General features: G+C 62.5%; 48 protein-coding genes and 1 other RNA gene (1 of these 49 only partly in view). 28 read left to right on the plus strand and 21 right to left on the minus strand.

The window, feature by feature from the left end:
• Nucleotides 1-56 precede the first annotated feature (56 nt).
• Nucleotides 57-3068, minus strand: a complete 3012-nt coding sequence (locus I7X13_RS04840) for a M16 family metallopeptidase (RefSeq protein ID WP_233454686.1) — start codon at nt 3066-3068, stop codon at nt 57-59.
• Between the two features lie 374 nt (nt 3069-3442).
• Between I7X13_RS04840 and I7X13_RS04845 the strand changes: the two genes are divergently transcribed.
• The gene (locus I7X13_RS04845) at nt 3443-5110 is read left to right on the plus strand and encodes a sensor histidine kinase (RefSeq protein WP_198074596.1); all 1668 of its coding nucleotides are present in this window, start codon (nt 3443-3445) and stop codon (nt 5108-5110) included.
• 44 nt (nt 5111-5154) lie between these two features.
• Here the strand turns inward: I7X13_RS04845 and pheT are convergent, their stop codons facing one another.
• From pheT to radC, 3 genes are all read right to left on the minus strand, one after another.
• Nucleotides 5155-7590 carry a phenylalanine--tRNA ligase subunit beta gene (pheT, locus tag I7X13_RS04850; RefSeq protein WP_198074597.1) on the minus strand — a complete coding sequence of 812 codons (2436 nt, stop codon included), beginning with the start codon at nt 7588-7590 and terminating at the stop codon, nt 5155-5157.
• A 105-nt stretch (nt 7591-7695) separates the two neighbouring features.
• On the minus strand, nt 7696-8307 hold the full coding sequence (locus I7X13_RS04855) for a DUF1684 domain-containing protein (protein WP_198074598.1): 612 nt from the start codon (nt 8305-8307) through the stop codon (nt 7696-7698).
• Nucleotides 8308-8429: 122 nt separating this feature from the next.
• Nucleotides 8430-9161: a RadC family protein gene (gene radC / locus I7X13_RS04860; RefSeq protein WP_198074599.1), complete on the minus strand. Its 732-nt coding sequence runs from the start codon at nt 9159-9161 to the stop codon at nt 8430-8432.
• 125 nt (nt 9162-9286) lie between these two features.
• On the opposite strand from radC, the gene I7X13_RS04865 reads away from it, so the two are divergent.
• The 6 genes from I7X13_RS04865 (at nt 9287) to I7X13_RS04890 (ending at nt 15712) form a co-directional block, all read left to right on the plus strand.
• Entirely contained in the window at nt 9287-10525 is a 1239-nt protein-coding gene (locus tag I7X13_RS04865; RefSeq protein WP_198074600.1) for a metallophosphoesterase, read from the plus strand.
• Between the two features lie 150 nt (nt 10526-10675).
• The gene (locus I7X13_RS04870) at nt 10676-11344 is read left to right on the plus strand and encodes a hypothetical protein (RefSeq protein WP_198067151.1); all 669 of its coding nucleotides are present in this window, start codon (nt 10676-10678) and stop codon (nt 11342-11344) included.
• 116 nt (nt 11345-11460) lie between these two features.
• Nucleotides 11461-12159: a carboxypeptidase-like regulatory domain-containing protein gene (locus I7X13_RS04875; RefSeq protein ID WP_198074601.1), complete on the plus strand. Its 699-nt coding sequence runs from the start codon at nt 11461-11463 to the stop codon at nt 12157-12159.
• Nucleotides 12160-12573: 414 nt separating this feature from the next.
• Nucleotides 12574-14172, plus strand: a complete 1599-nt coding sequence (locus I7X13_RS04880) for a hypothetical protein (protein ID WP_198074602.1) — start codon at nt 12574-12576, stop codon at nt 14170-14172.
• A gap of 150 nt (nt 14173-14322) precedes the next feature.
• Nucleotides 14323-15309: a UV DNA damage repair endonuclease UvsE gene (uvsE, locus tag I7X13_RS04885; RefSeq protein ID WP_198074603.1), complete on the plus strand. Its 987-nt coding sequence runs from the start codon at nt 14323-14325 to the stop codon at nt 15307-15309.
• A gap of 49 nt (nt 15310-15358) precedes the next feature.
• The gene (locus I7X13_RS04890) at nt 15359-15712 is read left to right on the plus strand and encodes a hypothetical protein (protein WP_198067147.1); all 354 of its coding nucleotides are present in this window, start codon (nt 15359-15361) and stop codon (nt 15710-15712) included.
• A gap of 89 nt (nt 15713-15801) precedes the next feature.
• Here the strand turns inward: I7X13_RS04890 and I7X13_RS04895 are convergent, their stop codons facing one another.
• Both I7X13_RS04895 and I7X13_RS04900 read right to left on the minus strand, forming a co-directional pair.
• Nucleotides 15802-16182, minus strand: a complete 381-nt coding sequence (locus I7X13_RS04895; RefSeq protein WP_198074604.1) for a hypothetical protein — start codon at nt 16180-16182, stop codon at nt 15802-15804.
• A gap of 92 nt (nt 16183-16274) precedes the next feature.
• Nucleotides 16275-16622 (minus strand): hypothetical protein, encoded by a 348-nt coding sequence (locus I7X13_RS04900; RefSeq protein WP_198067145.1) that lies wholly within the window; start codon nt 16620-16622, stop codon nt 16275-16277.
• A 275-nt stretch (nt 16623-16897) separates the two neighbouring features.
• On the opposite strand from I7X13_RS04900, the gene I7X13_RS04905 reads away from it, so the two are divergent.
• From I7X13_RS04905 to I7X13_RS04920, 4 genes are read left to right on the plus strand one after another with little or no spacing between them, the layout of a single operon-like run.
• Nucleotides 16898-17440: an RNA polymerase sigma factor gene (locus I7X13_RS04905; RefSeq protein WP_317191534.1), complete on the plus strand. Its 543-nt coding sequence runs from the start codon at nt 16898-16900 to the stop codon at nt 17438-17440.
• The gene (locus I7X13_RS04910; protein ID WP_233454687.1) at nt 17437-18372 is read left to right on the plus strand and encodes a HEAT repeat domain-containing protein; all 936 of its coding nucleotides are present in this window, start codon (nt 17437-17439) and stop codon (nt 18370-18372) included. Before I7X13_RS04905 ends, I7X13_RS04910 begins: the two co-directional genes overlap by 4 nt.
• On the plus strand, nt 18320-19201 hold the full coding sequence (locus I7X13_RS04915) for a DUF4097 family beta strand repeat-containing protein (RefSeq protein WP_198074605.1): 882 nt from the start codon (nt 18320-18322) through the stop codon (nt 19199-19201). Before I7X13_RS04910 ends, I7X13_RS04915 begins: the two co-directional genes overlap by 53 nt.
• A 21-nt stretch (nt 19202-19222) precedes the next feature.
• Nucleotides 19223-20089, plus strand: coding sequence for a DUF4097 family beta strand repeat-containing protein (locus I7X13_RS04920; RefSeq protein ID WP_198074606.1), 867 nt, complete (start codon nt 19223-19225; stop codon nt 20087-20089).
• Nucleotides 20090-20167: 78 nt separating this feature from the next.
• Here the strand turns inward: I7X13_RS04920 and I7X13_RS04925 are convergent, their stop codons facing one another.
• Nucleotides 20168-22930 carry a choice-of-anchor I family protein gene (locus tag I7X13_RS04925; RefSeq protein WP_198074607.1) on the minus strand — a complete coding sequence of 921 codons (2763 nt, stop codon included), beginning with the start codon at nt 22928-22930 and terminating at the stop codon, nt 20168-20170.
• Nucleotides 22931-23111: 181 nt separating this feature from the next.
• Here I7X13_RS04925 and I7X13_RS04930 point away from each other — a divergent pair, with 181 nt between their 5' ends.
• From I7X13_RS04930 to I7X13_RS04950, 5 genes are all read left to right on the plus strand, one after another.
• On the plus strand, nt 23112-23666 hold the full coding sequence (locus tag I7X13_RS04930) for an RNA polymerase sigma factor (RefSeq protein WP_198067141.1): 555 nt from the start codon (nt 23112-23114) through the stop codon (nt 23664-23666).
• A 4-nt stretch (nt 23667-23670) separates the two neighbouring features.
• The gene (locus I7X13_RS04935) at nt 23671-24519 is read left to right on the plus strand and encodes a HEAT repeat domain-containing protein (RefSeq protein WP_198074608.1); all 849 of its coding nucleotides are present in this window, start codon (nt 23671-23673) and stop codon (nt 24517-24519) included.
• A gap of 144 nt (nt 24520-24663) precedes the next feature.
• Entirely contained in the window at nt 24664-25431 is a 768-nt protein-coding gene (locus I7X13_RS04940; RefSeq protein WP_198074609.1) for a DUF4097 family beta strand repeat-containing protein, read from the plus strand.
• 125 nt (nt 25432-25556) lie between these two features.
• Complete coding sequence (locus tag I7X13_RS04945) at nt 25557-26255, plus strand: DUF4097 family beta strand repeat-containing protein (RefSeq protein WP_198074610.1); 699 nt, start codon at nt 25557-25559, stop codon at nt 26253-26255.
• 308 nt (nt 26256-26563) lie between these two features.
• Nucleotides 26564-29128 carry a DUF5916 domain-containing protein gene (locus tag I7X13_RS04950; protein WP_198074611.1) on the plus strand — a complete coding sequence of 855 codons (2565 nt, stop codon included), beginning with the start codon at nt 26564-26566 and terminating at the stop codon, nt 29126-29128.
• A 147-nt stretch (nt 29129-29275) separates the two neighbouring features.
• Here the strand turns inward: I7X13_RS04950 and I7X13_RS04955 are convergent, their stop codons facing one another.
• Nucleotides 29276-31978 carry a putative Ig domain-containing protein gene (locus I7X13_RS04955; RefSeq protein WP_198074612.1) on the minus strand — a complete coding sequence of 901 codons (2703 nt, stop codon included), beginning with the start codon at nt 31976-31978 and terminating at the stop codon, nt 29276-29278.
• A 338-nt stretch (nt 31979-32316) separates the two neighbouring features.
• On the opposite strand from I7X13_RS04955, the gene I7X13_RS04960 reads away from it, so the two are divergent.
• The 3 genes from I7X13_RS04960 (at nt 32317) to I7X13_RS04970 (ending at nt 35466) form a co-directional block, all read left to right on the plus strand.
• Complete coding sequence (locus I7X13_RS04960) at nt 32317-33111, plus strand: HipA family kinase (RefSeq protein WP_198074613.1); 795 nt, start codon at nt 32317-32319, stop codon at nt 33109-33111.
• Entirely contained in the window at nt 33089-33472 is a 384-nt protein-coding gene (locus I7X13_RS04965; RefSeq protein WP_198074614.1) for a DUF3037 domain-containing protein, read from the plus strand. The genes I7X13_RS04960 and I7X13_RS04965 overlap by 23 nt, the downstream gene beginning before the upstream one ends.
• A gap of 74 nt (nt 33473-33546) precedes the next feature.
• A complete protein-coding gene (locus I7X13_RS04970; protein WP_213019034.1) occupies nt 33547-35466 on the plus strand; it encodes a right-handed parallel beta-helix repeat-containing protein in 1920 nt (639 codons plus the stop codon).
• A gap of 96 nt (nt 35467-35562) precedes the next feature.
• Here I7X13_RS04970 and I7X13_RS04975 read toward each other — a convergent pair whose 3' ends face one another.
• The gene (locus I7X13_RS04975) at nt 35563-37680 is read right to left on the minus strand and encodes a glycoside hydrolase family 97 protein (protein ID WP_198074616.1); all 2118 of its coding nucleotides are present in this window, start codon (nt 37678-37680) and stop codon (nt 35563-35565) included.
• Nucleotides 37681-38291: 611 nt separating this feature from the next.
• On the opposite strand from I7X13_RS04975, the gene I7X13_RS04980 reads away from it, so the two are divergent.
• The 4 genes from I7X13_RS04980 to I7X13_RS04995 all read left to right on the plus strand — a co-directional run bounded on the left by I7X13_RS04980 (nt 38292) and on the right by I7X13_RS04995 (nt 44096).
• Entirely contained in the window at nt 38292-38432 is a 141-nt protein-coding gene (locus I7X13_RS04980) for a hypothetical protein (protein ID WP_198067131.1), read from the plus strand.
• Nucleotides 38433-38738: 306 nt separating this feature from the next.
• Entirely contained in the window at nt 38739-43034 is a 4296-nt protein-coding gene (locus I7X13_RS04985; protein WP_198074617.1) for a PAS domain-containing protein, read from the plus strand.
• Nucleotides 43031-43672 (plus strand): response regulator, encoded by a 642-nt coding sequence (locus I7X13_RS04990; RefSeq protein ID WP_198074618.1) that lies wholly within the window; start codon nt 43031-43033, stop codon nt 43670-43672. The genes I7X13_RS04985 and I7X13_RS04990 overlap by 4 nt, the downstream gene beginning before the upstream one ends.
• Before the next feature lie 166 nt (nt 43673-43838).
• Nucleotides 43839-44096 (plus strand): hypothetical protein, encoded by a 258-nt coding sequence (locus tag I7X13_RS04995; protein ID WP_198067128.1) that lies wholly within the window; start codon nt 43839-43841, stop codon nt 44094-44096.
• A gap of 72 nt (nt 44097-44168) precedes the next feature.
• Here the strand turns inward: I7X13_RS04995 and I7X13_RS05000 are convergent, their stop codons facing one another.
• The 5 genes from I7X13_RS05000 to I7X13_RS05020 form a co-directional block, all read right to left on the minus strand.
• Entirely contained in the window at nt 44169-45026 is an 858-nt protein-coding gene (locus I7X13_RS05000; RefSeq protein ID WP_198067127.1) for a cyanophycinase, read from the minus strand.
• Between the two features lie 295 nt (nt 45027-45321).
• On the minus strand, nt 45322-46233 hold the full coding sequence (locus I7X13_RS05005) for an isoaspartyl peptidase/L-asparaginase family protein (protein WP_198074619.1): 912 nt from the start codon (nt 46231-46233) through the stop codon (nt 45322-45324).
• A 2-nt stretch (nt 46234-46235) separates the two neighbouring features.
• Nucleotides 46236-46655: a hypothetical protein gene (locus tag I7X13_RS05010; RefSeq protein ID WP_198074620.1), complete on the minus strand. Its 420-nt coding sequence runs from the start codon at nt 46653-46655 to the stop codon at nt 46236-46238.
• Nucleotides 46656-46787: 132 nt separating this feature from the next.
• Nucleotides 46788-47666 (minus strand): RES domain-containing protein, encoded by an 879-nt coding sequence (locus tag I7X13_RS05015; RefSeq protein WP_198074621.1) that lies wholly within the window; start codon nt 47664-47666, stop codon nt 46788-46790.
• A 204-nt stretch (nt 47667-47870) separates the two neighbouring features.
• Entirely contained in the window at nt 47871-48365 is a 495-nt protein-coding gene (locus tag I7X13_RS05020) for a YciE/YciF ferroxidase family protein (protein WP_198074622.1), read from the minus strand.
• Between the two features lie 631 nt (nt 48366-48996).
• Between I7X13_RS05020 and I7X13_RS05025 the strand changes: the two genes are divergently transcribed.
• Nucleotides 48997-49452: a hypothetical protein gene (locus I7X13_RS05025; RefSeq protein WP_198074623.1), complete on the plus strand. Its 456-nt coding sequence runs from the start codon at nt 48997-48999 to the stop codon at nt 49450-49452.
• Between the two features lie 114 nt (nt 49453-49566).
• Here I7X13_RS05025 and I7X13_RS05030 read toward each other — a convergent pair whose 3' ends face one another.
• The 4 genes from I7X13_RS05030 to I7X13_RS05045 form a co-directional block, all read right to left on the minus strand.
• Nucleotides 49567-50175, minus strand: a complete 609-nt coding sequence (locus I7X13_RS05030) for a DsbA family protein (protein ID WP_198074624.1) — start codon at nt 50173-50175, stop codon at nt 49567-49569.
• A gap of 12 nt (nt 50176-50187) precedes the next feature.
• Nucleotides 50188-50691: a YciE/YciF ferroxidase family protein gene (locus I7X13_RS05035; protein WP_198074625.1), complete on the minus strand. Its 504-nt coding sequence runs from the start codon at nt 50689-50691 to the stop codon at nt 50188-50190.
• A gap of 168 nt (nt 50692-50859) precedes the next feature.
• On the minus strand, nt 50860-51165 hold the full coding sequence (locus tag I7X13_RS05040; RefSeq protein WP_198074626.1) for a KGG domain-containing protein: 306 nt from the start codon (nt 51163-51165) through the stop codon (nt 50860-50862).
• Nucleotides 51166-51394: 229 nt separating this feature from the next.
• Nucleotides 51395-51550, minus strand: coding sequence for a hypothetical protein (locus tag I7X13_RS05045; protein ID WP_198074627.1), 156 nt, complete (start codon nt 51548-51550; stop codon nt 51395-51397).
• A gap of 176 nt (nt 51551-51726) precedes the next feature.
• On the opposite strand from I7X13_RS05045, the gene I7X13_RS05050 reads away from it, so the two are divergent.
• The 4 genes from I7X13_RS05050 (at nt 51727) to I7X13_RS05065 (ending at nt 53834) form a co-directional block, all read left to right on the plus strand.
• Entirely contained in the window at nt 51727-51930 is a 204-nt protein-coding gene (locus I7X13_RS05050) for a hypothetical protein (protein WP_198074628.1), read from the plus strand.
• Between the two features lie 37 nt (nt 51931-51967).
• Nucleotides 51968-52192 (plus strand): hypothetical protein, encoded by a 225-nt coding sequence (locus tag I7X13_RS05055; protein WP_198074629.1) that lies wholly within the window; start codon nt 51968-51970, stop codon nt 52190-52192.
• A 92-nt stretch (nt 52193-52284) separates the two neighbouring features.
• Nucleotides 52285-52704 carry a hypothetical protein gene (locus I7X13_RS05060; RefSeq protein ID WP_198074630.1) on the plus strand — a complete coding sequence of 140 codons (420 nt, stop codon included), beginning with the start codon at nt 52285-52287 and terminating at the stop codon, nt 52702-52704.
• Nucleotides 52705-52763: 59 nt separating this feature from the next.
• Nucleotides 52764-53834 carry a tellurite resistance/C4-dicarboxylate transporter family protein gene (locus tag I7X13_RS05065; RefSeq protein WP_198074631.1) on the plus strand — a complete coding sequence of 357 codons (1071 nt, stop codon included), beginning with the start codon at nt 52764-52766 and terminating at the stop codon, nt 53832-53834.
• Here I7X13_RS05065 and I7X13_RS05070 read toward each other — a convergent pair.
• From I7X13_RS05070 to ssrA, 3 genes are all read right to left on the minus strand, one after another.
• Entirely contained in the window at nt 53794-54252 is a 459-nt protein-coding gene (locus I7X13_RS05070) for a molybdopterin oxidoreductase (RefSeq protein ID WP_198074632.1), read from the minus strand. The two genes, I7X13_RS05065 and I7X13_RS05070, sit on opposite strands and share 41 nt — an antisense overlap.
• A gap of 12 nt (nt 54253-54264) precedes the next feature.
• Nucleotides 54265-56568 (minus strand): molybdopterin oxidoreductase family protein, encoded by a 2304-nt coding sequence (locus tag I7X13_RS05075; RefSeq protein WP_198074633.1) that lies wholly within the window; start codon nt 56566-56568, stop codon nt 54265-54267.
• A 483-nt stretch (nt 56569-57051) separates the two neighbouring features.
• Nucleotides 57052-57252, minus strand: a transfer-messenger RNA (tmRNA) gene (ssrA, locus tag I7X13_RS05080) (it continues 172 nt past the right edge of the window).

Below are 57252 nucleotides of genomic sequence, written 5' to 3' on the forward strand. Positions count from 1 at the left end.
GCCGAGCATTGCTCGGCACGACGTTTTCTGTTTCAGCGGGTCGGCAACCGCGTGGCCTAGCTCTTACCCTTCTTAGTCTTGGTTTTGATTTTGCCGCCGTTGTCGGTCTGCATCTTCATCTTTTCATCCGTCGGCACGGCCATTTCCGTGGGGGCGGGCACGGACTTTTTCATCATTTCGGCGGCCACGGGCTTGCCTTCCAAGTCCAGCTCCACCACGGGATAGCCGAGGGCTTGCAGGGCGGGCAGCTGCTTGTTGTCGCCCACCACCACAATGGCCATTTTGTCGGCCGGCAGGTACTGCTTGGCAATGGCCTGCACGTCTTCCTTCTTCAGGTTTTTCAGAATTTCCGTTTGCTGCTGCACATAGGTCGGGTCGAGGTTGTACTCGACGAGGCGTGCCAGGAAGCCGGCTTTCTGCTGGCCGGTTTCGTAGCGCAGGGCATCGCTCTGGCCCACCGACGACTGCACGAAGGCCAGCTCCTCATCGGAAATCCCGTTTGGGTAGTTCTGGATTTCGCTCATAAATTCCTTCACCGACGCGGCCGTGGCATCGGCGCGCACGCCGGCCTGGGCCGTGAACGGGCCCGCGTAGCGCGTGCCCGCGAAGCCCGAGCGGGCGCCGTAGGTGTAGCCCTTGTTCTCGCGCAGGTTCAGGTTGATGCGGGAGTTGAAGGCGCCGCCGAGCAGGTAGTTGGCCAGGTAGGCGCGGTAGTAGGGGCCGGTGGCGTCGTACTTCATATCCGTGAGGTAGCCCACCCGGATTTCCGATTGCGCCGCGCCGGGCTTGTTCACGAAGTAGATGGTGGTTTTATCGGGCTGCGCGCCGGCCACATCGGCCGGGATGGTCACGTCCTTCTTGGCCCAGTTTTTCAGGAAGCCGAGCTGCTTGTCCAGCGTGGCCTGGTCCACGTCGCCCACTGCCACGAGGTAGCTCACGTTGGGCGCGTAGTACTTGTTGTAGTAGTCCTTCACGTCATCGAGCGTGAGGCTGCTCACCGAGGCCGTGGTACCAGCCACGGCCGTCCCGGCAATGTTGTTCTGGCCGTAGAGGAGGCGGTTGTAGGTGAGGTCGGCGATGACGCCGGGCTGGTTGGCGAAGTTGGCAATTTTCTCCAGCTGCTGTTTTTTTACACGGTCAAAGTCCTGAGCGTCAAAGCGTGGGTGCAGCAGGCGCTGGTCGAGCAGCGCCATGGTGGCGGGCAGGTTCTTGGTCAGGCTCTGCACGTACACGGTGGTTTCGTTGTCGTCGGCATTCACAAATACCGACGAGCCCAGCTTGTCGAGCGCCGCCGAGATTTCCTCGCCGGTGTACTTCTCCGAGCCTTCGTTCAGCATGCCGGCCGTGAGTTCGGCAATGCCGGCTTTGCCGGGCATGTTCTGCTCGAGGCGGTGGCCGCCGCGAATGGTCAGGCGCATGGTCACGGCCGGAATCTCGCTGTTGCGGGTGCCTACCACCTTCAGGCCGTTGGGCAGCGTTTCCTGGTACAGGGCGGGCACTTTCACCACCGGGTTGGCCCCGGACTTGGGCTGCTTGTTGCGGTCGAAAGTATCGGTGGCCTTCGTGTATTTCAGGCCGTTGTAGCCATAGTCGGGAGCTTTGTAGCCGGCTTTGTCGATGGTGTAGTTGTCGGGCTTGGCGGCGGCCACGCTGCCGGTTTTGGGCAGCACGCTCAGAATTACGGCGTGCTTGCCTTTGATGTACTTGTCGTACACGCGCTGCACATCGGCCTTGGTGAGGGCCTGCAGGCGCTTGGTTTCCACAGTGATGTAGTTGGGGTTGCCGAAGAAAGTCTGGTTGGCGGCGAGCTGGCTCACCTTGCCCTGCACGCTGGCCAGGCCGCTCACGTTCTGGGCCTCGGTCTGTGCCTTGAAGCGTTGCAGGTCTTCATCGGTAATGCCTTTTTTCTCAAACTCCCGCATCGTGTTGCGGATAATCGCCTCCGTGCTGTCCAGCGTCTTGCCGGGGAAGGGCAGGGCCACGAAATCGAAGAAGCCGCCCAGCTCCGAGTTCTGCTGGTAAGCCTGGGCCTGCACGGCTTTCTGGTTCTTCACCAGGTTTTTATAGATGAGCGAGCTTTTGCCACCGCCGAGAATTTCAGCCAGCGCGTCGAGTGGCATTTCGTCGGGGTGGCCGTGGGGCACCGTCGGGAACACCATCTGCAACATCGGGAAGCGCACGTTGTCGGTGTAGCTCACGTAGCGGTCGGCGGTGAGTACGGGCTCGGGCAGCTTCTGCACCGGCACGGCCGGCCCGCGCTTGATGGGCCCAAAGTATTTCTCCACCAGCTTCACCACCTGGGCGGGCTGCACGTCGCCGCCCACGGTCAGGGTGGCGTTGTTGGGGCCGTACCAACGCAGGAAGAAGTTCTTGAGGTCCTGCAAATCAGCGCGGTCCAAGTCTTCGAGGTAGCCAATCGTGAGCCAGGAGTAGGGGTGGCCGTAGGGATACAGCGTCTTCGAGATGTACTCGCTGGCCAGGCCGTAGGGGCGGTTATCGTAATTCTGGCCCCGCTCGTTTTTCACCGTCGAGCGCTGAATTTCAAATTTCTTCTGGCTCACGGCATCCAGCAGGAAGCCCATGCGGTCGGCTTCCAGCCACAGGCCGGTTTCGAGCTGGTTGCTGGGCAGCGTCTCAAAGTAGTTGGTGCGGTCCTGGTTGGTGCTGCCGTTGAGGGTGCCGCCGGCGGCCGTCACCAACTTAAAGTGTTGCTGGTCGCCCACGTGGTCGGAGCCCTGAAACATCATGTGCTCAAAGAAGTGCGCGAAGCCCGACTTGCCAATCTGCTCGCGGGCCGAGCCCACGTGGTAGGTCACGTCCACGTGCACCAGCGGGTCGGAGTGGTCCTCGCTCACGATGAGCGTGAGGCCGTTGGGCAGCACGTACTTCTCGTAGGGGATGACGAGCTGGCCGGGCTGCTTGGTCACTTTTTCCACGAGGCGGGTGCCGCCGGGCGTGGTGGCCAAGGCCGTTTTGGTAGCGGGCGCTTTGGCCGCCGGTTTTTGCTGGGCAAGGCTGACGGTAGTCATCAGCGCCAGGCCCAGGGTGGACAGAAAACGAAGGTTCATTTCGCGGAAAAAAGTGGAGAAGTAAGAACATCGAATGGAGCTGCAACTTACGGCCGCTGCTGCAATTGTGCCGGGGGGGGTGGCGCGCCCGGCAGGCCAGGAGCCGCCGACAGCATTGCGGCTCCCAGCCTGGCGGCGCGAGCCCCCATATGGGCCAGCACCTTTCATTGGTAAGAAGGCAGGAGGAGCGTATTTTTGATTTTTGCTCCCAGCCAGTATAGTCCAGCGCGAATGATGTCATCAATGAAAAAGCTGCTGGCTACAGGCAGTGCCCCGGTCAGTTTTCATGGGCTCAGGAAAGCTGATTCATCTGTTTATTCAGTTGTCTTACAAGGGGTATGACGCCACAGGAATTATTCAGAGGGGGAGGGGAAATGGGCGCGCGCATCCGGGCGCTCGACTGGTCGCAGACGCAACTGGGGCCCGTTGATGCCTGGCCCCAGAGCTTGATAACGGCCGTGAACATCATGCTGGGCTCGCGCTTTCCGATGATGGTGCACTGGGGCCCCGAGTTGGTGCACTTCTACAACGACGGCTACGCCACCATTCTGCAGGGCAAGCACCCCGGCGCGCTGGGCCAGCCGGCCGAGCCTTGGTGGCGCGAAATGTGGCCTTTCCTGCTCGGCATCTTCCGGCCCGTGCTGGCCGGTGAAACCACCTATTTCGAAAACGGCCTGGTGCTGCCCAACCGCCAGGGCTTCGTGGAAGAAGCCTATTTCACGTTCTCACACAGCCCCATTTACGACGAAAGTGGGCAGGTGGGCGGCATCTTCGTCACGGCCCTCGAAACCACCGCCACCGTGCTGCAACAGCGTCGGCTGGCGCTGCTTAGCCACCTCATGGCGCAAACGGCCGGGTCGGTGCTACCCGTCGAGGCGGCTCAGCACATCATCGCGTCCTTGGGCACCGATGCCGAGGACATTCCCTTCGCCTTGCTTTACGCACACGAGCCCGGCGCTACGCACGCGCAGTTGCGGGCCTGGTTTGGCCTGCCCGCCGGTGAGCCTGCCGCCCCCGCCGCCATCGCAATAAGCTTAGCCGAGCCCAATCCATCCGACTGGCCCCTGGCCGAAGCACTACGCCTCGGCGAGCCGCTGCTGGTGGAGCGCCTGCCCGAGCGTTTCCAGCCCTGGCCGCCGGGCACGTGGCCCACACCGCCCACGCGCGCCCTGCTGTTGCCGCTGCTGGTGGCGCCGGGCAGCCGCACGGCAGCGGTGCTGGTAGTGGGACTGAGCGCGCGGCGCCCACTGGACGAGGCCTACCGGGCCTTTTTTGCGCTGGTGGCCGACTACGCCGGCCGGGCCTTGGCGCGGGCCACCACCATCCACGAGGCGCAACGCCTGAACCAGGCCCTGCGTCAGGTCAATAGCTCGCTCGACTCCTTCGTGCACATCGTGGCCCACGACCTGAAAGGCCCGGCCAACAACCTGACCAGCTTGCTTGAGGCTTACCACGAGGAAGCCCCCGGCGCTGCTCGCGACCACCTTATGGCCCTGGTCGAATCCGAAGTGCAGCGTCTTACGGGCACCATTCAAGGCCTGCTGCACCTGCTGTACACCCAGCACGGAGCCGCCGCTACGCTTCCCGAAACGGTGGCCCTGGCCGACGTGTACGCCACGGTGCGGGGCGAAGTGACCGACCTGCTCTCCCAGCAGCAGGGCCAGCTCACGGCCGATTTCTCGGCCGCGCCCACCGTGCACTACCCCCGCATCTACCTGGAAAGCATTCTAAAAAACTTGGTCAGCAACGCCCTCAAATACCGCACGCCGAAGCGCGCCCCTGTGGTGGAGGTGCGCAGCCGGCGGCAGGGCACGGATGTGGTGCTGACCGTGACCGACAATGGCCGGGGCATTGACCTGCCCCGGGACCGCGAACGCCTGTTTCAGCCCTTCACCCGTCTCACGGCCGAAGGCGAGGGGGCCGGGCTGGGCTTGCACATGATTCAGTCCATCGTGCAGCAGCGCGGCGGCTCGCTCGAAGTGAGCAGCACTCCCGGCGCAGGGACGGTGTTTGCTGTGAGGCTGCCCGAAATAGCGGCATAGCCGGTAGCGCAGACTTAAATAAGCCTGCGCTACACGTCGTCAGGCTACTTCCGAATCAGTGCGCCCGCCTGCTTCTCGAACTGCTGAATCAATTTCTGCATCACCTGGTCGATGGCCTGCTCGCTGAGCGTCTGGCTAAAATCCTGCAGAGTGAAGCTCACCGAGTACGACTTTTTGCCCGCACCTAGGTTCTCGCCGGCGTACACGTCGAACACGTTGATGCTGTGCAACAGCTTCTTCTCCGTCTTCCGAGCAATCTGCTGCAGCTGGTCGAAGGTCACCGATTGGTCCACCACGATGCTCAAATCGCGGCGCACTTCCGGGAATTTCGACAGCTCGCGGGCCACCAGCGTGGGCTTGTATTTTTTGCTCAGCGCATCCCAGTCCAGCTCGGCGTACCACACCGGCTGCGACACGTCCATCTTTTTCAGCACCGAGGCCGATACCGCGCCCAGCTGCGCCAGCGGCTGGTTATGCACCAGCAGCGTGAGGCCGCCCGCCAGGTACTCGTGCTGCACCGGCTGCGAAGCCGCCCCGCCGAAGCCCAGCGCTGCCAGCACCTGTTGCACCGCCCCCGCCAGGTCGTGGAAAGCGGCCTTCTCGGATTTGTTCTGCCAGGTTTCGCCGGCGGCGTTGCCGGTCAGGTAAATCACCAGCTTGTTCTTTTCCTGGTACTTGCCGTTCTCGTTTTGCGCGTAGGTTTTGCCGAATTCGTACAGCTTCAAGTCGCGCTGGCGGCGGTTGATGTTGTGCCGGATAATCTCCAAGCCCGAGTGCAGCAGCGTGGGCCGCATCACGTTCAAATCAACGCTGTTATAGTTGAGAATCCGCACCAGCGAATTGTTCGCCTCGCCCTCTTTCTCGAAATACAGCGAGTTGGTGAGCGAGTTGGTGAGAATCTCCGAATAGCCCTGGCCGCTGAGCAGCGCGGCAATTTTCACGCGCGTCACCTCCGGGTCGGGGTTTGGGAATTTGGCCAGAAACGAGGCCGAGTTGTTGGGGCGCAAAGCCACGTTGTTGTAGCCGTAGATGCGCAGAATTTCCTCAATCACGTCGGCCTCGCGGGTCACGTCCACCTTGTGGGGCGGCACGGTCAGCGTCCAGGTGTCCTGGTCGCCGGCATTGGGATTTTCTTCGCTGATTTCGATGTCGAGGTCGGTCAAAATCTGGCGGATGCGCTCAGGCGCAATGTACTGGCCCACCAGCCGCTCCACGCGGGGCAGGCGCAGGCGCACCGTGGCGGGCTGCACGGGCGCGGGGTACTCGTCCACCACCGGCGCGGCGATGGTGGCACCCGCCACTTCCTGGAGCAGCAGCGCCGCCCGCTGCAAGGCCACCAGCACCATATTCGGGTCGGTGCCGCGCTCGAAGCGGAACGAGGCATCCGTTTTCAGCTGGTGCGTCTGGGAGGTGCGGCGCACGGCGGCCGGGCTGAAGTAGGCGCTTTCCAGGAACACGCGGGTGGTGCTTTCGCTCACGCCCGAGGTCTTGCCGCCAAACACGCCAGCCAGCGCCATTGGGGCACCGTTAGCATCGGCAATCACCAAATCCTCGGCTTTCAGCGTGCGCTCGATGCCATCGAGCGTCACGAATTTCTCGCCGGCCTCGGCGCGCTTCACGCGAATCTGGCCTTCGGTAATCTGGTCAGCATCGAAGGCATGGAGTGGCTGGCCCAACTCGTGCAGCACGAAGTTGGTCACGTCCACCACGTTGTTGATAGGCGAGAGGCCGATGCTGCGCAGACGGCGCTGCAGCCACTCCGGCGACGGGCCCACCTGCACATTCTCCAGCAGCAAGCCGGCGTAGCGCGGGCTGGCTTCCACGTCCTCAATGGTAACCTTGATATTATTTGCTGCCGAAGCGAGAGCCGCGAAGCCGCTCACATCGGGCAAATGGCAGGGCTGGCGCAACAAAGCGCGCAGCTCGCGGGCCACGCCGTAGTGCGAGGCGGCATCGGCCCGGTTAGGCGTGAGGCCGATTTCGTACACCGTATCGGAGCCCAGGCCGAAGTAGTCGGCAGCGGGTGTGCCGTTGGGTAGCTCGGTATCGAGCACCATAATGCCGGCGTGCGACTGGCCCAGGCCGATTTCGTCCTCGGCGCAAATCATGCCTTCGGAAGCAGCGCCGCGTATTTTGCTTTTCTTGATTTTGAACGGCTCGCCCTGCGCGGGGTGCAGCTCAGCGCCTTCCAGGGCCACTACTACACGCTGGCCGGCGGCCACGTTGGGGGCGCCGCACACAATCTGGCGCGGGGCGCCGTCGCCCACGTCCACGGTGGTCAGGCTGAGCTTGTCGGCATCGGGGTGGCGCTCGCAGGTGAGCACGGTACCCAGCACCACGCCGCGCAGGCCGCCGGGAATGCTTTCCAGCTCCTCGGCGCTTTCCACTTCCAGCCCCGAGCCGGTGAGAAGCGCGCCAATCTCGGCGGCAGGTTTATCGGTAGGAATGAGGGTTTTAAGCCAATCGAGGGAAATACGCATGGGGAGGATTCAATTATTCGGAGCCGATGGCCCGGCTAGCGGGCACTGCCACAAAGGTACAACCCCCGGCAAGCCGTCAGAAAATGCTGCCGCCCAAGCCGGTTTTTACTCGTGGAAGGACTTTTCGCCGGCCGGAATGGCGACTTGCAGCCGGTTTTCGGCCGGTGGCACCGGGCAGCTGTACTCGTTATTGTAAGCGCAATATGGATTGTAGGCGCGGTTAAAATCAAGCTCGATTTCCGTTTCATTCAGCCGTGGAAGGGGTGCGTCGAGGTAGCGGCCGCCGCCGTAGGTTTCGTGGCCGTTGGTGAGGTCGGTGAAGGGAATAAATAGCGTGGAATCGCGGCCGTTGGCTTTCAAATAAACCCGTAATTGCTGCGGCGAATTATTAATATTGAATTTCACTACGCCCCAATTCAGGTATTTCTCAGCTTTATTATCGCTCATCTGAATAAGCGTGGTGTCGGGGTTTTCGGTGCGCGAAATATCGGCGTGCGGCACGAAGGCTAAATCGCCGGGATAATACTTCAGGCTATCAAATTGGGGCTTTTGTGCAGCGGCAATCGGAGAATTTTCCGATTGCCGAAAGTTGCGATTTTTCTCGCTGCGAAATTTATTTAGCTGCGCTAAATAGTCGCTATTATTTGGTTTTGCGTCATTCAGCGAATAGAGAATAATGCCGATGATGGCGACGGCTAAAGCAATTTTTTTAATCATTAAAATTTGTTTTGAAATCAACTCTTATGTTGAGCGCAGTGAATCATCGGATGATGTAATAATAAAATCAGAATTGTTCAGCCAATGCTCTCAGATGCTTCACTGCGTTCAGCATGACAGATTTACAACATGCCTTCGTCAGCAAAGCTGTAATAGCCCTGGTCGGAGTAAATAAGGTGGTCGAGAATCGGCAAATCCAGAAAATTGCCGGCCTCTTTCAGTTTCTTAGTGAGCTGGATGTCGGCGGCGCTGGGGTTACGGTTACCGCTGGGGTGGTTGTGCACCAGAATAATACTGCTGGCCAATTGTTCGAGGGCTTCTTTGAAAATCATTTTGGGGTCGGCCACGGTGCCGGCCACGCCGCCCCGGCTAATGGCGGTTTTGCGCATCACCACGTTGGCGCGGTTCAGCAGAATTACCCAGAATTCCTCGTGCGGCAAATCCATCAAATTGGGTCGAATCAAATTGTAGATGTCGCGCGAGCAGGTGATGGTGGTGCGCGGGGCGGCGTCGGCTTCCTTGCGGCGGCGGCCTAGCTCCAGCGCGGCCACCACTGTAATGGCCTTGGCCGGGCCGATGCCGGGGTGGCGGCAAAGTTGCTTCACGCTTTCGCGGGCCAGGGCATTGAGGTCGTTGCCCACGCCTTGCAGCATGATTTTGCCCACGTCTACAGCTGTCAGCTTGGTGGTGCCCGAGCCGATGAGGATGGCTAGCAGCTCGGCATCGGAGAGGGTGGCGCGGCCTTTGGCCATCAGCTTTTCGCGGGGCCGGTCGTCCTCGGCCCAGCTCTTGATGCCGGTGGCAGGGGCGGGGTAGAGTGACTGGGATTCTGGTAGATTGTCAGCGGGTTCCATGCGGCGATTGGCGGTAGAATGTAAAAAGTCCATTAAATGTAAAGCAAAAGCCGGCCGGGCGCGTTTAAGCTCCGAGGCCGTGGCTGCATTGTGGCGCGACGGCGTAATTCGAAGCGAAGGTTTTTATGCGGAATCCGTTGGTTTTATGGTTGGTGCTGGCCGTGGTGGTGCTGGCCGAATGGTATGGGTATCAGGCAGTGCGCACGGTGACGCAGCACTTGTCGCCGGGGGCGCGGCGGGCGGCGGCCATCGGGTACTGGCTGGTCACGGTGGGCAGCTGGATGATTGCCGGCTGGGCGGGCTCGACCCGGCAATCGGGCAACATTCAACTCAAAAGCTACCTCATGAGCCTGCCCGTACTGCTGCTGGGCGCCAAGCTGATAATGTTTATCCCGCTGCTGCTGGAAGATGTGACGCGCCTGGGGCGCTGGGCAGTGAGCGCGGCCACGCGCCCGGCGGGCACGGAGGCGGTGGCCATTCCGCGCAGCGAGTTTCTGGCCAAGCTGGCGCTGGGCATCGGGGCCATTCCGTTTGCGGCGCTGCTGTGGGGCATGGTGAAGGGCGGCACCGACTACACCGTGCGCCGCGTGACACTGCGCTACCCCAATCTGCCACCAGCATTCGACGGCTTCAAGCTGCTGCAAATCTCGGACCTGCACACCGGCAGCTTCAACTCGACGGAGCCGCTGGAGCGGGCCGTGGCTATGATAAACCGCCAGGGCGCCGACCTGATTCTGATGACTGGTGACCTGGTGAACAACCGCGCCACCGAGGTAGAACCGCACATTCCGGCCCTGGCGGGCATCAAGTCCGAGCTACCCATTTTCTCCAGCCTCGGCAACCACGACTACGGCGACTACGTGGCCTGGGAAAGCCCCGCCGAGAAACGCGCCAACCTGGAACGCCTGATGCAGAACCACGCCAAAATGGGCTGGACGCTGCTCAACGACACCAGCCACACCATTGAGCGCGGAGGCGACAAAATCTGCATCCTGGGCATTCAGAACAGCAGCTCGCACGCCAACTTCCACACCTACGGCAACCTGCCCAAAGCCCACGCCACCAGTGGCGATGCGCCGTTTAAAATTCTGCTCTCGCACGACCCCTCGTACTGGGAAACCCACATTCTGAAGTACCCCGATATTGACCTGACCCTCAGCGGCCACACCCACGGCATGCAGTTTGGGGTGAACCTGCCTTTCATGAAATGGAGCCCCGTGCAATACGTGTACAAGCAGTGGGCCGGCCTGTACGAGCAGGGCCGCCAGAAGCTGTACGTGAACGTGGGCCTGGGCTTTCTGGGCTACCCGGGGCGGGTGGGTTTCCTGCCGGAAATCACAGTATTTGAATTGCGGCGTGCTTAACCAACGCTATATAAAAACACTGAACGTCCTGCTGCGCCGCGCCGAAGCAGGACGTTTCTTTTTTAGCGACGGTAACATCCACGCCACCATCGCCGTAAAGCGCCCCCAAACCATTTTCGGTTTGCTTTTCAACCCCCTCTTTCTGAATTTATGAAAAATTCCCTGTTGATTCTCGCCGGCGCTGCTGCCCTTTCCCTGGCTTCCTGCTCGCAGGAAAAAACCACTGAGGTGACCACCGCGCCCGCCGACGGTACCACGACTACGACGACTACCACGACCACCGGCCCGATGACGGATGCCCAGATTGAGGCCCGTGCCCAGCAAATTGCCGATAAGATGGCGGCCAACATGAAAATCACGGACGAGGCCACGAAAACCAAAATCCGCACCGTGTACGTGAACCGCTACAAGCGCATGAATGAAATGCGTACCAAATACACCACCGACACCACCGGCATGGCCGCCGCTATGCGCGATGCCCGCGCCAGCGAAGACCAGGAATTCAAGGTGATTTTCGTGGACCCCACCCAGTACCAGGCCTACGAGTCGAGCCGCTCGACCTACGACGACAGCAACTACTCGGACGATAACTCGGCCTCGTCGATGAGCGACACGGCTTCCAGCTCGATGGCTCCTTCGTCGTCGATGACCACCACGGAAAACACCACGACCACCACGACCGACAACGGCACGGGCAGTGGCATGGCCACCGACGTGTCGAAGATGAAGGCCAAAGCCGATGACGGCAGCAAAATCAAGGTGAAGGAAAACGGCAAGGTGAAAACCAAGGACGCCGACGGCACCAAAGTGAAAAACTAAGGGTTTGGTCGACGCAATCGGCCAAATCATCGCTGAAAAGCCCGCACCTGCAACGGTGCGGGCTTTTTTTGGCTCGTTGGGTTGCTACTTTGTAGTAGCGTTGCGTTTAAGGATTAATGGGTTTCGAAGTAAAGCATTGTTTGCTGGCCGTTTGGCCAAAGCTGGGCCGGGCGCTGGGCTTGCTGCTGGCGCTGTGGCTGCTGGCTAGCCGGGCGCAGGCCCAGCAGGCCCCCACGGTGCGCGTGAGCGGCAGCGTCTCGGAGGCCCACACCCGGCTGCCCATCCCCGGGGCTACGGTGCAGGTGGTGCGCACCAAGCGCGGCACGGTGACAACTACTACCGGCGATTTCAGCATCGACGCGCTGCCCACGGATACCGTTCTGTTTCGGGCGCTGGGCTATAAGGCGCAGCGCATGGCGCTGGGCGGCACGGGTTTGTCGCAGCTGGTGGTGCGCATTCAGCTGGCCCGCGACAGTGTGCGGCTGGGCGATGTGCAGGTAGTGGGCGACCGGCCCGACCGCGCCATCATCAACCGGGCGCTGCGCAACATCAAGCGGCCCGCGCCGCCGGTGGTGAGTGGCGTGAAGCGCCCACCCAAGCCCAAACCGCTGTTTGCCGTGGATTCCACGGCTCCCAAAGCGCCCATTCCCACCATTGCCAGCCCCGTGAGCCTGCTCTACGACCAATTCTCGCGCGAGGGCAAGCAGCGCCGCAAAATGGAGCAGATAGAAGCCGAGCAGCGCGCTGAAAAAGCCCGCAAGGCCCGCGCCGAGTATAACAAGGCGTTTCTGGACAATCGCGGCTACCAGCCGTAACTGCCGCAGCGTTTATCCGTTTGGGTGGGCCGCTGCCAAAACCTATAAATAGTTGCTAAGAACGGTCATACCGCACAACGGTGATGACCGTTCTTTTTGCGCCGCCTGGCAGGGTGCTGGCGCTACTAACGGCCAGCGTGGCGGCCTATTACCCTGGATGGCTTTGTTAGTTTATGTAAAAAATTTATATTTTAATTATTATAGTGCCTATTTATTGATTAACTAATTGATATGTAACGAGTAATAATACGGTGGTGATGCCGTAAAACTACGTGAGCTTACGAAAAGGTATTTCCACGCTGGAAAATAGGGGGGCTCGGCCGGTTGCTTTGTGTTGTCGAAAGCGCTAGATGACCGGCCCATACCGAAAAGCCGCAAACGAGTAGGTGCCCCATTGTTTTTTCTTGCTTTTTTATGTCTACGTTCCGCGTTTACCTGCGCCGTCCTACTACCAAGGCGCCCATTTGGGATTGGTCCCAAACCGTGGTAGCTCCCAATGCTGATATCGCCATTGGCTACGCCTACAGCAGCTGGGTGAGCAGCCGGCCCTCGGTGCCGGTGCCACCCCTGAGCCAGTGCCAGTCCCAGGCCAACCAGGCCGGTGTCAGAGCCCGCACTATGCTACTGAGCGCCTCGTCGGAAACGCCGGCGCAGCAGGCCTTCATCAGCAACATCCAGAGCCAGGTGAGTAAGATGCTGGCCACCCAGCTCGACGGTGCTTTCAGCGTCGTGAGCTACCCATCGGGCTTCAATTACGGCATCACCTATGGCAGCAATGCTTACTACAACCGGGCCACGCTGCAAGACATTGACACGCTGCTAGGCACGGACAGCAATGGCAACCTCGACCTCACCGGGGCGGGCTTCTCAAACCTCTACGCCCAGATTATGCCGGCCGTTACGTTCTCGTTTTCGCAGCAGGACCAGCAAACGATGAACAAGCAGGACACCGCGGCTAGTGCTCAGATTGCCTCTATTCTCACTGAGTTTGAGAATGCCGGCGGGGTATACAGCAACCCGCTGCCGTTCGGGGGTAAGCTGCAGGATGTATTCAACCAGCTCACCAAGCAGTTCGGCAGCCTCAACAATATTCCCGATACGCTCAACGCGCTGCGCAATGCCATTGCCACCTACAAGTCGCAGGCCGGCGACAGCTACGCTCTGCACAACCGCTATTACGCGGCCACGGCCCGTATTGCCGCTGCCTTGGCCAATGTGCTGAAGCCCAGCGCCAGCAACGGCGGCATGCAGGTGAACAGCACCGACTACTACGCCGGCTTCACGCCCAACAAGCTGCCCACGGCCAACCAGCTCATTGGCGGCCTCAACACCACGGGCAATGCCGTGGAAGTGACGGTGACGCTCAATAACTTTTCCTCCGAGTCGTCGCAACTGAGTATTGATGGTAGCACGGGATTCAGCTTCCCCATTGCCGATGTGCTGGACATCTCCTTCGGTGGTTCCGCTTCCTACAACTTGTCGCGCTACACTTCATCATCGTCGCAGGTCACGATGGACATTACCTACCCCGGCGTGACGCTGTTCGCCTCTATCCCGTCGGTGCTGTCGAGCGACAACAGCACGGGGTGGTACGCCAACGATATTCTGCAGGAAGTGGTAACCAAAACCGGCCAGGATGCCACCGGCTACAAACTGCAGGGCTCGGAGTATAACGTAGCGGAGCTGTTTGGCCCTGGCAAGACCTTTTCGCGCCTCAAAACGTTCGTCATCAGCCAGATGCCGACCATCAAAATGACCTTCTCGGGTAGCGACACGAGCCAAATCGTGAGCGATTTCAAGGAGCAAACCTCCCTTTCGGTGAGTTTCCTGGGGTTGTTCTCGCTGGGCTCGGCCTCGCAAAGCTACTCGGTGCACAAAGTGGATACCACGTCCGTGGCCGGCTCGGTAATCCTCACCTTCGGTCCCCCTCAGGTGAGCGGCACCATTCCGCTGCAGCAGCAGGTAGCTTATGTGTTGGGTGGTGTGGCTTCGTACCCGCCCGATAACATCTAAGTAAGCCCGCATGCCAGATGGCAACCATCCGGCGCGTTTTACCCTAAAACCAAGCATTGCCCGGCGCAGTGCTTGGTTTTTAGCGTTTGGGGGCAGAGGCGCGCCGCGGGTTCCTGAACCCGCTTCGCGCCCTTCGCGTAAGCCCGGGGTATGAGAATTGGGTATCCCTGCGTGAACGAGGCGATGGATTGCAGCTCTGGCAATACCTTCCGGCTGGCCTCCTATTCGGAAGAGCGACTGATTGCGGCGGTGACGGCTAATCTGGCTTGCCTGCGCCGCATGCTGGAGTGGAACGTGGCCCAGGGCCTGCTCTTTTTCCGCATCGGCTCCAGCATCGTGCCGTTTGGCTCGCACCCCATCAATACCTTTTCCTGGCAGGCACATTTTGCGGCCGATTTTCGGGCTATTGGCGACTACATCAAAGCCAACAACCTGCGGGTGAGCTTTCACCCCGACCAGTTTGTGGTGCTGAATTCGCCCAGCCCCGATATTGTGCAGCGCAGCATCCAGGAACTGGTTTATCAGGGCTCGATGCTGGACTTGATGGGGCTCGACGGCACGGCCAAGCTCCAGATTCACGTAGGCGGGCTGTACGGCGAGCGGGAGTCGGCGATGATTCGCTTTGCCCAGGTGCACGCCACGTTGCCCGAAGCCGTGAAAGCCCGCGTAGTAATTGAAAACGATGACCGGCTTTTTCCCCTGCGCGACTGCCTGGAGCTGCACCAACTCACCGGCGTGCCCATCCTGTTCGATAATTTCCACCACGAATGCCTCAACCACGGCGAGTCCATGGCCGAGGCCCTGCGCCTGGCCGCTGCCACCTGGCACCCCACCGCCGACGGCGTGCCGATGATGGATTACAGCTCGCAGGCGCTGGGCGAGCGCAAGGGCAAGCACACCGATGACCTGGTGGATGAGCGGTTTCGCGAGTTCCTCACCCACCTGCATGGCCTCGATTTCGATGTCATGCTGGAAATAAAAAACAAGGAAGCCAGTGCCCTGCGCGCCGTGGCCATCCTGCGAGAGCTGGGCCTGAGCCCTGCCGCGCCCAACCTACCCGTGCCGCCCCTGAACCTGCCGCCCGACCCCAATGCCCCCGCCAAAGCCAAGCGCGCCAATAAAGCCGTGAGTAAATAATTAATTGCCCGCGCCAACCCACTCATTCACTAGTCCACCAACCCACCACATGAATACCGACCACCTCCTTGCCACCATCAGTGCCCTGCGCAACGGCCTCACAAGCCTGCCCCTAGGCTCGGCCATGGACAACACCGAAACCTGGCAGCACCAGTTTCTGCAAAGCGGCGAGCCCGGCCTGCAGGACATTGCCCGCGAAATCGGCAACCTGCAATCGTTGCTCACCAGCGGGGCACTGAGCGCGCATGCCATCGGCAATTCGCTTTCGATGCTGGGCAACCAGACCAGCGAAATCAGTGCTCAGGCCCCGGCCGACCTGAAAAAGCCCCTCACCGAGCTGGCCGACCTGCTGCGCCGCCACGGCGGCGACCTGCTGGCCCACGCCGAAAAGAGCAAGAAATAGCCGCTGGGTCTGATTCAGTACCAGGCCTGAAAAAGCCCCGTCCGAAACATCGGGCGGGGCTTTTTCAGGCCTGGTGAAAGCCGGAAAACCTAATTCTGGATGTTATTGCTGCTGGAGCTGCGGCGCGAGCGGCTGGGCGTCACCTCGGTAGACTGCCGACGGCGGCCGTCCTTGATGATGGGTTGTTCGCGGGTATCGGGCACGGCAGTGGGCGACATCTCCGGCGTGGCGGCCGGCGAGAAGCCGCGGTCGTCGAGCTGGCGGGTGGGCTGAGCGTCGCGGTCGGTAGGCGTGCGCTGCATATCGGGCGGCCCCTGAATGGTGCTTTGGTTGAGGGCCGGGTTTACGGGAGGCACGGTAGTCTGGCCCTGGCTGCCGCCGCGCACGGGGGCCGAGGGGTCGAAGGGCACGGTTTGGGCTTGGGCCGTGGCGGCAAGCAGCAGGCCGGCTAGTAAGAGGGAGTATTTCATGGTGGGAGGGGAAAGAGGCCAAAAAAAGCCGGCTGCTTCGGTTAGAAACAGCCGGCTGACAACTTGTTACGGCGCTGAGCCGCAAAAAGTTATTACATAGTGGACTTGCCTTTCATCTTGCCTTTGCCATTGGGCATAGTGCCTTTGGTTTTCATGCGACGGCCCGATGTGGAGCTCCCCGAAGTGGTGCCGGACGTGGAGCTCATGGTGCCGCTCGTGCTGGTGTTCATCGTGCCGGTGGTGGAGCCGCCGGTTGAGCCCGATGTCATGGCGCCACTGGCCGTGGTGCTGCCGGTAGTGGTACCCGTGGTGGTGCCCATGGTGCCGCTGGTAGTGCCCGAGGTGGAGCCCATGGTGCCACCGGTGGTGGTTTGCGCGAAGGCGGCGTTGCTCAGGCCGAAAGTCAGTAAGGCGGCGAAAAGAATTTTGGTGGTTTTCATGGTGTCGGTTGAAAGTGTGGGAGTGAGAAGGCACTGCTGACTACGCAGCTTTTAAATAATACTGCCTTTACGGGTTGTGGGCCAGCTTTGGTTACAAAATAATTCGGGCAATTATTTTAAGCTCAACTGTTTACAATTGGAATAGGGCTAGAGTTATATGTAAAATTGCTTGTGTGATTGGGGCGGTGGGTAAAAAATTATTGCCAGCCCCTTGTAACCTTCCGCCGCGGGCGCGGTGTCCACATCCAAATACCCTCAAAAAACCTTCTGTCAGGTTGGACTCGCTTACGGATAATGCGCTGATGCTGCGGGTGAAAGCCGGCGACGTGGACCGAATGGGCCTGCTCTTCGAGCGCTACCATCGGCCGCTGTTTGGCTTCCTCTACCACATGCTGGGTCGGGCCGCCAGCTGCGATGACTTGGTGCAAACCGTGTTCTACCGCATGCTGAAATACCGCCACACCTTCACCGGCGATGGCGAGTTCCGCACCTGGATGTACCACCTGGCCCGCAACGTGCTGGCCGATTTCGTGAAGAAAAACCGCCACGCCGCCCACCACACCGACGTGGCCGAGATGGCCGAGCACCTGCCCGGCGGCATCAGCGCCGATGCCGGCCTGGAGCAGGCCCAGGACGTGGCCCAACTGCACCAAGCCCTGGACCGCCTCAGGCCCGAAGACCGCGAAATACTAGTCCTGAGCCGGTTTCAGGAATTGAAATACACCGAAATAGCCCGCGTGCTGGGCACCACCGAAGGCGCGGTGAAAGTGCGCGTGCACCGCGCCATGAATGTTGAAAACGACTTTCCTCCGCATTGAAAACTGACCCATCGCCCATGAACTGCGAAGAAACCAAAGGGCAGCTGGTCGACTACCTGAGCCGCCAGCTGTCGGCCCCCGAACACGAAGCCCTGGCCGCCCATCTGGCCGAATGCGCCGAGTGCCGCGACGAGCTGCAAGCCGTGGAGCGCGTGTGGCACACGCTGGGCCGCGTGCCCGTGCCCCCACCCGGCCCCCAGGTGCGGCCCGAGTTCTACGCCATGCTGGCTTCCTTCAAAGAGGAGCTGGAAACCACGCCCGATTATTCGCCCCGGGGCCTGTGGGCGTGGCTGCGGGCCCTGCCCATTCCGCGCCCGGCGCTGCGGCTGGCCTACAGTCTGTGCCTGCTAGGCGTGGGCCTGCTGGGCGGCTACTGGCTGAATAATGGACCCAAACCCACTCCCGCCGCCGACCAGCAGCAGCTGGCCGTGCTGGCCGCCCAGGTAGGCGAAATGCGCCAGGTCATGCTGCTGTCACTCATCGATAACCCCTCGGCTACCGAGCGACTGCGGGCCGTGGGCTACACCAAGGAGCTGCCCGACCCCAACGCCAAGGTGGTGAATGCCCTGCTGGGTACTCTCAACCACGACGACAACGTGAACGTGCGGCTGGCCACGCTGGAAGCCCTCACGCCGCTGGCCCAGAACGATGCCACCGTGCGCCTGGGCCTAGTGCACGCCCTGGCCCAGCAGGAGTCGCCGCTGGTGCAGGCAGCCCTGGCCGATGCCATGGTGCAGCTGCAGGAGCGCCGCTCGGTGCAGCCGTTGCGCCGGCTGCTGAAACAGGCCAACCTGGACGACATGGTGAAAAGCAAAATCGAGCAAAGCATTCAAACCCTGAGCGACGGCCCGCCCGCCGCCCCCGCAACCCCCCAACGCCATGACCAGACCCAACTTTCTCCCCAGCCTGCCCGCGCTGCTCTTGCTGTGTAGCAGTTCTGCCTGCCAGGCCCAGACCAGCCCGCGCCCGCAGTTCAAAGAGCAAATCAGCAAAGAATTCACGCTCACGGCCGATGCCGGGCGCAGCACGCTGGCCCTGTACAACATCAGCGGCTCGGTGACGGTGCAGGGCTACGCCGGCAATAAGGTGCTGGTAGAAGCCACCAAAACCATCACGGCCGATGACGCCAAAACGCTGGAAATTGGCAGGGCCGAGGCGCAATTGGGCTTCACGCAGCGCGGCGACAGCGTGGTGGTGTTCCTGACCGGCCCCTACGACTCGCGGCCCCACAACAACGACCGCCGCAGCTGGAACCACAAGGACATCGACTACCGCTACGATTTCGATTTCGTGGTGAAAGTGCCTTACCAGCTCAACCTGCACGTTTCGACCATCAACCACGGCGATGTGAAGGTGCAGGACGTGACCGGCCCGCTGCACGTTTTCAACGTGAATGGCCCCATCACCCTCACCAACGTGAAGGGCAGCACGGAGGCCCGCACCGTGAATGGCAACGTGGACGCCAGCTACGCGGCCAATCCGCCCGGCGCGTCGTCGTACCACACCATCAATGGCCAGATTCGGGTGAAGTATCCGGCCAGTTTCGCGGCCGACATGCACTTCAAAAGCATGCACGGCGAATTTTACACCGATTTTCCCAACGCGGAAATACTGCCGGTGCAAGTCACCAAAAACCGGGAAGGCCACGGCGGCGGCACCGTGTACAAGCTGACCAAGGACACGGCTGTGCGCATCGGCAAAGGCGGCCCCGACCTGCATTTTGAAACCCTCAACGGCGATGTGACCGTCACCAAACTCTAATTAGTCAATCAATACCTCCCGATGAATACTTCATTCCAAGTATCCCCCCGACGCTTTTCACGCTTCCTTGCGCTGAGCCTGTTGCTGCTCGGCAGCGCCTTGCCCGGCCGCGCCCAGGATGCCGAAAAGGACACCAAAGAACAGCTCTCCGTGGCCCTGACCTCGCCGGGCAAGCCCGGCTCGCTGGAGCTGGGCCTCGTGAACGGCTTCATTCACGTAACCGGCTACGGCGGCAAGGATGTGGTGATAGATGCAGTGGCCCGTGCCCGGCAGGGCGACCGCCGCCCCACCAGCAAAGCCGAAACCAACGGCATGAAACGCCTCTCGTCCGCCAACAACCTCAACCTGACGGCTGAGGAAAAGAATAACCACGTCGAAATCACCACCGACTCCTACCAGCACCCCGTCGACCTCACCATCAAGGTGCCGCAGAACTTCTCGCTCAAGCTCAGCACCGTCAACAATGGCGACATTACCGTTGATAACGTGGCCGGCGAGCTGGAAATAACCAACGTGAACGGCGCGATTCAGCTCAGCCAGGTGGCCGGTTCGGCCGTGGCCAACACGGTGAATGGCAACCTGATTGTTACCTTCAAAAGCGTGACGGCGGGCGCGCCCATGGCCTTCTCTACGCTCAACGGTAAAGTTGATGTGACGTTTCCCGGCTCCATCAAGGCGGCGCTCAAGATGAAATCAGAGCGCGGCGACGTATACAGCGACTTCGACGTGGCCGTGGACAAAGGCACCGCCAAAGTGACCCGCACTAGCCAAAACGGCCTCTCCCGCCTCAGCACCGATGATTGGACCTACGGCAAAGTGAACGGCGGCGGCCCCGAAGTGATGCTGAAAACCTTCAACGGCGATATTTTCCTGCGGAAAGCGAAGTAGGGCAGGAAGACGAGTTATTTAATAAAAGAAGGGTCCGGTTGAGCATGTGCTCCGCCGGACCCTTCTTTTTATTTATGCCTAGCGCACCACCAGGCGGCTGGTGGCGCCATCAGTAGCGCGGAGCAGGTACAAGCCGGTGGGCAGGCCGCGCACATCGAGTTGGTCGGTGGCGGTGGGCAGCTGGCGCACGGCACGGCCCAGGCCATCGAGCAGGGTGCCGGCCACGGGGCGGCTGAGGCGCACGGCTGCTTCGGGCGTGGCGGGGTTGGGGTAGCAGTAAAGCGCCGCAGGGGCAATGAGACCGTTTTTGGCGGCTGTCACCACGCCGCGCAGGCCGATTTGGTACACGGCCACAGTGCTGCTCACTTCATTGGCCAGCAGCAGGAGCGGAGCGCCGGTGGGGCTGTTGGCGGCCGATACGAACACGAGGCCTTCGGGGCCCTGGTCGCCGGTGCCGGTGGTCAGGCTGCGGTTGTTGATGTACTGCACCAGGCGCGGGTTGGCCGGGTCGTTCACGTTCAGAATCAGCACACCGCCCTGACGCTCCAGGCTCACGAAGGCGTAAACGGTATCGCGAATCATGCCGATGGTGGTGCCTTCGGGCTCGGGGCCTTTGTCGTCGGAACGGTTTTTCCGGACGGGGTTGCCGGTGGTGTTGCTGGCGTTGAAGATGCTGCCAAACGTGGCGTCGGTGCTAGTGAGGCGTTCGAGCAGGTCGCCGCTGTCGTGCACCAGCGCGCCGGTGCCGGCATTGAGAATGCTGAACGAGCGGCCACCGTAGGCATAAATCTGGTCGAAATCGCCGTCGCCGTCCGTGTCGCCCAGCTTATTGGTCACGTTGAGGCGGCCCAGGGCGCTGGCATTTTTGAGCATGGCGGCCTGCGGGAAAGCCGTGGGGTCGAGCACGTAAGCGGCATCGCCCAGGCGGTTTACCTCGCTCATGCCGGTGTATTCGCGGGCGTCGCCCTCGTTGGCCGTGATGAGGTAGCGTCCGCCACCCAGCGCGGCCGGCAACTCAAATGCCGCGATGGCATCGGGCTGGCGCATGCCGCGCACCGGCCAGTTGGCCAGCAGCACATCGGCGGCCTGGTCGGAGGCATCGAAACTGAAGCCGGGCTGGCTATGGTCCTGGTAACCGATGGGCCGCAACGCCGTGAATTGCAGCGTGGTGAGGTCCAGCGTGGCCATGGCGTTGTTTTCCTGCAAGCCAATGTAGGCCGTGCGCGAATCGGCCGAAACGGCTACGTACTCGGGCTCCAAATCCTGGGCCACGCTGCTGGGCGCGCCCGCCGGCCCGCCATAGATGCGGATGCCCGCCGTGCGCAGCGCGGCGGCTGCGCTGTTGTAGGCGCTGAAATCTAAGGTGGTAACACGGGCCTGCGTCACGGCCGTGATGCCGCCGGTCATATCCACCACCGACACCGAGCCGAGTGGGTCCGTGGTGTAGGCCTGGTTGGGCTCGCCTTCGTTGGCGGTGAGGAGCTTCAGGCCGTCGGGCGAGAAGGTTATCATATCGGGCATCGCGCCTACCGTCACCTGCTTCAGGAAAGTCCCGTTCTGGTCGAAAAACACAATGCTACCGTCGAGCTGTGGGTTGGCATTCTCCACGGCGCAGGCCACCAGCCCGTTGCGCACCGCCACCGAGTTGATACCGCCATACGGGGCCATGCTGACGGACGCCACGGCCGTGAGCGCACCGGGCGTGCTGAAATTCAGAATATCGAGCTTGCCACCCACCGAATTGGCCACGTACAGGCGCTGGGTGGTGGGGTCATGCGCGATGATTTCGGCCGAATTGGTGCCGCTGGCGCCGTTTTGGTAGCTGCCCAGCAAGTTCAGGCGCAGGTTGCCGGTGCGGGCCGGGGCCTGCGTGTCATTATCCTTGATGAACACCAGAAACTCGGTAGCCCCCGCCATGAGCGTGGCGTTGGTGGGGTTCTGGAGGCGCACGGTGAAGTATTCGGCCGCTTCGGCCGTGGCATCGTCAGTGATGGGCAGCGTGAGCGTGGCCGTGGCGCTACCCGGCGCGAAGGTGATGGTTTGGGTGCTAGCGAAGGTGAAATCCGTACCCGCGGTGGCCGTGCCCAGCGGGGCCACAATGGCCTGCACCGTGCTGGCCGTGGCATTGGCGTTGCGAATACTGAGCGGCAGCGTCACAGTGCCGGCGCTTTCGCTTACGATGATGGGTGTAGCACTGCCCGTGAAGCCCAAATCCGGCACCACTGCGGCGGCCGTACGGCCCAGGCTGATTTCATCGAAGGCCACCCAGTCGTCGTTGCCGTTCTGGCGCACGGCCAGGCGCAGGCGGGCGTGGGTGCTGCCGGCCGGCACGGGCACCGTGACGGTGGTCCAGGCCAGGGTGTTTTTGTTGAGCTGCGTGTAGGTGCGCGGCACGGGCCAGGTGCTGCCGTTGTCGAACTGCACCACGTAGGCCAGCGAATCGGGCGTATCGAAGCCTGTGCTGTTGTATTTGAAGGTGACCGTATTGGCGGCCGTGGCACCGGTCTGGATGGCGACGGGCGCAAAATCCAGGTAATGCCAGATGCTTAGGTTGCTGGTGAGGGGGCCTTCCAGGTCGCGCCCGCCCCAAAGGTTGGCCCCGGCCGAGGGCGCGGTGGCCGTGACGCCCGTGCCGGCCGTACCGATTGTGGTGAGCACGGCCCACTGGTCGGTGGCGGCGAGGTCGTTGTAGGTAGCGGGCGTGGGCGTGTAGCTCCAGGTATCGGCGGTGCTGCCCTCAAAACTTTGCGCTACGGTCTGGGCCTGCGCGGCGCTGGCAGCCGTGCCTAAGGCCATTGTCAGGGCGGCGGATAAACGGAGAAAGTACGTTTTCAGGGGCATAAGGTGAAGGCTTGATGAATAAAAGCTCAAAACTATTCCCGCCTTATTACCCCAACATTACAAGCCGGTTACCGAATAGGGACGGCCTATTTTTGGGCTATCCGAAATTTTTTTCAGGCCCGCTGTAACGTCTGGGCCAAGTCCGGGTACTCCTTTCAACTCACCTCCAAAACCCCCACCCGTGACCCTCACGAGTACGAGCGACGAAGAACTGATGGCAGCCGTCCGGGCCGACGACCTGGACCAGCTTGTGCCGCTGTTTGAGCGCTACCACGGCCCCTTATTTAATTACCTCACCCGCCTCACCAACGACCGCGAAACCAGCGAAGACCTAACCCAAACCGTGTTCGAGCGCATCCTCAAATACCGCGGCAGCTACCAGCCCACCCAGCCCTTCAAGGCCTGGGTGTACCAGATGGCCCGCAACGTGCACGCCGACTACTGGCAGCGCCAGCAAAAGCTGCGCGCCGCCGATGTGGACGTGGACGAGGTGGAGCGCACCGGCGGCCTGCGCGGCGCGGCCTTCTCCCAGATGCGCGTCAGCAACCACCACGACGACCTGCACGAAGCCCTCGACATGCTGCCCGTGCCGCAGCGCGAAATTCTGGTCCTGAACCGCTTTCAGGGGTTTGGCTACGAGGAAATCGGGAAGCTGCTGGGCTGCACCGCCGAAGCTGCCCGCGTGAAAGCGCACCGCGCCCTGCAAGCGCTGCGCAAAATCTATTTCGCCAATTAAGTCAATGAAAACGCCCGAACTTTCTGCCTGCCACGAACTGGAAGCCCTGCTGCCGGCCTACGTCGAGCGCAGCCTGCCGGCCGCCGAAGCCGAGCGCGTGGCCGCTCACCTGCCCGCCTGCCCCGCCTGCCAGTTGCAGGTAACTCAGCTCCGCGCCCTGTCTGATGACCTGGATGCGGCCCTGCCCGAAGTGCCCCGCACGGCCTTGCGCGCCAACTTTATGGCCATGCTGGAACAGCAAAAGCAGCTGCTTAACTCTGAAACGACCGCCGCGCCAACGGTAGGCCAGCCCGAGGCCAAAGTGGTGTCGATGTGGCCCACGACGCTGGCCAATAATTGGCTGCGCATTGCTGCCAGCATTGTGCTGATTGCCGCCGGCGTGTTCCTCGGCCGCAACCTGCACTGGGGCAACAATGCTAATACCGTGGCAACTACTACCGAGAAAAACGCTCCCACCACCCTGGCCAACGCCCTGACCAACGACAACGGCCGCCCCGTGTCGGCCAGCGACCGGATTCAACTGGTGACCAACGCCACCAAAGCCGCCGCGGCTCCCGATGATGCTACGGTGCAGGTGCTGCTCAACACGCTCAACTTCGACCCCAACCCCAACGTGCGCCTGGCGGCCTGCGAAGCCCTCTACCGCCTCCGCGATGCCCCCGGCGTGCGCGAAGGCCTGGCCAACTCCCTGCCCATCCAAACCGACCCCAACGTGCAGATTGCGCTGATTGACATGGTGGTATCGCTGCGGGTGCACCGGGCGGTGCCCCAGCTCCAGCGCCTCGCCAAAAAGGCCGATGCCCTGCCTGTGGTGCGGGAGCAGGCTGAGGCCGGCATCGGCAAACTGATTTAAATAACCCAGTTCGGTGTAGGGCGCGGGGCTTGTCCCCGCCCGTCACCAGAACCACTCAACCGCAATACGTGCCACGACGGGCGGGGACAAGCCCCGCGCCCTACGGCCAGATTGCTTTAACAATAGCTAACTCCCTCAAATACCATGAATAAGCTCTTATTACTCGCCTTTTCGGGCCTGCTACTCACCCAAACCAGCCACGCCCAGGAATTCAAAACCAAGCTCAACGCCAAAGACCCCAAAGTCGTCATCGACATGCAGGGCAGCGAAGTGACGGTGGAAGGCATCGACGGCAGCGAGCTGGTGATAAAAGGCGACGGCTTTGAAGAAGCCCCCGAGCGCGCCAAAGGCCTGCGTCCCATCTACAACTCGGCGGTGGACAATACTAAAATCGGCCTTGCCGTGACGCAGGACGGCAATACGGTACGCATCACCCGGGCCTCGCGTAAGGAAGCCAGCTACGTTATCCGGGTGCCGCGCAATGCCTCGGTGCAATACAAGCAGGCCGGCTGGAACGGCAGCGGCGACCTGGTGATGCGCGACCTGAACGGCGACATCGAAGTGAGCATGACCAGCGGCGACATCAGCCTGAAAAATGTGGCCGGCCCCGTGGTGGCCAACGCCGTGAGCGGCGACATTCAAGTGCGTTTTGCGCCCATGCGCCAGGGCCCCAGCTCCATCTCCACCGTGAGCGGCGACGTGGACGTAAGCATGCCCACCAACACCAAAGCCACCCTGAAGCTGCGCTCCGTATCGGGCGAAATCTACACCGACTTCGACCTGAACCTGAAAAGCCAGGACAACCTAAACCACATTGGCGGGCAGGTGGTGGATGGCAACATCAACGGCGGCGGCAACACCGTGTCGTTCAAGACGGTGAGTGGTGATATCTACGTGCGGAAAGCGAAGTAACGATACCTCGCGCGAGGAACCTCACCCCCGGCCCCCTCTCCTTGGGGAGAGGGGCCGGGGGTGAGGTGACACGCGCATGAACAGATTCCCTGAATACCAACCCCAACCTCTATTCTTCTAACGCCATGCGCCAGTTCCTATTCCTCCTTTTGCTGGTGTGCGCCACGGCCGCCCGCCAGTCGGTTTCGGCCCAGAAAATCATCGAGAAATCCGCTAATCTGACTGCCGGGCAGCGCGTGTTTCTGAATTTGAAGCAGGCCAGCAATATCCGCATCCGGCCCGGGGCGGCGGGCAAAATGACCATGAAGGCCACCGTCAGCATCAACTCGAACCGGCTGAACGATGCTCTGCAAATCGACCTGAACCAGACCGGCGACGAGGTGAAATTAACCGCTGACTTTGACAAGGAAATGCTGCGGAAGGCCCAGCCCGGCGACTGCCCCGGCACCAATGGCGACCGCAACATGTGGTACGGCCAGCAGGTGTGCGACGACATCGCCTACGAAATCACGCTGCCCGCCGACGTGGTCCTGCGCGTGTACACCTACAGCGGCAACGTAGACATTGTGGGCCTCAATAACGCCATCGAAGCCAAGTCGCTGAGCGGTTTCGTGGACGTGGCCTGGCCCGCGTCGAAGGGCGCGGAGTTGGCGCTCAAAACCGTTACGGGTGAGGTGTACACCGACCAGGATATTGCCTTCAATAACGAGATGCGCAAAAATCCCATCGTGGGCTACCAGCTCCACGGCACGCTCAGCGGCAGCGGCCCGCTCGTCAAGCTCGAATCCATCAGCAACGACGTTTATTTCCGCAAGCGGAAGTAACCAATCCCAACATGCGGAGTTTCCACGCGAAATGGCGCCACAACGGCTGCCAGATGGGATTTTTATTGCCTGACTAAAATGACTCGCCGCGGAGAATGCCGGGTTCCTGATGCCCCGGCAACCGCGCCAAATTTCTGACAAATGAAGCTGGGGCACCGCCCGGGCCGGTCTGCAAGCCGGCCCGGACGGGAGAGGTATGGCCCGCCCATCTGGTGAGTGTGCGCCGGTCGCAGCCCGCCCCAGCCCATTGTCGGCAGGTCCCGAGTCCTCCTTGAATTGCTCCTGAACGCACTTAACTACCCTTCACCATGCTACACACCTTCTTTCTGCGCACCTGTTTTCTGTTGGTTGCAGTGCTGGGGCTGGCCCTCGCGCCGGCCCTGGCCCAAACCCCGGCGGCCACTGCTGATACCAAAGCCGCCGCCACGGCCGCCCCCAAACGCCAGCTGGCGGCCCTGCGCATCGCGCAGCCCATCAAGCTCGATGGCGTGTTGGACGAGGGCGCGTGGCGCGAGGCCCTGCCCGCCACCGATTTTATTCAGAATCGGCCCAAGCCCGGCCCGCACGAAAAGTACCCCACCGAAGTGCGCGTGCTGTATGACGATGCCGCGATTTACGTGGGGGCCATCATGCACGACGTAGCTGCCGACTCCATCCCCCGCGAGCTGACGGCGCGCGACAACTTCGGCAATACCGACTTTATCGGGATTTTCCTCGATACTTACCACGACCAGCTCAACGGCTACGCCTTTTTTGTGACGACCGGCGGCGTACAGATGGATGCCCGCTACTCGCCGGCCGGCGGCGAGGATTTCAACTGGAACGCCGTGTGGGAAAGCCGCACCGCCCTGCGCGGCACCGACTGGGTGGCCGAAATGCGGATTCCGTACTCCGCCATCCGCTTCAGCACGGCCGATGTCCAGCGCTGGGGGCTTAACTTCATGCGGCAGCGCAAGCGCGATAACGCCGCCTATTTCTGGAACGAGGTGAAGCCGCAGGTAGACGGCTTTGTGAACCAGTGGGGCGACCTGACGGGCGTGCAGGGCGTGAAGCCGCCGCTGCGCCTCTCGCTCACACCCTACGTGTCGGGCTACGTGAACCACAACCCGCTGAGCGCCGACGGCACCAAACAGCTCACCACCCGCTTCAACGGCGGGGCCGATTTGAAGTGGGGCATCAACGAGAGCTTCACGCTGGATGCCACGCTAGTGCCCGATTTCGGGCAGGTGCAGAGCGACAACCAGGTGCTTAATCTCTCGCCGTTTGAGGTGCAGTTCAACGAGAACCGGGCCTTTTTTACGGAAGGCACCGAGCTGTTCAATAAGGGTAACTTGTTTTATTCGAGAAGGGTAGGGGCCACGCCGGTGGGCTTTTATGGCGTGACGGCGGGCGCGAATGAACTCATCGTGAGCAACCCCTCCGAAACGCCGCTGCTGAATGCTACCAAGGTATCGGGGCGCACCAGCAAGGGGCTGGGCGTGGGCGTTTTCAACGCCCTGAGCAACGACACCTACGCCACCATCCGCAACACCGAAACCGGGCAGGAGCGCCAGGTGCTCACCCAGCCGTTCTCGAACTACAACATCGCCGTGCTCGACCAGAGCCTGAAAAACAACTCCTATGTTTCGCTCATCAACACCAACGTGACGCGGGCCGGCAGCACCTACGACGCTAACGTGACCGGAGGCCTGTTCCGCTTCGCCAACAAGGCCAACCGCTACGCCATCGACGGCCGCGCCATTTACTCGCGCCGCCGGGGCACCGAATTCGGCACCACCAACCAAATCAACGACCAGGATGGCTACAAATACCGGTTAGGCGTGGGCAAAATCTCGGGCAATTTCACCTGGAACCTGAGCCATGGCATCGAGTCCGATACCTACAATCCGAACGATTTGGGCATTCTGTTCGGCAACAACAACATCACCGAGTCGCTGGATGTGAGCTACGGCAAGTACCAGCCGTTCTGGAAGGTGAACAACCTGTATCTATTTGGCAACGTGACGCATTCGCTGCTCTACAAGCCGACGTTGTACCAAGCGCTCAACTTCTACCTCGGGGCCAACACCACCTTCACCAAGAGCTTCAACCAGCTGGGCTTCGACCTGAACGTGGACCCCGTGACGCACGACTTCTACGAGCCGCGCACCGCCACGCTGGGCGAGTACTATGTGCGGGTACCCGAAAACACCCGCTTCACGTTCTTCTTCAATTCCGACTCGCGCAAGCCGGTGGCCATCAACTGGAACGCTGGCTTCCAGAGCTACGGCCACGACGAGCGGCTGGTCCGCGCCCGCCGCACCGGCTACAGCCTGGGTTTCTACCCGCGCTACCGCGTAAACACCCACCTCACCTTCCGCTACAGCGTGGACTGGAGCCTGCGCCAGAACCAAATCGGCTACGTGAACGGCGGCCTCGACGCGGCCCAGGCACTCGACCAGCCCTTCCTGGGCCAGATTCTGCTGGGCCGCCGCAACGTGGCCACGGTGGCCAACGTGGCCTCGGTGGCCTACACGTTCACCAACCGCATGTCGTTCACGCTGCGTGTGCGGCACTACACCAGCAACGTGCGCTACCTCGATTTTACCACGCTCGGCAAAGACGGCGTCGAAACGCCCGCCGCCTACCAGCGCAACCGCGACAACACCTACAACGCCTTCAACGTGGACGCAGTGTATTCGTGGTGGTTCGCGCCCGGCTCGCAAATCAGCGTGGTCTGGAAAAACGCCGGTTCCACCTATTTGCAGGCCAACGAAGCCACGCCGCAGTTCTTCGATAATTTCAACAACACCATCAACACCCCGCACAATAACTCGCTGTCGGTGAAGGTGCTGTACTACCTCGATTACCTCACGCTCAAGCGCCACCGCTAAGCGTAGCGCTGTCATTCCGACGCAGGAGGAATCTGGGATAAATCGTTTGAACGAGTTTACCCAGATTCCTCCTGCGTCGGAATGACAAAAGCAAAAAGCCCTCTGTCGTGCTGACAGAGGGCTTTTCTGTAGATGAAGCAGCGAAAGCTATTTCGTCACCATCAGCTGTTGGGTCTGGCTTTGGCCTTTGCTCACGAAACGGCACAGGTAAATGCCGGTGGGCCAATGGCTGGCATCCACCTCGAGCGGATAGTCGCGGCCGGCCTGGGCTTCGCCTTCGAACAGGGTGGCTACAAGCACGCCCATCTGGTTGTAAACCTGCACCGTAGCAGCCGACGTCACGGGAGCCCGGAAGTTCACCACTGTGCTTTTGGCTACCGGGTTGGGATAGGCTTCGAGCACCAATTGCGCCGCCGTGCTCGCGGTACCGGGCATCGACGTGCCGGTGCAGCTGCCCAGGTAGTCGTCATGCGTCGAGCCGGGGCCGATGTGCGCCGGTACGGCGTTGGGCGAAATGCAGATTTCGTGGCCGTTGTGGCACACCAGCACCTTGGGATTTTTGGGGTTGTTGCCGCAGTTGGCATCAATCACGCTCAGCGTCACGGACGCCGACGTCTGGCAGCCGGCGGCGTTGGTGGCCGTCACGGTGTAGGTGTACTGGCCGGCCGCCGTGGGCGCAAACACCGGGTTGGCGATGCTGGCGTTGCTCAGATTAGTGGCCGGGCTCCAGCGGTAGCTCACGCCGCCGCTGGCGGTCAGGGTAGCCGTCTGGGGGCCGTAGCCGAGGAAAATAGTGGTGGGCTGCTGCACCACCACGGGGTTCGCCAGCGAAACCGTGACGGTGGGCGGCGTGGCCGGGGCAGGGTCTTTCAGCGTGGCCTGGGCGGTGGCGGTGCAGCCGTTGGCGCCAGTTACTACCACGGTGTAGGTGCCCGCACCCAGCTGCGAGAGGTTCTGGGTCGTGGCCTGGAAGCGGTTGGGGCCGGTCCAGGCGTAGGTGGCGGGGGCCAGGGCACCCGTCACGGCCAGGGCAATGCTGCCGGTGCTGCTGCCTGCGCAGCTCGGGTCGGTGGCGGTGGGCACGGCGGCCACGTTGCAGGCCATTACGGTGATGACAAACGTCTGCGAAATGGTGCCGTAGCTGTTGCCGTGGTGGTAGATGTCTTCGGCTTCCAGCGTCACGCGGTGGGTGCCCACCTGCGCCAGCGTGGGCGTGCCGCTGAGCGTGGCCGTGCCGTTGCCGGGGTATATCAGCTGCAGCCAGCTGGGCAGCACCGAGGCCGTGATGGTCAGCCGGTCGCCGTAGGGCAGGTCGGGGTCGGTGGCGGTGATGTTATACGTGAACGGCTGGCCCACCGTGCGGGTCAGGTTGCTGGGCTGCGAGGTGAAGGCCGGGGCCGAGTTGATGATGAAGCTCAGCGCGTGGGTGGCCTGCTCGTTGTTGTTGTCGCGGGCCACGAAGGTGGCGGCGTGCGGGCCCCAGTCGGCCAGCACGGGCGTCCAGTTCAGCTGGGTGCTGGTGGGGTTGGCAGCGGCGGTGGGCAGCGCGGGCGCAAAGCTGGCCGAAGCCGGCAGGCCGGCCGCGCTGGCAATGCTCACCCGGTTGCTCGCCACCGGCGACGACGCCTGAATGGTGTAGCGCAGGGCTGTGCCGGGCGTTACCTGCACCACGCTGGTGTTGGCCGGCGTGGGGGGCACGTCGAAGCGCGGCTTCTGACTCACTTCAATGGTGACGGACGTGGAAGTTTGCACGCCGGCCAGGTCCTGGGCCACGAAGTTGATGATGACCGTGCCCAGGTTGGCCGCCGTGGGCGTCCAGGTGAAGGCGGTTTGCACGGGGTTGCCGTTCAGGGGCAGAGTGGGGGCGGTGGTGGCCGCCGCCGGCAGCCCGAAAGCCTTCAGGTTCACCACGTCGTTAGGGTCGCTGTCGGTGGCGCGCACGCCAAACGTAACCGCCTGGCCCGGCGACACCTGGTACACGTAGCCGTTGGGCGGCGTGATGCTGTAATCAAACACCGGGGCCGTGGAAGCCGCCGTGATGTTAATCAGGAAGTCGACTAGGATGCTGGTGCGCCCGTCGCTCACCTTAATCACGCCATTGAACAGCTGGCCCACCGTGCGGCCTACCGTGCTGAAGGTGGCGGCGCCCGTAGCCGGGTTCACGGCCAGGGTGGGGGCGTTGGTAAAAGGTTCATTGTTGATGTCGGCCGAGGTAGCCAGCGAGTAGGTCAGCGCGTCGCCGTCGGGGTCGCTGGCGGGCAGCTGAAACGTAGCGGCGGCCTGGCCCACGGCCAGGTTCACCACCGGGGCCAGCGTCGACACGGGCGAGTTGTTGCCCGAGCCGGCATTCACCAGGGTGCTCACGTACCAAGTGCTGTTGGCGTTGTTCGACAGGGTGTAGATGCGGCAGCAGTCCGAGAAAAAGGCCCGGTAGTTGCCGGCCGCCGCGTAAGTGTGCGTCACCACTGCTTCGGCATAGAAGCTGTCGCCCGGCACGTCTACCGACGTCACCACCAGGTTCATGTTGCCGGTCGTGCCATCGCCGAAATTCATTACGTCATTGAATACCGCGCCGGGCACCGGGACATTATTGGCGAAGGCGCCGAAGCTGAGCCGCCACGCCTGGCTCACCTTAAACTGCACCGTCAGCTTGCTGGGGTCGGTGGACACGGTGCGCCAGGTTAGGGTGCCGTAGCGGAAGTGGCTGGCCTGCGCCGGCGCACCGGCTCCCAGCAGCAAACCCAGCATTAGCAGCGTCCAAAGCACGAGCCGGCCGGCTGGCCGGGCTGCTGTCCTGGGCGGCGCAAGCGCCGTACCCTGGTTGTTTTTAGCAAAGTCGAGTTGTTTCATGGGTAAGAAAATTGAGGTGAGAATTAAATATGAATTTTTAAAGAATTTTGAAATCAAAAATTGGATGCAAGTAGATGGGTATTATTGTAATTGTTATACGAAAATATTATTGAAGTGCTAATTTGACGCATTATGAATGATATAGTTCAAATGTAGAAGGTTTTATCGGTCATCCAAATAAATGTGAAATATTAATAAGGTGTTTTTTGTGGAATCTAGCTTCACTGCCAGATTCCGGGCTCGGATAGGTGCATGCGCTCATCCTGGCCGCTGCCGCTGCCGGCCCAAAGCCCGAAATTGACCGTCCTTTGCCGGGCTATTTTCTCTCTATCTGCTGTATGCCGGCCCCCAGTATTCTTGAACTCCGCACCGTAGCGCTGACGCGCTACGTGACGCCGCTCCGCGAGGGCGGCTCGCTGCCGGCCCTGATGGAGGCCGACGACAACTTCCTCTACGTGGTGAAATTTCGGGGCGCGGGCCAGGGCGTAAAGGCGCTGATTGCCGAGCTGATTGTGGGCGAAATAGCCCGCGTGCTGGGCCTGCGCGTGCCCGAGCTGGTGTTTTGCGAGCTCGACGAATCCTTCGGCCGCACCGAGCCCGACGAGGAAATCCAGGACCTGCTGCAAGCCAGCACCGGCCAGAACCTGGCCCTGCACTACCTCTCCGGAGCCATCACCTACGATGCGCTGGTGACCACCGTGGAGCCGCGCCTGGCCTCCCAAATCGTGTGGCTGGACATGCTCACGCTGAACGTAGACCGCACCGCTCGCAACACCAACATGCTGATGTGGCACAAGGAGCTGTGGCTTATTGACCACGGCGCGGCCCTCTACGTGCACCACGCGGGCCCCGAGTGGGCCGCGCCGCGCCCCCGCCCGTTTCCCCAGATTAAAACGCACGTGCTGCTGCCCCAAGCCAGCGAGCTGGCCGAAGTCGATGCCGAGTACAAGGCCAAACTCACGCCCGCAATCCTGCGCGCCATTGTGGCGCTGGTGCCCGATGCCTGGCTGACCAACGGCCACGGCACCGCCGAAGACCAGCGCCAGGCCTACGTGGGCTTCCTCGAAGCCCGCCTGGCCGCCTCAGAAACCTTTGTTCAGGAAGCCCAAGATGCCCGCAATGCACTTATTTGAGTACGCCGTGCTGCGCGTGGTGCCCCGCGTGGAGCGCGAAGAGTTTCTGAACGTGGGCGTCATCGTGTACTGCCGCTCGCTGGGCTTTCTCGAAACCCGGTTTGCGCTGCCCGAAGCCCGCCTGCTGGCCGTGGCGCCGGATTTGGATTTGGCCGAAATCACGGCCCGCCTGCAGGCGTTCGAGCGCATTTGCCGGGGCAAAGCCACCGGCGGCACCATTGGCCAGTTGCCCATTGCCGAGCGGTTTCGCTGGCTCACGGCCACGCGCAGCACGGTGGTGCAGTCGTCGGCGGTGCACCCGGGCCGCTGCCTGGATGCTGGCGCGACGCTGGCGCGGCTGTTTGCCGATTTGGTGTTGTGAGGCGTCACCTAAGGTAGCGCGGCTTATATGACCGCTGCGTGTGCTATTCCGGATGTATCACCGTTAATATCAGCATGAGGAATACATTGAAACCTGCCAATACCGCGCCTGCGGCGCCGCAGCTGCGCCTGTTGCTCGCCGGCCTGGTGCTGTTGCTATCCGTTGGCCTCGCCCGTGGGCAGGGGGGCGCTGTGCTGCGCAAAGACCTGAAAACCGACTTTGGCGCCGTAGGCGATGGCAAAACCAATGACCAGCTGGCCTTCGAGCGGGCCGCCGCATTTTTCAACAAGCGCGCCAAAGAGACTCCTGCCCCCACGGCCTCGGCCGTGCTGCGCATTCCCAAAGGCGTGTACCTGGTGGGCCGGCAGGACGAGGCAAACCAGGGCGTGAACGTGCTGCATCTGGTGGGCTGCCGCAACCTGACGGTGACGGGCGACGACAGCGCCAGCACCGAAATCCGCTACGTCGACAACCAGCGCTACGGTTCCTTCGACCCCGCCACCAAGCGCCGATTCGATGCTCCCAACGCATACTTCACGGACGGTAAATACGCGGTTTCGGTGGGGCTTTGCCTGGTGCTGCAGGAGTGCGACAACGTGCGGGTGGCCAAGCTGAATATCAACGGCAATAGTCCGCACACGGTGGTGGGCGGGCATTGGGGCGATACGGGCATTCAGCTGAATTTCGACGGAATTTTTGTGCGCAACTCGCGCCGCGTTATTCTGAGTCAGTTGGCGCTGCACCATTTCGGGCGCGATGGCATTCAGGTCCTCAACCAATTGGCCAAAAGCCTCGACGACCCCCAACGCGAAGGCATTGTGCTCGAAAACTCGACCTGCAACTACAACGGCCGGCAGGGACTGTCGCTCACCGGCGTCAACGGTTTTCGGGCCGTGAACTGCAGCTTTAGCCACACCGGCCAGGTGATAGTGTCATCGATAGGCAAAGCGCTGGTGTCCAGCCCCGCTGCTGGTGTCGACCTGGAGCCGCAGGACGGTTTCGTAACCAATGTAGACCTGGAAAACTGCCGTTTCGTGGACAATGCCGGCCAGGGCATCGTATCGGACCGGCCCGAAGGCAATTACCCGGCTTCCACCAAAAATATTGTGATTTCCAATAGCTTGGCCTGGGGCATCACCAATTGGTCGGCGTGGATTTCGCAGCCCGGCGTACTGTTTCGCGACTGTCGCTTCTACGGAGCCTTTGTGCACGGCTGCAAAGCCGCTACCCCCGCCGACGCCACGCGTTTCATCGGCTGCACCTTCGAGGACCGGCCCTACCACGGCAAGCCCGCATACGGGCCGTTCACGCTGCATTCCGAGTCCTACGCCCGCAGCATGAGCTTCACCAATTGCCAGTTTATCGGCACGCACGGCTACCTGATTCACGCTGTTCCGGCCGCTACCGACACGGCCAGCCTGTTTCACCTGCGCGGGTGCACGTTTTTGTTCGATTATACCCAGCCGCCGCAGGGCTCCTACGACAAGATTCTGGGGGCGGTGTTCAGCGGCAACAATGCGTTTCGGGACGGCCCACACCGCACCAGCGCCCACCGCAGCGCCCTGATGCTGGGCAGCGGCGGCGTGGTGGGCACCACCGTGCTGCGCGCGCCCGGCAGCCTGCAGCTGCTGGCGCCCAACACCTATTGCCTCGTGCAGAGCGGCCTCGACATCGGCCGGCAGCCGGCCCACGCCCGCGACTCGGCCCTGGTGCTGGTGGCCAACAACAATGCACTGGTTATCAATGAAACACCTGGCAAAGTGCCCGAGCTCTACATTGGGCCCACCTCGCGGCTGGTAGTGAAAAAAGGCGGCGCGCTGGAAATTCTGCGCAACACCAAGGTCACCATCGCCGGGCAATTGGTAATTGAAGACGGCGCGTATTTCTTCCGCGACCCGCTGGCTAAGTTCGCCATGGTGGGCAAGGGCCGGCTGCGCGTCAGCCCCAAAGCCCTGCTCACCAAGCATCCCCGGCTATACTCCACTTACTATTGATGCCATCGGATGGGTACCAACGAAAACACTCCGATAAAACCTGGCAAACAGGCTCTACCGGAGTGTTTTCGTTACTGGTTGCCTCAGCGTCGGCCGCTATCGCGCTTCTACCACGCTGATGGCGTAGCCGCCGCCCGGTGCGCAGTACTGCGTCAGCTTGGTTTTGCGCGTCACCGGCATCTTGCGGATAGTATAGGCCTGCGGGTTCTTCTCGTAGTGCGCGTCCTTGGCGTCGGCGTAGATGGTGGCTACGTACTTTTTGCCGGGGTCGAGGAAGCCGAAGTTGATGTTTGACGTGCGGCCGTTTTCATCGCAGGTACTACCGATAAACCAGCTGTTCTTGCCCTTGGCCTTGCGGGCAATGGTGATGTAGTCGCCGGGCTCGGCTTCCAGTACGTGCGTGTCGTCCCAGTCCACGGCCACGTCCTTGATGAACTGAAACGCGTCGAGGTGCTGGTTGTAGTGTTCGGGCAGGTCGGCGGCCATTTGCAGGGGCGAGTACATGGTCACGTACAGGGCCATTTGGCGCACCAGGGTGCTGTGCACAAAGGACTTGTTGTTGGGGTTGAGGGCGCTGATTTTGGTCTGGAAAATGCCGGGCGTGTAGTCCATCGGCCCGCCGATGAGGCGGGTGAAGGGCAGGATGGTGGTGTGGTCGGCGTTGTTGCCGCCGAAGGATTCGTACTCCGTGCCGCGGGCCGCTTCGTTGCCGATGAGGTTGGGGTAGGTGCGGGCCAGGCCGGTGGGGCGCACGGCCTCGTGGCCGTTCACCATGATGTGGTGGTCGGCAGCTTTCTGCAGCACGTAGTTGTAGTGGTTAATTACCCATTGGTCGTAGTGGTGGTGGCCCAGCGGCACGATGTCGCCCACGTAGCCAGTTTTCACGGCGTCGTAGCCGTACTTGTTCATGAAGGCAAAGGCCGTGTCTAGGTGCCGCTCGTAGTTGCGCACCGAGCCCGAGGTTTCGTGGTGCATTATCATCTTCACGTGCTTGCTGGCGGCGTACTGTTGCAGTTCCGGCACGTTGAAATCGGGGTAGGGCGTCACGAAATCGAACACGTAGTCCTTGTGCTTGCCGAACCAGTCTTCCCAGCCGGTGTTCCAGCCCTCCACCAGCACCGCGTCGAAGCCGTGTTTGGAGGCGAAGTCGATGTATTCTTTCACATGGGCCGTGTTGGCGCCGTGCGTGCCGTTGGGCTTCACCTTGTTGTAATCAACGGAGTCCAGCTTGATGTTGTCCATGTTAGTGTACGACCACGTGCTCTTGCCTGTAATCATCTCCCACCACACGCCCACGTACTTCACCGGCTTTATCCAGCTGGTGTCCTTGAACTTGGTCGGCTCGTTGAGATTCAGCACCAGCTTCGATTCCAGAATATCGCCGGCCCGGTCGCTCACAATCACCGTGCGCCAGGGCGAAAGCGCCGGCGTCTGAATCAGGCCCTTGTCGCCCACCGCGTCGGGCGTGAGGTGCGATTCCAGCACGAAGTTCTTATCGTCGAGCTCCAGGCTCATGCACGAATAGTCAATCAGCGCTGCCTCGTGGATGTTGATGTACAGCCCGTCCTGGCTCTTGAGCATGAGCGGCGTTTGCAGGCCGGTGGGCGAGAAGGTGGTCTGCGAAGCGTTGCCGGTCACGGCCGACTTCATCAGCCCGCGCACCTCCGACAGCTTCGACGTCACGGTGCTGTATTCCTGCGTGTCGTAGTCGCCGGGCAGCCAGAAGGCCTTGTGGTCGCCGGCCAGCGCAAACTGCGTGCGCTCTTCCTTAATGGTAAAGTAGTCCAGCTTGGGCTGGCGCGGAAACTCGTAGCGGAAGCCCAGCCCGTCGTCGAACACCCGGAACCGCACCCGAATGCTGCGGCCGGTGGCGGCCTGCGCCAGCGTCACGGCCAGCTCGTTGTAGTGGTTGCGAATGGTTTTTACCTCGCCCCACACCGGCTGCCAGCTCTCATCGAAGCTGCGCTGCTTGCTGTCGGCCACGGCAAAGCCGCTGGTGAGCGCGGGCGCATTCTTCAGGTCCAGCCCCAGCTTGCTGGTTTTGATGACGTCGCGGCCTTTGTAGGTGAGGTGGTAGGTGGGCACGCCGTCAGTTTGCAGCGCAAATTGCAGCGTCAGTTGCCCGTTGGGCGACTTGATGGTTTGGGCCTGGGCCGTGCTCCAAAGCAGCGCCAGGCAGCAAAGCGCCAGCAGCCGGTGGGTATAGTTCAGCATCGCAGAAGGGAAAAAGAATTGGGAATAAGTTGTGCAAACGGTTGATTTTGGCCTGGCCCGGAAACCGAAAAACCCCGTTTGCTGGTGCAAACGGGGTTTAAAATGGATATGCAGGGACTCGCGCTAGCTGGGCCATTCGGGTATTGGTTAACCAAAAAAAGTCCTCTGGTGGCCAGTATGACACTTTTTGAATGAGCCAAAAGTCTAAATTAATCGGGTTGAGTCAGGGGGCATCCGTGTAATTGCCCCGGGGTGCCCCCCGCAAAAGTAAGGTCTGCTGCTTTAGCGCAGCAATTTGCGAGGGGTTTCCTCATGGCAAAAGTGTCCTTTTCATTCACCCAACCCAAGACCAAAAGACCGACGCCATTTCCAGCTTCCGGGCTTTTGACGGACGGCGCGTGAAGGCGTGTGCCTGGGCTTAAGCATCCAGCCGAAACGATTTTAGCATGCCCAGTTGGTAGCGCAGCTGTACTCAGAAGTAGTCGGCTGCGCTGCTATCGGGGCTCGGCGGGCTCTAAACCCGTATTTTTCTCCCGCTTGATTTACGGGAAAACCCGGGCAATAAAGTAGTTACCGGGACGGAGCTTTGTAGGCAGCTTTCCAGCCTATACATGTCCGCCGTTATGATTATCTGCCACGAGCTACTACCCGCCAGCTACCTGCTGGCCCTGGCTCCCGCCGCCGCCACCAACGAAGCCGAGCTGGCCGCGCACCTCGCGCATGCCTGCCGCAGCGGCAAGCCCGCCGTGTAAGTCGACTGCCGCCTGCTCCATCATTTATCCGTCACGGCGGTCTGGCTGCTGTGGTCGTGCCAGCAGCGCCTGCAGCGCCGGCATGCCCGGCTGGTGCTTTGCCAGGTGCCCGCGGCGGTGGCGCACACCCTGTAGCAAGTGCTGGCTGGCACCGGTGCTAAGTTGCTCATGGTGCCTTCGCTGGATGACGCGGAAGCCTTGCAATAAGCCCCTTATCTACGGTTCTGCTTGCTTGAAAAATCTGGGAGCAGGCAATAAAAACTTCGTAAGCTTGGGTTGCGGAGCCTGGTTGCCCGCTCATTTTGTATGGCTCCGATTCCGCCCACTTCACCCGATTCTTCGTCGTCGGAGGCACTGGCCGCCCCCGAGGCGCTGCTCGACGCGCTGCCCTGGGGGGTACTGGTGCTAGATGCGCCGCACGTCATCCGGCGCCTCAACCAGCAGGCGGCGGCCTGGTGCGGGGCCCCGGCCGGGGCGCTGGTAGGCCAGCCGCTGGCCGGAGCGCCGTTGCCGGAGGGCGTGGTGGCCGCGCTGACGCAGCTGCTGACCACAGGCGTGGCGGGGCCCGACGTCTGGCTGCCCCACGCCCAGCAGTGGGTGAGCATGCGTCCGGGGCCCGCGCCGGCCGGCCAGCATTGGGTGTTCTGGGAAGACGCCACGGCCCGGCACCAGGCCGAAACCGCCCAGCAGCGCAGCGTGCAACTGCTGCTGGATATGGAGGCGGTGGCCCACACTGGCTCCTACGAAGCCGACCTGTCCACCGGCAGCTTCTACTTTTCCGACGGCATGTACCACTTGTTCGGGGAGGACCCTCCAACTTTCGAGCTCACGCTCGACGTCATCGATGCCCGCTCGCACCCTGCCGATGCGGCTGCCATTCGGCAGGTGCTCGACGAGGCCGTGCGCACCCGGCAGCCCTACACCTACCGCCGCCGCATCCGCCGCGCCGACGGCCAGTGGCGTACCATGGAGGCCCACGGTGAAGTGCGCTGCGACGCGGCCGGCCATGCCGTGCAGCTGCGCGGGCTGGTGCAGGACGTGACCGAGCGGGTGCAAGCCGAGCAGGCGCTGCACCAAAGCCACGAGCTGCTGCGGCGCACCATTGACAGTTCCCTGGAAATGGTGCAGGTGTTCGAGGCCGTGCGCGACGAGCAGGGCGCGGTGGTCGACTTCACCTGGGTGCTCAACAACACCGCCGCCGAGCGGTGGTACGGCGACGTCATCGGCCAGCGCCTGTGTGAGCTAAACCCCGGTGTGGTGGCAGAGGGCATTTTCGACACGTTCCGGCGGGTGCTCGAAACCGGCGTGCCCGACCAGAGCGAGCGGCACTACCAGCACGAGCAGTTCGACGGCTGGTTTTACCAGTCGGTGGTGAAGCTGGGCGACGGTGTGACGACCACCACCCGCGACATTTCCGTGCGCAAAAAGGCCGAGCAGACGCTACTGGCCAGCCAGCACCTGGTGCAAACGGTGTTCGACGTTTCGCTGAACCCCATTGCCTACCACCGCGCCGTACGCGACGCGGCTGGCCGCATCGTGGACTTTGAGTTTCAGCTGGAAAACCGCGAGGCGCGCCAGTACGCGGTGGCCGACCGGCGCGGCCAGCGGTTTTCGACGGCCTACCCGGGCATCCTGGACACCACCGTGTTTCAGTTCTACTGCGCGGTGGTGGAAACCGGCCAGCCCCTCAACACCGAAGTGCAGCTGCGCCTGAAAGGCCAGGAGCGGTGGTTTCATCTGGTGGCCGGGAAGCTCGACGATGGCCTGGTAGCCAGCGCCATCGACGTGACCGAGCGCAAGCAGTCGGAAGCCGAAATCCTGCGCCTGAAAGAGGAAATGGCCCGGCGCGCTACCGACAAGTACCACGCCCTGCTCGGGGCCACCACCCAAGGCTTTTGCCTGCTGCAGCTCCTGTTTGAGGAAACCGGCCAGCAGGCCGTCGATTTCCGCTACCTGGAGATGAATCCCGCTTTTGTGGAGCACTCGGGCCAGCCGGCCGATGCCCAGGGCAAAACCGTGCGCGAGCTGGTGCCCGACTTGGAACCGCTGTGGCTGGAAACCTACGGGCGCGTGGCCCTAACCGGCCAGCCCGAGCGCCTGGAATACCACGTGGCGCAGCTGGGCCGCTGGTACGACGCGCACGCCTTCCGCATGGGGCCGCCCGAGGCCCGGCAGGTGGGCGTGCTCTTCAGCGACGTCACGGCCCGCAAGCAGGGCGAGCAGCGGCAGCAGTTTCTGTTGCGGCTGGCCGACGCGCTGCGTCCGCTGGTCGACCCGCTGGCCATTGCCACCACGGCGTGCCGGCTGCTGGTGGAGCACCTGGCGGCCAGCCGGGCCCAGTACGTGCAGGTAGAGGGTGAACTGGAAAAGGAAACGGGCGTGGTGCAGGGCGAATACATCCGGCGGGGCCAGCCCATGCCGCGCCGCCACCGCTTTACCGACTACGGCGAGCCGGTGGTGGCCGTGCTGCGGGCCGGGCAAACGCTCGTGCTGACCGACACGGCTCACGACCCCCGGCTGACCGAGGACCAGCGGGCCGCCTATGCTGCGGCCGAGTCGCCCGCCGCCATTGCCACCCCGCTCGTGAAAGGGGGCCGCCTCGCGGCCGTTTTTACGGTGCACCACGCTGAGCCCCGGCCCTGGACCGCCGCCGAGGTGGCCCTGGCCGGGGAGGTAGCCGAGCGCACCTGGGCCGCCGTGGAGCGTGCCAAGGCCGAAACGGCCCTGCACCTGAGCGAGGCGCGGCTGCGGGCCCTGATTACCAACCTGCCCGGCGCGGCCGTGTTCGTCGTCGACCGCGACCTGCGCTACCAGTTGGCCGGCGGCGAAGCCCTCGAAGCAGCCGGTTTCCGCCCGGCCGATTTGCTGGGCCGCACCGTGGCCGAGGCCATGCCGCCCAGCCTGGTGCCTCAGTACGAAGCCCACTACCGGCGGGCGCTGGCTGGGCAGGGCTTCGCGCGCGAGCACACGGCCCACGGTCGCACGTTCATCTCGCGCGGGGTGCCCCTGCTGGACCCCGCCGGTGAGCCCGAGGCCGTGCTGGTGGTGAGCTACGACATCACGGCTCGCAAGCAGGCTGAAGAAGCCCTACGCGCCAGCCAGACCCAGCTGGCCCTCTTCAATGCCAAGTTGGAGGACCGGGTGGTCCGCCGCACCCGCGACCTGCAAGCCAGCCGCGACCTGCTGCAGTCGGTGTTTGATACCAACCTGATTGCCATGTCGGTGCTCGAAGCCGTGCGCGACGAAGCGGGCACCATCCTCGATTTCCGGCTGCGGCTGGTGAGCCGCGAGTTGGAGCGCGAAACCGGCCGCGCCGACCTTATGGGCAAGCTCTACGCCCAGGAGTACCCCGGCATTCGCGACGTGGGCATTTTCGACCTAGCGGTGCGGGCCGTGGAAACCGGCGAGCCCCAGAGCATGGAATACTTCTACCCCCACGAGGGCTTCAACAAGTGGTTTGCCTGCCAGTTTGTGAAGCTCGGCGACGGCGTGGTGGCCACTAATCTCGACATCACGGCCCGCAAGCAGGCCGAGGACGAGCGGTTCAAAAACTTACAACTACTGCAACAGGCCGAGTCCTTGGTAGGCCTGGGTAGCTGGGAGTACGACCTGCGCAGCGAGCAGTTTACCTGGTCGGCCGGCATGTACAACCTCTTCGGTATCCCCCTGGGCCAGCCAGTCCAGTTGGGCATCATCTTTAACATGGTCACGGAGGAGGGACGCCCCCAAGTCGAATACCTCAGGACCTGCATCCGCACGGGCGCGTGCGACATCAAAGAAACGGTGCAGGTGCGCGTCAACGGGCAAGTCCGTACCGTGCGCATCCGGGCCGTGGTGATGCACGACGAGCAGGGCCAGCCCCAGAAGGTATTGGGCATGAACCTGGATATCAGCGAGCTAAAGCGGTTGGAGGCTAATAATTTACACCTGCGCCTGACGCAGCAGCAGGCCCTGTTCGAGGCTGTGCAGGCAGCCCAGGAAGCCGAGCGCAAGCGCATGGCCGAAAGCCTGCACAACGGCATCGGCCAGATTCTCTACGCCACCAAGCTGCGCCTCGACCGCCTGCACGCCCCGCTGCTGGGCATCGCCCCCGCCTTGGTGAAAGCCCGCGCCGAAGCCGACCAGCTGCTGAGCGAAGCCATTCGCCAGACCCGGGCCCTCTCGCACGAGCTGGTGCCGCTGGTGCTGGAAGAGTTTGGGCTGGCCGCTGCCCTGCAGGACATTTCCAGCAAAATGAGCACGCCCCGCCTGCGGCTGCGCAGCCACATCGAGCTCGACGCCGACGCCGTTCCGCTCGCCCTGCCGCTGCAAATGGCCCTCTACCGCATGGCCCAGGAGCTGGCCCAAAACATCGTGAAGCACGCCCACGGGGCCACCACCGCCACGCTGGAGCTGGAAACCATGCCCGGCTGGGTGCTGCTGCGCGCCGAAGACAACGGCCCCGGCTTTCCGGCCACGCCCGCCGAGCAAGCCGGCCTGGGCCTGCGCAGCATCCGAGACCGGGTGGCCTTGCTCGGGGGGGAGTTGGAAACCGGGGCGGCCGCGGGCGGCGGTGCCTACGTACGCATTCGAATACCTCTTCCCGAACCCCCCACGCCATGACCCGTCTCTTCCTCGTCGACGACCACGCCGTGCTTCGCCACGGCCTGCGCGCCCTGTTTCAACAAGAGCCTACCCTGCAAGTGGTGGGCGAAGCCGAAAGCGGCGAGCAGCTGCTGGCCCAGCTGCCCACCACGCCCTGCGACGTGGTGCTGCTCGACCTGCACATGCCCGGCCTCGACGGCCTGGCCACCACCCAGCGCCTACACGCCGAATACCCCGAGGTGCGCGTGCTGGTGCTTTCGATGGTGGACAACGAGCGAGCCATTGGGCAGGTGCTGACCGCCGGGGCCAGCGGCTACATCCTAAAAAACACCGGCCACGACGAAATAATGGTGGGCGTGCGGGCCGTGGCTGCGGGCCGCCGCTTTCTGTGCTCGGAGCTGGGCCTTGTCATGCTGGAAAAGCTACTGTCGGGCGTGCCCGAGCCGCCGACCAAGCCTGTCGGCGGGCTCTCGCCTCGCGAGCAGGAGATTCTGCAGCTGGTGGCCGATGGCCTGACGACCGCCGAGATTGCCGACAAGCTCTTCACCAGCCCCCGCACCGTGGAAACCCACCGCCAGAACATCATGGAAAAAACCGGGGCCAAAAACACCGCCGCCCTGATAAAAATTGCCGCCAGCCAGGGCTGGCTGAAGTAGGGAGTTTGGCGTTGGCATTTTTCGCCAAAAGAACGGCCATACAGAGCGCAGCGAAGCATAACTGTTTCGACTTAACATCTGCCGCCGCTCCACACCACGCATAACTGGCGTCTATACATCAGCCGGGTCTCTGACACAAACCTCTTTCATAAATTCCTTCTGCATCATGCCTCTCCACCCCGAGCTAGACAAAAAGCTTAGCAAAATCTACGAGCCCAAAACGACCATCGACGACGTATTCAAGGGCTACGACATCACCTTCACCACCAACGAGCACGGCGAGCCGGTGCTGCTGTTTTTCGGCAAGCGCCGCCCCGACGGCCTCATTGTCGGCGAGCGGTACACGCGCACCATCAAGCGCCAGCCAGGCAGCCTGGAAGTGAAATCGAGCCACTGGGATAATCAGGGTAAAATCATGCGCTAACGGTCGTCGGCTACTCAGAAAAGCCCGTCCTACGCAACAGGACGGGCTTTGGCCTTTGCGTTTAACGCTACCTTATTCCGGCTTCTGCACCGGCGGCTTATCGGAGGCGAAGCCGGGCAGGGTGAAGCGCTGCCCCTCGGCCAGCAGGTGCAGGCGCAGGTCGCGGATGGAGAAGACTTCGCCGGGCTTCACCGTGTAAATCGTGTTTTCGGTGCACTCGTGGCCGTCGAGCAGCACCACGATGCCCCGGCCCACGACCTCCAGTTGGTTGCCTTTGCTTACCAGTACGGCCGTGTCTTCTTCCAGGCCCAGGCCGATGCAACCGGGGTTGGTGGCAATAATCTGGGCCATGCGCACAATGCGGCCCCGGGCAATGAAGTGCGTGTCGACGGCCACGTCGCGCAGCAGCTGCAGGCCGGTGGTGATGTGGATTTCATCCTTCACGAAGCCGGCATCGTTGCGGCCCTGGTATATCATGGGCGTGCTCATGGCCGTGGCTCCGGCGCTGGTGCCCGCAATGACAATGGGCTCGCGCAAATAGCGCTCGGTGAGACGCTCGAGCACCAGCGTGCCGCCGAGCAGCGCCGTGAGCCGCAACTGGTCGCCGCCCGTGAACATGACGCCGTCGGCCCGGTTCAGCATGTCCAGCGCCTCCACGCTGTTGGCCTGCTCGCGGCTTTGCACATCAAGCACTTCAACGTGCTTGAGGCCGAGGTCTTTGAAGAGGTCGACGTATTCCTTGGCCGATTCTTCGGGCTCTTCCGAAGCGGTGGGAATGACGAGGATGGTGCCTTTTTTGGGCAGCTCATCCACGAAGCGCTTCAGAATGAATTCGGGCGATTGTTCGTACGAGGGGCCAGCTTTCTCGCGCTGCTCGTGGCCGCCAATGAGGAGCAGCTTGCCTTTGGGTGTCGGGAATAGGTTGGGCATGAAGAGAGGAGGAAAAAGGGGTAAAGCGGGCAGCAGCACTGCCCGGCACCGGCACCCCAGCTGGCCCACGCCAGTAGAGCGCCGGTGGTGGAAAAGCGGGGCGCGGCAGCTACGATGTGCTGCTTACCGCCCCAGTTTTTCGCCGCCGGGTTGAGGTGGCGGCGAGAAGCTCGAGGATTTCTACGGCGCTAAAAACGGTTCGTTGGCGCTGGAAATACGGGTTTTTGGGTTCGGAAAATCCGTATTTGAGGGCGAGGAAGTGCTAAGATGGCCGTCATGCAGAGCGCCCGCGCCGCTACTCATCCTTCCACATGGCCACCACGGGCTCGCCGGTGCCCACGCGGTAGGCGCGGCGCATGAGATTGGTGTTGAATTCCAGGGCGATGTTGCCGTGGTGGTCGATGGCAATCATGCCTTTGTCGCCCTTCAGCTCGTCGTCGCGCAGGGCAATGGCGGCCTGGCAGGCTTGGGCCAGGGGCAGGCCTTTGTGCTTCACCAGCGCGTGCACTTCGTGGGCCAGCGCGCCGCGCATAATTACCTCGCCATCGCCGGTGCAGGACACGGCGCAGGAATCGTTGCTGGCATAAGTGCCGCCCCCGATGATGGGGCTGTCGCCCACGCGGCCCTTCAGCTGGCCCTCGATGCCGCCGGTGCTGGTGGCCACGGCCAGGTTGCCATCCTGGTCGAGGGCCACGGCCCCCACGGTGTCGTGCATGGCCATGGCCTCCTCTTTCTGCACGATTTCCAACCACTGCTGGCGGGTTTTCTCGGTGAGGAAGTAACTGGGCGGCTTCACGGCGAGGCCTTTTTCAAGGGCCAGCTCCAGGGCGCCCAGCTCGGCCAGGCACACGTGAGGGCTGTGCTCCATCACGGCGCGGGCCAGGCTGATGGGGTGCTGCACGTAGGACACGGCGCTCACAGCCCCCGCATTCAGGGTGCGGCCGTCCATGATGGCGGCGTCCATCTTCACCTCGCCCTGCTGGGTGAGGCCGCTGCCGCGCCCGGCATTGAAATGCTCGTTGTCTTCGAGCGTGCGCACCACGGCCTCCACGGCGTCGAGGGCCGGGCCGCCGCGGTGCAGGATTTCCCAGCCGGCCTGCAGGGCTTCGGCCAGGCCTTTGCGTTGGGCGGCTTCTTCTGCCGGGCTGAGCTCGTCGGGCTTCATCGTCACGGCACCACCGTGAATAACCAGGGCGTATTTCTTCATGCTTAGATGTGGCCAATGGGGGTGAGCTGCCAGAGCTGCCCGCACCCAGTAGGCAGGCACTGCAGGCGGTAGTAGCCGCGCAGCAGCTGGCCGTTGAAATTGAGCCGCAGTACGCCCTGGTCCAGCTCGTGGCGCAGAGTAGCCGTGGTGCCGGGCCGGGCCGAGGCCAGCTGCATGGTGCCGGTTTCGACGCAGGCCAGCGCACCCAGCATGGGTTCAGCCGCCAGCAGCCACAGCAGCACAGGGCGCTTGGCCAGCTGTTTCAGGGGCAGGGGCACCACCCAGTGGGCCTGGCTGCCCTGGTCGTCTTCCAAGGCAAGCTCGTAGTAAGAAGGCATTTCGCGCGAGTGCCGCACGGCAAACGAGAGGCCGTGCGGGGCGTCCAGGACCGCCTCGTCGGCGTAGGTGAGAGTGGGATTCATAGCAGGGGATAGTTAGGACAGAACAGACCAGTTTAGTACGAGTCTTAAGCTCGACGTAGCGACGGGAAAAAGACGGATTTTGGCCGGCATAAATCCGGCTTTTGTGCTCCGGGTTTCACGCACCGGTGGCCATCAGGCGCAGTGCCACTCGCCGTTTTGCAGCCAGCAGTCGGTGGCGGTGCTGCCCTCGCGCAGCACCCAGTTGCCGGGGCGGCCCTGCCACTGCAGGCGGCCGTCGGGGCCGGTGGCGTGGGCAATGTCGAGCGAGCGCACGTCCAGCACGTCGGTACCGGGCGAAACGTGGTGCACGCGCAGGTGCTCTATGTAATCGAGCGTGAGCTTGCCGGCGTCGAGGCAGTCGGGGTGCAGGGCCAGGTTGTGGGCCGGCGAGGCCATGGCCGCCGACGGATACAGCAGCCCATCAAAGGCCCGGCCCAGCTGGCAGGCCTCGGCCACGGCAATGGAGAGGCGGTAGTGGTGCTGGTCGTCGTCGGCCACGGCGCGGGTGAAGGTGCGGGTGAGGAAGGCCGCCAGGGCGCGGGTTTCTTCCGGCAGCTGGGCCAGGGCATAGCGCAGGGCTTTTTCGCGGTCGGCGTGCGGGTCGTCGGCGCAAGCATCGGCGTAGCCGAAGCTGAGGATGCGCAGCGGCTGCCGCGTCTGCCAGCGCGTGATGACGATGCCATCGCCGGGCTGCACGTGCGCCTCAAAAAATGGCGGGTGCCAGGTGGCGCTGCAGTAGAACATGGGCCGGCCGGCGCGGTTGGCGCGCTGGTCGTGGCGCACTGCCTCGGGCGGCGGGTACGACACGTCGGCCAGCCGCGCGGGCAAGCTTTCGCTCAAAATGCCGCGATAAAGCAGCCGGCCCGGGGCCAGCGTGAGGCAGCGCAGGGGCTGGCCTTCCAGCAGCGCGCGCACCCGCGCCACCAGCTCATCAATGGAATGCCGGCGCAAATCGAGGTGCCGCAGCGAGTCGAGCTGGTGCTTAACGGAGGCAGCGGAACGTGCGCTCATGGAAAACGGCAGATTGGGTTTACTAAAAATGCCCGCTGCGGGCGGGCACTTTCGGGACTATCACAGGGGTAGTCGGGAAATCATGAATCGATTTCCCCTATGCCAGGCTTGTCGAAGCCTCCTCACCGCGCAACCAATCCAAACAAATGCAACCAGGCAGTGAAGAGGTTTCGACAAGCCGAATAATACAATGGTCGGCAGGGGCTACACGGCTTTCTGGTTGAGGTAGTTCTTGGCCAGGTCGTTGAGCTTGGTGTCGGTGAGCTGCTCTTCGTTTAGGGTTTGGCACAGCAGCTCGGCCACTTCGGTGTGCCCGAGGCGCTGGGCATAGTGGGCGGCAGTGCCGTAGCCCGAAATCTCGTAGTGCTCGATGCGCTGGGCAGCGGCAATCAGGGCGGCGTCCATCACCTCCTCGGTGGCACGCTCCGACATCGTTTCCTGGCCTTCGGCGATGAGGCCCTTCATGGCCTTGCAGGTGTGGCCGTCGAGGTCAAGTTCCAGGGCTTCGCCGATGGTTTCGAGGCGCTGGAGCTGCTGTTCCGTTTCGTGCAGGTGCTTGGTGAAGCCGGCCCGCAGGCGGCCGTCTTTGGCCTTTTCGGCCATCAGGGGCAGGGCCTCAATGAGCTGGCTTTCGGCACTGTACAGGTCTTTGAGCTGCATTTCGAACAGGTCGTCGAGGGTTTCAAGTTTGTCGAACATAGGGAAAGAGCAAAATGGTGAGAACGGGAAAACGCGGGCCGCCCGCCGGGGCGGTAGGGTTCGTTGCTTACGCCCCGGCAGCGGGGCACGTTCGGGGCGGCAACCAAGGCCATTGCGCAGTTTTTGCAGTTGCCATTCGCCGGTAAAATGCTTTATGACAGCTGGTTGCTTTTGTTAAGAAATTGCCATTCAAACCCGTTCTGCAGAAAACACGGAGCAAGTAAATCCGCATTAGCACTGCTCAAATCAGCACTTATCGCGCGGGCAAAGCGCTTTCGGGCGGGGGCCGTTCATCGCAAGCTAAACCGTGGCTGCGCCGTGCAGGCTCTGCGCCATCGCATCGGGAACAGCCAGTGCCGGCCGAACATAACCGGCCTTCCGGCCAAGCGCAATTAGCGTGTTTGTTCCTACGTACTATCCGGCCAAAATACGTGCTTTTAGCCCCGCTTCACCTTCATTGTCAGTCGTATAAATTGGCGAGGCTGGCGGCTGCGCCCTGGCTCAGAGCATGGCAAGCGCAGTGGCCTACGTGGCCGCAGCAGTTTGCTCCAACCAGGGCAGCGGGCTCTTGCCTCACGGCATCCATTCATTTATCGTTCTCATTTTTCACCCTCACCTCATTGCAAAGCTTATGAACAAGCGCATTTCCCGGCCGCTCCGCGCGGCTACCTTCCTGCTGGGCTTAGGCCTGGCCACCAGCACGGCCCAGGCCCAAACCACCACCGGTGGCAGCACCTCGGGCACTACCAGCGGCACCACGTCCGGCTCAACCAGTGGTAGCACCAGCGGCTCGATGGGCTCCACTTCGGGCTCAACCTCGGGCTCGATGGGTTCCACTTCCGGCTCGACGGGCTCTACTTCGGGTTCCATGGGCTCCACCTCGGGTTCGATGGGTACCACTTCCGGCTCCGGTGGCCGCAATTCGGGCTCAATGGGCTCCACGTCGGGTTCGCGCAATGGCTCTTCCCGCGGCAATTCTACCTCGGGCAGCCGGAGCGGCCACAGCAAAGGCCACCGCAGCACCACGTCGGGCAGCACCAGCGGCTCCAGCACCAGCGGCAGCACTTCGGGCAGCACCACCCGCTAGGCCCGCCGCCTGCTTCAACCCCAGCAAAACAGGCAGGCTCCGTAGTGGGGCCTGCCTGTTTTGCTGGGGTTATGCGGCCAGCCCTAGGGCGGGTGCGGCGCTGAATCTGCTTATTCAGCCCGCGCCGCCATCCACCAGGCTGGGCTCATAAAAAACATCCGGGGCCAGGGCGGCCAGCGCTTGCAGCAGCGCCTCGTAGGGCTGGCTGCCGCCCGTCAGCACCGCGCCCGGCCCGGGCCCACGCCGCACCACGACGAGGCTCGGCCAGCAGCGGATGTGGTGCCGGTGGGCCTGTTGCGCATCCTCCAGCAGTGCGGCCTCGCCCGCATTGGCCGCCATGTCCTGCCGGAAAACCGCTGCATCGAACACGGCGGGAAACTGCGCGGCCAGCGCGGCGGCCACGGCGGCCAACGTGGCCGGGCAAGCCGCGTGGTGGCCCTGGCGCGTGACGGCGGCGCGCACCGCCCGCAGGTAAAGCTCGCCGGCCTGGGCACTCTGCCGCTCGGCACACTTCACGGCCAGGCAGGCCGGATACGACGAGGCGGGCAGCGAGCGTAGCCGGTAGCGCCAGGCAAACCGGTGGCCAAAATCGGCTCGCAGCCGCTGCCCGTGCTGCTCGAAGGCCGCGCTCTGCGGGCAAAGCGGGTCGGTGTAGCATTCGAGCAGCACAGGCCTGGCCGGGGGCGGATTCAGCGAAGCGGGCAATTCTACCGAGTGTTCCATTACGGGGTACTTTTACGACGGGCTTATAGCTTTTTCATCGATGAAGCTGATGGCCAGCTGGTTCAGTAACTCGTCAGTGTTTTTCTCCTCGGTCAGCGTGGCCCCCAGAATGTCGGCCGCCGCCGCCAGGCCCAGGCGCTTGGCAAAATGCACCACAGTGCCGTACTGGGCTATTTCGAAGTGCTCCACGCCCTGCGCGGCGCTGATAATGGCGGCATCGCGCACTTCGTCGGTGGCGCGCAGGGCCATCAGCTGCTCGCCTTCCTCAATCAGCCCTTTCATGGCTTTGCAGCTGGGGCCGTTCAGGTTCATATCGAGGCTTTTGGCCACTTGTTCGAGGCGAACCACGTAGTTTTCGGTTTCGCGCAGGTGCACTTCCAGTCCCATTTTCAGCTGGGGGTCGGTGGCCTGGGCGGCCATCTTGGGCAGGGCTTTGGTAAGTTGCTTTTCGGCGTCGTACAGGCCTTGCAGCTTGATTTCGAGCAAGCCTTCGAGGGATTCTATTTTATCGAACATGGGAAAAGGAATAAAATGGTGAAATGAAAGCAGGAACTGGGCCCGCCCGCCGAAGCCCGACGGGTAGCGCATTGGCACAAAAAGCCCCTGGGGAATACCCCCAAGGGCTTTTGCGTACTTGATTGCCGGGCATCTGCGGCGCTGGGGCAGCGGGTCCGGGAATCCGGGCTAGCGGTTGCCGCCGTTGCTCTTTTCGCCGCCTTTGCGGCCAGCCTCGCGGGCCTCTTCCGAGGTGAACTCGTGGCCCCGGCCGCTCTCGTGCGAGGCTTTGCCGCCTTCGCTGGCAATGCGGCGCTGCTCTTCAGGGTCCATGCCGGCAAAGCCCCGGCCGCCCTGGCCGCCGCTATTGCCGCCTTGGTTGCCGCCGCCGTTGCCGCCTTGGTTTTTCTGGGCTTTGGCCTCGCCGCCTTTGCGGCCGGCTTCGGCGTGCTGCTCGGAGCTGCCGCCGCGGGTGTTTTTCTGATTGTCTGCCATGAGTGAAAAAGGTTAATAGGTGGATGATAATTACCCTTGCTCTAACGACGCGCCCATGGCCAACGGTTGCGGGTAATAGATTAAATATCAATCAATTGGTAATTTATCCGGAGGGCGGCTCCGTAACTTTTCGTGGCGGCTGCGTAGTTTCTGCATTCGGCTCCGTATTGCCGTCGGCGGCCCGTGAGGCTTGGTGTAGTTCCACGAAAAAGCAGGTGCCCGCGTCTTTTTAGCTTTCCACCCACAGCCGGCCCCGTAGCAGGGCGTTGAAGTCGGCGGGCTGCTTTTTCAGGTGGCTGGCAGCGAGCGAGCCCAGCAGCAGCCCATCCTGCATCGGCTTGTTGGCGTTGGCGCCGGCCCGACGGATGAGGGCCCGGTAGCTCACCGTGGCCGGGGTACGGCCGGGGGCCGTAGCGCCCCTACGTAGTTTTCGGAATGACCCTGCAGAAAGTACGTAATTTGAACCGTAGCGGCCTTTTTGCTCATCCTCAGCCCGGCAGCCGGCGTTTAAATGGGTTGCCGCCTACCCGGTCGGCGGCACGTCCACGGTCTTACTGAGCTATGAAAACTGCCCCTAACCCCGCCCACCCGGCCTCGCTGGCCGACCCAAAAATTATGAAAACAGCCCGGCGCGACCACACGCCCGCGGCTCGGTTCGAGGGCTTTGAGGAGGTGACCGGCGAACAGGGCCACCGCTGCCTGCCCCCGTTCCCCATCGTGCCCCAGGTCCTGCGCCTCCCAGACTTCGGCCGCCCCTGGCTGTAACACTGTTTTTGGGTCCGCCCGCTAACCTATTTTCCTGATGCAAGTCACCATTCATCGCCAGAAAGCACCCACGTTTGCCACGCCCGAGGAGCACGAACGGTACTACGGCTACCTGGTGGTGCAGCCCCTGGCCACTTCTCCGGCCGACATTCTGGGCCGCTACCACTCCCGGCGCGAAGCCGAGCAGGCCGCCGCGCGGCATTTCGGCGGCACCGATGTGGAAGTGATGACAGCCCGGGACCTGCGCCGCCTGGCCGGCTGATTGCCGGCCCAACCACCGCCCACCTCCCTTACGCCACCCCTGTGCCAGCTTGGCCGCTTCCTGGCCGGGCACGGGCATTCCATTTAAAAAATATGCAGCCCACCGCTTCGGCCCGGCTTTATTTCGAAAACAACGCCGGTCGCCTGCTCGAGCATGCCGATGGCTACGTTGTGTTTCAGTACCACCCCGGCAAGCGCAACCTCGCCGATTTGCAGGCCCTGCTCACCCACACCAGCAACCTGCTCAACCGCAACCAGTGGCACCGCCTGCTCGGCGACCAGCGCCTCATGTCGCCCTTCACCGAAGAAGAAAGCGCCTGGATAAAAACGTACTGGCTCGACAGCAGCCTCCAGCGCCCGGGCGGCATCTACGGGGCCATTATCCTGGCCCACGACGTGTTTGCCCGGCTGGCCATGAACCAGGTGATGCACGAAGCCAAAGCCTCGGCCCTGACTTACCGGCTTTTTGAAACCGAGGAAACTGCCGTGGCCTGGCTCCGGCAATTGCGCTAGTGCCGCCCCGCCCCGTGCCCCTGCTGTGAACCCCACCCGCGGTGCTTGCCCGCATTTTCATGAAAAAGGCCCTGAACCAGTTTCCGCCGGTATACTTTGCCCTGGTCATGTCGACTGGGATTCTTTCGCTGGCCGCCCATGAGCTAGAGCTTACTGCCTTAGCCGAAGCACTTTTCTACGTTAACCTGGTTGCGTATCCACTCCTGGTGCTGTTGTTCGTGGGGCGGGCTCTGGTGGGCTTTCGGGCATTTTGGGCCGAGCTGACCTCGCACGCGCAGGGGCCCACCTTCCTGGCCTTCATGCCGGCTACTTGCCTGATGGGCAGCCAGTTGGTGCAGCTGCGCCACAACATGGCGGCGGGCAATGCATTATGGGTGCTGGGGCTGGTAGGCTGGGCGGTGCTGCTCTACGCGCTGCTGCTGGGCACCAGCACAGCCCGGCAAAAGCCCGACCTGGAAAAAGGCCTCACCGGGGCCTGGCTGCTGCTGGTGGTGGCCACCGAGGCGCTGGTGGTGCTGGGGGCGCGGCTGGCACCGCAGTGGCCGGGGCCGCCGGAGGCGGCCGTGCTGGGGCTGGCCGGGGCATTTCTGGTGGGCGCGGTGCTCTACGTCGTGCTCATCACCCTGCTGGTTTACCGCCTCACGTTCGTGCCACTGGCCGGGGAGGAAGTTGGGGCCGCGTACTGGATAAGCGTAGGAGCCAGCGCCATCACGGTGCTGGCCGGCTGCACGCTCCTCAAAGCCATGCAGCCGGCCCACGCACTGGCCGACCTGCAGCCGTTCATCAAAGGCCTGAGCCTACTGTTTTGGGCCATTAGCACCTGGTGGCTGCCCCTGGTGGCGGGCCTGCGCCTCTGGAACCACCTGCATACGCGCCCCGCCTTCGCCTACAGCCCGCTCTACTGGAGCATGGTGTTTCCGCTGGGCATGTACACGGCCGCCACTTTGCAGCTGGCCACGGCCCTGCCGCTGCCGGCCCTGCGCGTGGTGCCGACCTACTTTTTCTACCTGGCCCTGCTGGCCTGGGGGTTCACCTTCGGGGCCATGCTGTTCCATTTGGTTCAGCAGCTGCGAGGCGGCTCGCCGCAAGCTACTCCGCCACCAGCAGCGTCTGCGGGGCGGCCTGCTTGATGCGGCCCAGCAGCCACTCGGTCTGGCGCTGGGTGCGGGGCTGGCAGTAGGCGCAGGCGGCTTTCAGGTCCTCGTCGCGCAGGGCCAGGGTGGCCTGCCGAATCACCGTCCAGCACAGCTGCACTTCCTGCGTGAGCAGCCAGAGGTCGTGCAGGTCGCGCAGCAGGGCCAGGCTGCCGCGGCGCTTTTCCGAGAATAAATCGCGGCGCAGGTCCTTGGGCTCGTCGCTCTTTTCTTCCGAATACTTGGCCACGAAGGGCAGCACCCGCCCGCGGTGCTCGCGCGACCACGCCGAGAGCTTCCGGCACATCTGCTCAATGTCGGGCTCGTCGCGGTGCTTGCGGGCCACGTGCTCAAACGCTTTGGTGAGCTGCTGTTCGCTGCTTTCCAGCAGGCCGAGGTAATTTCCTAAGTGCATAGCGGGCGGCGGTTAGGCGTTGGTTTTGCGAATGCGAACGGCTGCGTACTTGAAGTGCGGCTGCTTGCTGACGGGGTCCCACTCGGTCAGGGTCAGCTCGTTGGCGGCGCGGGCGGGCGCATCGGCCGCCTGCCCCCAGGCTCCGTAGTGGAAGGGCATGAACACCAGCCCCGGCTCGATGCCGCCGATGCGGGCTGGCGCGGTGGCCCGGCCGCGCCGCGAAGCCACTTCCACCAGGTCGCCCTCGGCAATGTCGTAGCGCGCGGCGTCCTCGGCCGCGAGCTGCACAAAGGCTTCGGGCGCGGCCTGCTGCAGGGCCCGGGCGCGGCCGGTTTTGGTGCGGGTGTGGAAGTGGTACACCACCCGCCCGGTCGTGAACCAAAGTGGAAAATCTGCGTCGGGCTGCTCGTGGGGCACTTCGTAGTCGGCGGCCAGCAGGCGGGCGCGGCCGTTGGGGTCGTGGGCCCGGTAGGCTTCGGGAGAGGTTTCGGCCCCGGTCACCAAGTCGTAGCCGTAGCTTTCGCAGTAGTCGGCGTGGGTGTTGAACTGGTGGTCGGGATACAGGTGGGCCGCCCCGTTGGGGTGCTCTTCGTTGCAGGGCCACTGAATGCCCGAGCCTGCCGACAGCCGGGCGTAGCTCAGGCCCGAGTAGTCGCAAGGCCGGCCCTTGCTGCAGGCTTTCCACGCTTCAAAGGCCTCCTCCGGGGTGTCCCACTTGATAAGCGGCGCGCCGTCCTGGTCCCGGAAATCCATGCGGCGGGCGTAGTCCAGAAAAATATCGAAGTCGGCGCGGGCCTGCCCGGGCGGCTCCACGGCCTTGTGCGAAATGTGCACCGTGCGGTCGGTGTTGGTGAAAGTGCCGGTTTTCTCGCCCCACAGCGCGGCCGGCAGCACAATGTCGGCCAACTGCGCGGTTTCGGTCAGGAAAGCATCCTGCACCACCACCAGCAGGCCCTTCTGTTCCAATATTTTCCGGATGCGGCCCAGCTCGGGCATGCTCACCACGGGGTTGGTGGCCTGAATCCAGAGCAGCTTTATCGAGCCCGTTTCGCAGTAGCGCCAGATTTGCATGGCGTGCGTGGGCGGGGCCCAGTGCGGAATCTTATCCGGGTGCACGTTCCAGAGGCGGGCCAGCTCGTAGATGTGGGCGGGGTTGTCCCAGTTGCGGAAGCCGGGCAGGTCGCCGTCGGCCCCGCACTCGCGGGTGTTTTGCGAGGTGGGCTGCCCGTTCATCTGCAGAATGGCGTTGCCTTCGGAGCCAATCAGCCCCCGCAGCAGGTTGATGTTGTTCACCTGCACCGCCGCCGCGGTGCCCTGCATCGACTGGTACACGCCCTGCAACACCGTGGATACCAGCGTGCGGCAGGTGCCCAAAATCTGGGCCGCAGCCTGTAGCTGCCCGGCCGGCACGCCCGTCAGGGCCTCCACGCGCTCGGGCGTCCATTTGCCCACGGTTTTCACCAGCTCCTCAAACCCCACGGTGTGATTTTCGATGAAGTCGTAATCGACGTGGCCGTTTTCAATCAGTAGGCGCAGCAGGCCGTTGAGCACGGCCACGTTGGTGCCGGCACGCGGGGCTAGGTGCACGGTGGCCTGCTCGGCAGTGAAAGTGCGGCGCGGGTCGATAACGACCAGCCGGGGTGGGTTGGGTCCCGCCAGCCGGTCCAGAATGCGCGTCCAGAGCACGGTTTGCTGCGAGGCCATGTTGTGGCCCACCAGCAGCACGGCCTCGGTGGTGTCGAGGTCGGCGTAGGAACCGGCCTGCCCGTCGGTGCCGAAGGATATTTTGAGTGCGGCCCCGGCCGTAGCAGTGCACAGGCGGGTGTTGCCATCCATGTGTGGCGTGCCCAGGCCGGCTTTGCCCAGCACGCCCAGCGTGTAATAATCCTCAATGAAGAGCTGGCCCGAAGTATAAAAGCCAATCGAGCTGCTGGTGTGCTGCTCGATTAATTCTTTCGATTTGGCCACCAGCAGGCCCATGGCCTCGTCCCAGGTAGCGGGCACCAGCTGGCCGTTGCGGCGGATGAGCGGCGTGGTGAGGCGGTCGGGGCTGTTGTTGGCCTCCCAACCGTGCAGGCCTTTGGGGCCCAGGCGGCCGTGGTTCACGCGGTCCACCGCCCGGCCGCGCACGCCCACTATGCGGCCGTCTTTCACCCCAATATCGCAGCCGCAGCCGTTGGAACACAGCACACAGGCCGACTGTACCCAGTGGTCGGGCTCCTCGGTGGTGCGCTCGTCCACGCGCTCGGGCCACTCGCCGAAGTAAGGCGTGCGGGGCCCCCAGATGTCCAGAATACTGTCGCGGTTTTCGGTCATGGTCGGGAAGATTAAGGCAACGGCCGCGACAAGTTCGCGGCTCCACGTTTACCGGCCTCTACGCCGAAGCTCAAAAAAGAATGGTCGACAGTAGCGAAATAATTATGTGCAAAACTGGTCGCAACCGGCCGCACGCAAGTGACTTGGTGCTGCGAAATGCACCAATGTTTATTCAATTCTAAAGCGAATAATTTGAGAACCGCGGGAGTCGTTACGTCAGCCTTGTCTGGCAGAAACCATCGGCAAATCAATGAGACAGGAGCTTTCCCTTTCTTCCAATGGATAGTCAGCCCCCGGATTTTAAGTGGTCGGGCAGAAATAACCGAACAAATCGGAACGTCTTGCTTCGACTGTGTTCAGCAAGTCGTTCCGATTTATGAATTGCCAAACTTTCCGGAGCAGCTTTATAAGGAAAATTCTTCTTCTCAATTAACGTCCCGTAAAAACCGAAAAACCCCGCCTGCAAGCTGCAAACGGGGTTTAAAGTGGAGATGCAGGGATTCGAACCCTGGTCCAGACAAGGAAATCAACGTGCTTTCTACGTGCGTATCCAGACTTGAATTTTCGAGGAATCTCAGGCGTCAGTCAGGCCCTTGAGCTTCCCTTAGCTGCAGTTGGGTTTCGCCCCCGCATCACAGCTCTACGAAGGCTATTTTCTACTTACGACGCTCCGAACTCCCAGGT

The sequence above is a fragment of the Hymenobacter negativus genome (assembly GCF_016056375.1).
Lineage (GTDB): Bacteria > Bacteroidota > Bacteroidia > Cytophagales > Hymenobacteraceae > Hymenobacter > Hymenobacter negativus_A.

Coding starts and splice junctions, on each gene's coding strand:
- I7X13_RS04845 (WP_198074596.1), top strand. CDS start 3,443: ATGGGCGCGCGCATCCGGGCGCTCGACTGGTCGCAGACGCAACTGGGG.
- I7X13_RS05075 (WP_198074633.1), bottom strand. CDS start 56,568: ATGACCGAAAACCGCGACAGTATTCTGGACATCTGGGGGCCCCGCACG.
- I7X13_RS04985 (WP_198074617.1), top strand. CDS start 38,739: ATGGCTCCGATTCCGCCCACTTCACCCGATTCTTCGTCGTCGGAGGCA.
- I7X13_RS04880 (WP_198074602.1), top strand. CDS start 12,574: ATGTCTACGTTCCGCGTTTACCTGCGCCGTCCTACTACCAAGGCGCCC.
- I7X13_RS05055 (WP_198074629.1), top strand. CDS start 51,968: ATGCAAGTCACCATTCATCGCCAGAAAGCACCCACGTTTGCCACGCCC.
- I7X13_RS04960 (WP_198074613.1), top strand. CDS start 32,317: ATGCCGGCCCCCAGTATTCTTGAACTCCGCACCGTAGCGCTGACGCGC.
- I7X13_RS04995 (WP_198067128.1), top strand. CDS start 43,839: ATGCCTCTCCACCCCGAGCTAGACAAAAAGCTTAGCAAAATCTACGAG.
- I7X13_RS04970 (WP_213019034.1), top strand. CDS start 33,547: ATGAGGAATACATTGAAACCTGCCAATACCGCGCCTGCGGCGCCGCAG.
- I7X13_RS05065 (WP_198074631.1), top strand. CDS start 52,764: ATGAAAAAGGCCCTGAACCAGTTTCCGCCGGTATACTTTGCCCTGGTC.
- I7X13_RS04980 (WP_198067131.1), top strand. CDS start 38,292: ATGTCCGCCGTTATGATTATCTGCCACGAGCTACTACCCGCCAGCTAC.
- I7X13_RS05000 (WP_198067127.1), bottom strand. CDS start 45,026: ATGCCCAACCTATTCCCGACACCCAAAGGCAAGCTGCTCCTCATTGGC.
- I7X13_RS05050 (WP_198074628.1), top strand. CDS start 51,727: ATGAAAACTGCCCCTAACCCCGCCCACCCGGCCTCGCTGGCCGACCCA.
- I7X13_RS04865 (WP_198074600.1), top strand. CDS start 9,287: ATGCGGAATCCGTTGGTTTTATGGTTGGTGCTGGCCGTGGTGGTGCTG.
- I7X13_RS04915 (WP_198074605.1), top strand. CDS start 18,320: ATGACCAGACCCAACTTTCTCCCCAGCCTGCCCGCGCTGCTCTTGCTG.
- I7X13_RS04975 (WP_198074616.1), bottom strand. CDS start 37,680: ATGCTGAACTATACCCACCGGCTGCTGGCGCTTTGCTGCCTGGCGCTG.
- I7X13_RS05060 (WP_198074630.1), top strand. CDS start 52,285: ATGCAGCCCACCGCTTCGGCCCGGCTTTATTTCGAAAACAACGCCGGT.
- I7X13_RS04855 (WP_198074598.1), bottom strand. CDS start 8,307: ATGATTAAAAAAATTGCTTTAGCCGTCGCCATCATCGGCATTATTCTC.
- I7X13_RS05010 (WP_198074620.1), bottom strand. CDS start 46,655: ATGAATCCCACTCTCACCTACGCCGACGAGGCGGTCCTGGACGCCCCG.
- pheT (WP_198074597.1), bottom strand. CDS start 7,590: ATGCGTATTTCCCTCGATTGGCTTAAAACCCTCATTCCTACCGATAAA.
- I7X13_RS04895 (WP_198074604.1), bottom strand. CDS start 16,182: ATGAAATACTCCCTCTTACTAGCCGGCCTGCTGCTTGCCGCCACGGCC.
- I7X13_RS04990 (WP_198074618.1), top strand. CDS start 43,031: ATGACCCGTCTCTTCCTCGTCGACGACCACGCCGTGCTTCGCCACGGC.
- I7X13_RS05070 (WP_198074632.1), bottom strand. CDS start 54,252: ATGCACTTAGGAAATTACCTCGGCCTGCTGGAAAGCAGCGAACAGCAG.
- I7X13_RS04840 (WP_233454686.1), bottom strand. CDS start 3,068: ATGAACCTTCGTTTTCTGTCCACCCTGGGCCTGGCGCTGATGACTACC.
- I7X13_RS04870 (WP_198067151.1), top strand. CDS start 10,676: ATGAAAAATTCCCTGTTGATTCTCGCCGGCGCTGCTGCCCTTTCCCTG.
- I7X13_RS05040 (WP_198074626.1), bottom strand. CDS start 51,165: ATGGCAGACAATCAGAAAAACACCCGCGGCGGCAGCTCCGAGCAGCAC.
- I7X13_RS05015 (WP_198074621.1), bottom strand. CDS start 47,666: ATGAGCGCACGTTCCGCTGCCTCCGTTAAGCACCAGCTCGACTCGCTG.
- I7X13_RS05030 (WP_198074624.1), bottom strand. CDS start 50,175: ATGGAACACTCGGTAGAATTGCCCGCTTCGCTGAATCCGCCCCCGGCC.
- I7X13_RS04935 (WP_198074608.1), top strand. CDS start 23,671: ATGAAAACGCCCGAACTTTCTGCCTGCCACGAACTGGAAGCCCTGCTG.
- I7X13_RS04965 (WP_198074614.1), top strand. CDS start 33,089: ATGCCCGCAATGCACTTATTTGAGTACGCCGTGCTGCGCGTGGTGCCC.
- I7X13_RS04950 (WP_198074611.1), top strand. CDS start 26,564: ATGCTACACACCTTCTTTCTGCGCACCTGTTTTCTGTTGGTTGCAGTG.
- I7X13_RS05005 (WP_198074619.1), bottom strand. CDS start 46,233: ATGAAGAAATACGCCCTGGTTATTCACGGTGGTGCCGTGACGATGAAG.
- uvsE (WP_198074603.1), top strand. CDS start 14,323: ATGAGAATTGGGTATCCCTGCGTGAACGAGGCGATGGATTGCAGCTCT.
- I7X13_RS04875 (WP_198074601.1), top strand. CDS start 11,461: ATGGGTTTCGAAGTAAAGCATTGTTTGCTGGCCGTTTGGCCAAAGCTG.
- I7X13_RS04925 (WP_198074607.1), bottom strand. CDS start 22,930: ATGCCCCTGAAAACGTACTTTCTCCGTTTATCCGCCGCCCTGACAATG.
- I7X13_RS04940 (WP_198074609.1), top strand. CDS start 24,664: ATGAATAAGCTCTTATTACTCGCCTTTTCGGGCCTGCTACTCACCCAA.
- I7X13_RS05020 (WP_198074622.1), bottom strand. CDS start 48,365: ATGTTCGACAAACTTGAAACCCTCGACGACCTGTTCGAAATGCAGCTC.
- radC (WP_198074599.1), bottom strand. CDS start 9,161: ATGGAACCCGCTGACAATCTACCAGAATCCCAGTCACTCTACCCCGCC.
- I7X13_RS05035 (WP_198074625.1), bottom strand. CDS start 50,691: ATGTTCGATAAAATAGAATCCCTCGAAGGCTTGCTCGAAATCAAGCTG.
- I7X13_RS04900 (WP_198067145.1), bottom strand. CDS start 16,622: ATGAAAACCACCAAAATTCTTTTCGCCGCCTTACTGACTTTCGGCCTG.
- I7X13_RS04955 (WP_198074612.1), bottom strand. CDS start 31,978: ATGAAACAACTCGACTTTGCTAAAAACAACCAGGGTACGGCGCTTGCG.
- I7X13_RS04890 (WP_198067147.1), top strand. CDS start 15,359: ATGAATACCGACCACCTCCTTGCCACCATCAGTGCCCTGCGCAACGGC.
- I7X13_RS04945 (WP_198074610.1), top strand. CDS start 25,557: ATGCGCCAGTTCCTATTCCTCCTTTTGCTGGTGTGCGCCACGGCCGCC.
- I7X13_RS04920 (WP_198074606.1), top strand. CDS start 19,223: ATGAATACTTCATTCCAAGTATCCCCCCGACGCTTTTCACGCTTCCTT.
- I7X13_RS05025 (WP_198074623.1), top strand. CDS start 48,997: ATGAACAAGCGCATTTCCCGGCCGCTCCGCGCGGCTACCTTCCTGCTG.